The sequence below is a fragment of the Nocardia fusca NBRC 14340 genome (genome assembly GCF_001618425.1).
GTDB classification, from domain to species: domain Bacteria; phylum Actinomycetota; class Actinomycetes; order Mycobacteriales; family Mycobacteriaceae; genus Nocardia; species Nocardia fusca.
The window spans coordinates 1-57,671 of record NZ_BDCU01000028.1; the positions used below are offsets into that span (position 1 = coordinate 1).

46 protein-coding genes and 1 pseudogene (1 of these 47 running past the window's edge) are annotated in these 57,671 nt (G+C 68.8%); 21 read left to right on the plus strand and 26 right to left on the minus strand.

Going from position 1 to position 57,671, the window contains the following annotated elements; translation table 11 throughout:
- Positions 1-334: 334 nt before the first annotated feature.
- Together NF4_RS17090 and NF4_RS17095 are read right to left on the minus strand one after the other, a co-directional pair.
- On the minus strand, positions 335-1,852 hold the full coding sequence (locus NF4_RS17090) for a sensor histidine kinase (protein WP_084533189.1): 1,518 nt from the start codon (positions 1,850-1,852) through the stop codon (positions 335-337).
- Between the two features lie 8 nt (positions 1,853-1,860).
- Complete coding sequence (locus NF4_RS17095; RefSeq protein ID WP_063128339.1) at positions 1,861-2,547, minus strand: response regulator transcription factor; 687 nt, start codon at positions 2,545-2,547, stop codon at positions 1,861-1,863.
- Positions 2,548-2,990: 443 nt separating this feature from the next.
- Here NF4_RS17095 and NF4_RS17100 point away from each other — a divergent pair, with 443 nt between their 5' ends.
- From NF4_RS17100 to NF4_RS17125, 6 genes are all read left to right on the plus strand, one after another.
- Positions 2,991-5,780: an ATP-binding protein gene (locus tag NF4_RS17100; RefSeq protein ID WP_063128340.1), complete on the plus strand. Its 2,790-nt coding sequence runs from the start codon at positions 2,991-2,993 to the stop codon at positions 5,778-5,780.
- Complete coding sequence (locus NF4_RS17105; RefSeq protein ID WP_063061812.1) at positions 5,777-6,187, plus strand: roadblock/LC7 domain-containing protein; 411 nt, start codon at positions 5,777-5,779, stop codon at positions 6,185-6,187. The genes NF4_RS17100 and NF4_RS17105 overlap by 4 nt, the downstream gene beginning before the upstream one ends.
- 200 nt (positions 6,188-6,387) lie before the next feature.
- Positions 6,388-6,702 carry a DUF742 domain-containing protein gene (locus NF4_RS39315; protein WP_063128372.1) on the plus strand — a complete coding sequence of 105 codons (315 nt, stop codon included), beginning with the start codon at positions 6,388-6,390 and terminating at the stop codon, positions 6,700-6,702.
- Positions 6,703-6,757: 55 nt separating this feature from the next.
- Positions 6,758-7,315: a GTP-binding protein gene (locus NF4_RS17115; RefSeq protein ID WP_039826747.1), complete on the plus strand. Its 558-nt coding sequence runs from the start codon at positions 6,758-6,760 to the stop codon at positions 7,313-7,315.
- Positions 7,308-8,219: an MHYT domain-containing protein gene (locus NF4_RS17120; RefSeq protein WP_063814616.1), complete on the plus strand. Its 912-nt coding sequence runs from the start codon at positions 7,308-7,310 to the stop codon at positions 8,217-8,219. The genes NF4_RS17115 and NF4_RS17120 overlap by 8 nt, the downstream gene beginning before the upstream one ends.
- Positions 8,216-8,602, plus strand: a complete 387-nt coding sequence (locus NF4_RS17125; RefSeq protein WP_157120392.1) for a hypothetical protein — start codon at positions 8,216-8,218, stop codon at positions 8,600-8,602. Before NF4_RS17120 ends, NF4_RS17125 begins: the two co-directional genes overlap by 4 nt.
- A 236-nt stretch (positions 8,603-8,838) precedes the next feature.
- Here the strand turns inward: NF4_RS17125 and rpmF are convergent, their stop codons facing one another.
- From rpmF to mrf, 3 genes are read right to left on the minus strand one after another with little or no spacing between them, the layout of a single operon-like run.
- Positions 8,839-9,012, minus strand: a complete 174-nt coding sequence (rpmF, locus tag NF4_RS17130; protein WP_063128342.1) for a 50S ribosomal protein L32 — start codon at positions 9,010-9,012, stop codon at positions 8,839-8,841.
- 1 nt (position 9,013) lies between these two features.
- A complete protein-coding gene (locus NF4_RS17135; protein WP_063128343.1) occupies positions 9,014-9,283 on the minus strand; it encodes a type B 50S ribosomal protein L31 in 270 nt (89 codons plus the stop codon).
- Positions 9,283-10,632 (minus strand): ribosome hibernation factor-recruiting GTPase MRF, encoded by a 1,350-nt coding sequence (gene mrf / locus NF4_RS17140; RefSeq protein ID WP_232330523.1) that lies wholly within the window; start codon positions 10,630-10,632, stop codon positions 9,283-9,285. Before mrf ends, NF4_RS17135 begins: the two co-directional genes overlap by 1 nt.
- Positions 10,633-10,740: 108 nt before the next feature.
- Here mrf and rpmB point away from each other — a divergent pair, with 108 nt between their 5' ends.
- The 6 genes from rpmB to NF4_RS17170 all read left to right on the plus strand — a co-directional run bounded on the left by rpmB (position 10,741) and on the right by NF4_RS17170 (position 12,727).
- Positions 10,741-10,977 (plus strand): 50S ribosomal protein L28, encoded by a 237-nt coding sequence (gene rpmB / locus NF4_RS17145; protein ID WP_030522351.1) that lies wholly within the window; start codon positions 10,741-10,743, stop codon positions 10,975-10,977.
- Between the two features lie 8 nt (positions 10,978-10,985).
- Positions 10,986-11,156, plus strand: coding sequence for a 50S ribosomal protein L33 (gene rpmG, locus NF4_RS17150; protein WP_063128344.1), 171 nt, complete (start codon positions 10,986-10,988; stop codon positions 11,154-11,156).
- Positions 11,156-11,461, plus strand: a complete 306-nt coding sequence (gene rpsN / locus NF4_RS17155; protein ID WP_063128345.1) for a 30S ribosomal protein S14 — start codon at positions 11,156-11,158, stop codon at positions 11,459-11,461. The genes rpmG and rpsN overlap by 1 nt, the downstream gene beginning before the upstream one ends.
- Positions 11,462-11,493: 32 nt before the next feature.
- Entirely contained in the window at positions 11,494-11,748 is a 255-nt protein-coding gene (gene rpsR, locus NF4_RS17160) for a 30S ribosomal protein S18 (protein ID WP_030522354.1), read from the plus strand.
- 105 nt (positions 11,749-11,853) lie between these two features.
- Positions 11,854-12,318, plus strand: coding sequence for a hypothetical protein (locus NF4_RS17165; protein WP_063128346.1), 465 nt, complete (start codon positions 11,854-11,856; stop codon positions 12,316-12,318).
- A 199-nt stretch (positions 12,319-12,517) separates the two neighbouring features.
- Positions 12,518-12,727, plus strand: coding sequence for a hypothetical protein (locus tag NF4_RS17170; protein WP_157120395.1), 210 nt, complete (start codon positions 12,518-12,520; stop codon positions 12,725-12,727).
- 42 nt (positions 12,728-12,769) lie between these two features.
- Here the strand turns inward: NF4_RS17170 and purH are convergent, their stop codons facing one another.
- The 6 genes from purH to sucC all read right to left on the minus strand — a co-directional run bounded on the left by purH (position 12,770) and on the right by sucC (position 20,033).
- On the minus strand, positions 12,770-14,332 hold the full coding sequence (gene purH, locus NF4_RS17175; RefSeq protein WP_063128348.1) for a bifunctional phosphoribosylaminoimidazolecarboxamide formyltransferase/IMP cyclohydrolase: 1,563 nt from the start codon (positions 14,330-14,332) through the stop codon (positions 12,770-12,772).
- Complete coding sequence (gene purN, locus NF4_RS17180; protein WP_063128349.1) at positions 14,329-14,976, minus strand: phosphoribosylglycinamide formyltransferase; 648 nt, start codon at positions 14,974-14,976, stop codon at positions 14,329-14,331. Before purN ends, purH begins: the two co-directional genes overlap by 4 nt.
- A 140-nt stretch (positions 14,977-15,116) precedes the next feature.
- Positions 15,117-16,694 carry a cell division protein PerM gene (locus tag NF4_RS17185; RefSeq protein ID WP_063128350.1) on the minus strand — a complete coding sequence of 526 codons (1,578 nt, stop codon included), beginning with the start codon at positions 16,692-16,694 and terminating at the stop codon, positions 15,117-15,119.
- 67 nt (positions 16,695-16,761) lie between these two features.
- Complete coding sequence (locus tag NF4_RS17190) at positions 16,762-17,691, minus strand: DUF5336 domain-containing protein (protein ID WP_063128351.1); 930 nt, start codon at positions 17,689-17,691, stop codon at positions 16,762-16,764.
- Between the two features lie 221 nt (positions 17,692-17,912).
- Entirely contained in the window at positions 17,913-18,827 is a 915-nt protein-coding gene (gene sucD, locus NF4_RS17195) for a succinate--CoA ligase subunit alpha (RefSeq protein WP_063128352.1), read from the minus strand.
- Between the two features lie 42 nt (positions 18,828-18,869).
- Positions 18,870-20,033: an ADP-forming succinate--CoA ligase subunit beta gene (sucC, locus tag NF4_RS17200; protein ID WP_063128353.1), complete on the minus strand. Its 1,164-nt coding sequence runs from the start codon at positions 20,031-20,033 to the stop codon at positions 18,870-18,872.
- A gap of 606 nt (positions 20,034-20,639) precedes the next feature.
- On the opposite strand from sucC, the gene NF4_RS17205 reads away from it, so the two are divergent.
- Complete coding sequence (locus NF4_RS17205; protein WP_063128354.1) at positions 20,640-21,914, plus strand: M23 family metallopeptidase; 1,275 nt, start codon at positions 20,640-20,642, stop codon at positions 21,912-21,914.
- A 69-nt stretch (positions 21,915-21,983) separates the two neighbouring features.
- Here NF4_RS17205 and NF4_RS17210 read toward each other — a convergent pair whose 3' ends face one another.
- Complete coding sequence (locus NF4_RS17210; RefSeq protein ID WP_063128355.1) at positions 21,984-22,409, minus strand: hypothetical protein; 426 nt, start codon at positions 22,407-22,409, stop codon at positions 21,984-21,986.
- Between the two features lie 39 nt (positions 22,410-22,448).
- Positions 22,449-25,172, minus strand: coding sequence for a DNA helicase PcrA (pcrA, locus tag NF4_RS17215; RefSeq protein ID WP_232330524.1), 2,724 nt, complete (start codon positions 25,170-25,172; stop codon positions 22,449-22,451).
- Positions 25,173-25,512: 340 nt separating this feature from the next.
- On the opposite strand from pcrA, the gene NF4_RS17220 reads away from it, so the two are divergent.
- Positions 25,513-25,824 carry a chorismate mutase gene (locus NF4_RS17220; RefSeq protein ID WP_063128356.1) on the plus strand — a complete coding sequence of 104 codons (312 nt, stop codon included), beginning with the start codon at positions 25,513-25,515 and terminating at the stop codon, positions 25,822-25,824.
- 92 nt (positions 25,825-25,916) lie between these two features.
- Here NF4_RS17220 and NF4_RS17225 read toward each other — a convergent pair whose 3' ends face one another.
- On the minus strand, positions 25,917-27,371 hold the full coding sequence (locus NF4_RS17225; RefSeq protein WP_063128357.1) for an NAD-dependent succinate-semialdehyde dehydrogenase: 1,455 nt from the start codon (positions 27,369-27,371) through the stop codon (positions 25,917-25,919).
- Positions 27,372-28,009: 638 nt separating this feature from the next.
- On the opposite strand from NF4_RS17225, the gene pgi reads away from it, so the two are divergent.
- Complete coding sequence (gene pgi, locus NF4_RS17230; protein ID WP_063128358.1) at positions 28,010-29,647, plus strand: glucose-6-phosphate isomerase; 1,638 nt, start codon at positions 28,010-28,012, stop codon at positions 29,645-29,647.
- A gap of 3 nt (positions 29,648-29,650) precedes the next feature.
- On the opposite strand, the gene NF4_RS17235 is transcribed toward pgi, so the two are convergent.
- A complete protein-coding gene (locus NF4_RS17235) occupies positions 29,651-31,048 on the minus strand; it encodes a hypothetical protein (protein WP_063128359.1) in 1,398 nt (465 codons plus the stop codon).
- Between the two features lie 239 nt (positions 31,049-31,287).
- Here NF4_RS17235 and NF4_RS17240 point away from each other — a divergent pair, with 239 nt between their 5' ends.
- Complete coding sequence (locus NF4_RS17240; RefSeq protein ID WP_063128360.1) at positions 31,288-32,907, plus strand: acyl-CoA dehydrogenase family protein; 1,620 nt, start codon at positions 31,288-31,290, stop codon at positions 32,905-32,907.
- A 6-nt stretch (positions 32,908-32,913) separates the two neighbouring features.
- On the opposite strand, the gene NF4_RS17245 is transcribed toward NF4_RS17240, so the two are convergent.
- The 7 genes from NF4_RS17245 to NF4_RS17275 form a co-directional block, all read right to left on the minus strand.
- Positions 32,914-34,053: a lipase family protein gene (locus tag NF4_RS17245; RefSeq protein WP_084533193.1), complete on the minus strand. Its 1,140-nt coding sequence runs from the start codon at positions 34,051-34,053 to the stop codon at positions 32,914-32,916.
- Between the two features lie 99 nt (positions 34,054-34,152).
- The gene (locus NF4_RS17250; protein ID WP_063128376.1) at positions 34,153-34,683 is read right to left on the minus strand and encodes a hypothetical protein; all 531 of its coding nucleotides are present in this window, start codon (positions 34,681-34,683) and stop codon (positions 34,153-34,155) included.
- 85 nt (positions 34,684-34,768) lie between these two features.
- Positions 34,769-35,566, minus strand: a complete 798-nt coding sequence (locus tag NF4_RS17255; RefSeq protein ID WP_063128361.1) for a family 1 encapsulin nanocompartment shell protein — start codon at positions 35,564-35,566, stop codon at positions 34,769-34,771.
- The gene (locus tag NF4_RS17260) at positions 35,563-36,591 is read right to left on the minus strand and encodes a Dyp-type peroxidase (RefSeq protein ID WP_063128362.1); all 1,029 of its coding nucleotides are present in this window, start codon (positions 36,589-36,591) and stop codon (positions 35,563-35,565) included. The genes NF4_RS17255 and NF4_RS17260 overlap by 4 nt, the downstream gene beginning before the upstream one ends.
- Positions 36,592-36,642: 51 nt before the next feature.
- Entirely contained in the window at positions 36,643-36,969 is a 327-nt protein-coding gene (locus tag NF4_RS17265) for a cupin domain-containing protein (RefSeq protein WP_063128363.1), read from the minus strand.
- A 142-nt stretch (positions 36,970-37,111) separates the two neighbouring features.
- Positions 37,112-37,618 carry a dihydrofolate reductase gene (locus NF4_RS17270; protein WP_269749637.1) on the minus strand — a complete coding sequence of 169 codons (507 nt, stop codon included), beginning with the start codon at positions 37,616-37,618 and terminating at the stop codon, positions 37,112-37,114.
- Positions 37,615-38,454, minus strand: a complete 840-nt coding sequence (locus NF4_RS17275; RefSeq protein WP_063128364.1) for a thymidylate synthase — start codon at positions 38,452-38,454, stop codon at positions 37,615-37,617. Before NF4_RS17275 ends, NF4_RS17270 begins: the two co-directional genes overlap by 4 nt.
- Before the next feature lie 90 nt (positions 38,455-38,544).
- On the opposite strand from NF4_RS17275, the gene cobF reads away from it, so the two are divergent.
- A complete protein-coding gene (cobF, locus tag NF4_RS17280; RefSeq protein ID WP_063128365.1) occupies positions 38,545-39,285 on the plus strand; it encodes a precorrin-6A synthase (deacetylating) in 741 nt (246 codons plus the stop codon).
- A gap of 36 nt (positions 39,286-39,321) precedes the next feature.
- Complete coding sequence (locus NF4_RS17285; protein ID WP_063128378.1) at positions 39,322-39,567, plus strand: DUF2630 family protein; 246 nt, start codon at positions 39,322-39,324, stop codon at positions 39,565-39,567.
- Between the two features lie 58 nt (positions 39,568-39,625).
- Here NF4_RS17285 and NF4_RS17290 read toward each other — a convergent pair whose 3' ends face one another.
- Positions 39,626-40,627 carry an RNA-guided endonuclease InsQ/TnpB family protein gene (locus tag NF4_RS17290; RefSeq protein WP_063128366.1) on the minus strand — a complete coding sequence of 334 codons (1,002 nt, stop codon included), beginning with the start codon at positions 40,625-40,627 and terminating at the stop codon, positions 39,626-39,628.
- A gap of 198 nt (positions 40,628-40,825) precedes the next feature.
- On the opposite strand from NF4_RS17290, the gene NF4_RS17295 reads away from it, so the two are divergent.
- Together NF4_RS17295 and NF4_RS17300 are read left to right on the plus strand one after the other, a co-directional pair.
- On the plus strand, positions 40,826-42,319 hold the full coding sequence (locus NF4_RS17295) for a dihydrolipoyl dehydrogenase family protein (RefSeq protein ID WP_063128367.1): 1,494 nt from the start codon (positions 40,826-40,828) through the stop codon (positions 42,317-42,319).
- A complete protein-coding gene (locus NF4_RS17300) occupies positions 42,316-44,046 on the plus strand; it encodes a carboxylesterase/lipase family protein (RefSeq protein WP_063814617.1) in 1,731 nt (576 codons plus the stop codon). The genes NF4_RS17295 and NF4_RS17300 overlap by 4 nt, the downstream gene beginning before the upstream one ends.
- A 25-nt stretch (positions 44,047-44,071) precedes the next feature.
- On the opposite strand, the gene NF4_RS17305 is transcribed toward NF4_RS17300, so the two are convergent.
- Together NF4_RS17305 and NF4_RS17310 are read right to left on the minus strand one after the other, a co-directional pair.
- Positions 44,072-44,938 (minus strand): Fpg/Nei family DNA glycosylase, encoded by an 867-nt coding sequence (locus NF4_RS17305; RefSeq protein WP_063128368.1) that lies wholly within the window; start codon positions 44,936-44,938, stop codon positions 44,072-44,074.
- Positions 44,939-44,947: 9 nt separating this feature from the next.
- Entirely contained in the window at positions 44,948-45,484 is a 537-nt protein-coding gene (locus NF4_RS17310; RefSeq protein ID WP_063128379.1) for a potassium channel family protein, read from the minus strand.
- A gap of 223 nt (positions 45,485-45,707) precedes the next feature.
- On the opposite strand from NF4_RS17310, the gene NF4_RS17315 reads away from it, so the two are divergent.
- On the plus strand, positions 45,708-46,364 hold the full coding sequence (locus NF4_RS17315) for a maleylpyruvate isomerase N-terminal domain-containing protein (RefSeq protein ID WP_063128369.1): 657 nt from the start codon (positions 45,708-45,710) through the stop codon (positions 46,362-46,364).
- An 87-nt stretch (positions 46,365-46,451) separates the two neighbouring features.
- On the opposite strand, the pseudogene NF4_RS17320 reads toward NF4_RS17315, so the two are convergent.
- Positions 46,452-57,671, minus strand: a pseudogene (locus NF4_RS17320) (non-ribosomal peptide synthetase) (its annotated part continues 4,344 nt past the right edge of the window); the annotation flags it as partial.

Sequence of the window (57,671 nt, forward strand, 5' to 3'; positions counted from 1 at the left end):
CACAGCACCTTCACGAGCAAGCCCACTCCCTTCGCCTTCACGAGCAAACCCACCCCACACCCGCGCAGGCAAGTGCACTCCCGACTCCGCGAGCGAGCCCACCCCGACCTCCACGGCAAGCCCACCCCACCATTACCAGCAAGCCCCACCCCCGACCTGCATGCCCAGCCTCCCTCTTCCCCCGAGCGGCACATTCCCCCGGACACCGACACCCGCCATCGGCATCGCCGGTCACCCATCCACCCGCATCCCTGTTCTTGTTCCAGGCGTCCCGCATTCTGCTGCATTTTCCGGCACCGCCGGGATAAGCAGATAAAATTCCGTCCCTCCCGAATTATTCGCTATCGCCGCTTTCCGGACGATATTCCTCGGGGGGCGGGTTTTCACCCGGCAACACGATGCGGATGAGCGCGCCACCGCGCTCGGAGGTGTCGATGGCAATAGTGCCGCCGTGTTTGGTCACGACCTGTTTCACAATTGCCAGGCCGAGCCCGGAACCGGGCATGGAGCGTGAGGCGGTGGTGCGATAGAAACGCTCGAATACCAGCTCGCGTTCACCCGGCGGAATTCCGGGTCCGGCATCGTCGACCGATAATTCCAGAAGCCCGCGGCCGGTCTCGGCCATCAGTACGCGGACCTGTTCGCCGGGCGGGTTCCATTTGGCGGCGTTGTCGAGAACATTGAGAATCGCGCGTTCCAATGCGGCATCGTGACCGTACACGAACCAGGGGCGTAATTCGGCGGCGAGATCGGACGCGCCGCGCCGGCGGACCCGTTCCAGTGCGCGTTCGGTCACCTCCCCGAGATCGACCCGCTCGTAGACCGTTTCCGGGGCGTCCTCGCGGGCCAGGTCCACCAGGTCGCCGACCAGGTTGGACAGCTCTTCGATCTGCGCCATCACATCCGAGCGCAGTTCGGCCATATCCTCCTCCGGAATGGCGGGCGCGTCGGGGCGGCTCGAGGCGATGAGGAGCTCCATATTCGTGCGCAAGGAGGTCAGCGGGGTGCGTAGTTCGTGGCCGGCGTCGGCGACCAGCCGCCGCTGCCGGTCCCGGGATTCGGTCAGGGCGCGCAGCATGGTGTTGAAGCTTTCGGTGAGCCGGGCGAGCTCGTCGTCACCGGTCACCGGGATCGGTGTGAGGTCGTCGGTGCGCGCGATCCGCTCGGTGGCGGCGGTCAGGCGGGCGATCGGACGCAGCCCGGTCCGTCCGACAGTGGTGCCGGCCCCGGCGGCGAGGACGACCCCGCAGGCGCCGACCGCGAACAGCAGCCAGGCGAGCCGGTCCAGCACCTCCCGGGTCGGTTCCAGGCGTTGCGAGATGATCAGGGTCACGCCGGAATCCATGCGCTCGGCCAGCACCCGCTGATTGTTGTATGTGCGCAGCGACGAATCGCGGGTGCCCTGCGCCACCGCGATCTCCTCGGTACCGATGGGCGGAGTGGTCGGCTGCGGCGGGATATAGGCAGGCAGGCCGGGGCGCTGGGTGGACTCCTGGTCGGCGGGCGGATAGATCAGCGCGACGCCGATATCGTTGGAGAACAGGGTCGCCACGCCCAGCGACTGGAAGGCCATGCTGTCGATATCGCCGCTGATCATGGTGGCGGCGCGGGCCCGCAGCTGCGCGTCGACCTGACCGTAGAGGGCGCGGGCGACCATGGCGTACGCGGCGATCGAGGTGATCGCCACGAAGATCGCCACCAGCGAAGCGGCCAGCAGGGTGACCCGCCATCGCAGGGATACGGTGCGGGTCAGCGGGGTCGGGGGGCGCATGGGGGCCGGCTCGTCCGGCCAGGGGCGGCCGAGCGGCGCGACCGAATGCTTCTTCGCCGCGGAACGTGGGGTGCGTGCCATATCCGCGCCTACGGAGGCGTTTCACGCAGGACGTAGCCGACGCCGCGCACGGTATGGATGAGGCGGGGTTCGCCGTCGGCCTCGGTTTTCCGGCGCAGATAGCCGATATAGACCTCCAGAGCGTTACCGGAGGTGGGGAAGTCGTAGCCCCATACCTCCTCGAGTATCCGGCCGCGGGTCAGCACCCGGCGCGGGTTGGACATGAGCATTTCGAGCAAGGAGAACTCGGTGCGGGTGAGCGAGATGGACCGCGAACCGCGGGCAACCTCCCGGGTGACCGGGTCGAGTGAGAGGTCGGCGAAGTGCATCGCCTCGGAGATCTCGCCGGTGTCCGGGGCACGGCGGCGCAGCAGGGCACGCAGCCGGGCCAGCAGTTCTTCCAGCGCGAACGGTTTGGGCAGGTAGTCATCGGCGCCGGCATCGAGGCCCGCCACTCGCTCGGATACCGAATCGCGCGCGGTCAGCACCAGGATGGGCAGATCGTCTCCGGTACTGCGCAGCCGCCGGCACACTTCGAGCCCGTCCAGTCGTGGCATCATGACATCGAGTACCAGCGCGTCCGGGCGCTCGGCGGTCGCCTTCTCCAATGCGTCGATACCGTCAACCGCCAGATCGACGGTGTACCCGTTGAAGGTCAGCGACCGGCGCAGTGACTCCCGCACGGCACGATCGTCGTCGACCACCAGAATCCGCATAACACCAGTTTGACCGCAGCGACTGAGAGGCTACTGAGAGGGCCCGCCGCGCCGCGAGTCCGCTGACCACCGGCTTCGCCGGACGGATTTTCCGGATCCGGGTCGAATATCGGGCGGAACTTCCCCCTCGCGGGAAGGTACCGGAGGGTCGGCCTAATGAAGACGAACTCTCGACGCTCCCGCGCGAAGGCATCTTCACCTGGGATTTCATCCGACGACCGGACGATCCATTACCACCCTGTGATATGCCACGAAACCTGTTCCACATCCGCTTTATTCGGGGTATAACCGTCTGAACGTCCCGATTGCCCGCCGCTTACATGCACGGTATGTTCCGATCGGTAAAAACTAGACCTCCGGTTGGTTCGGTGTGCAGTGAATCATAACTGAAACGCCCACGCGCCAAAAAGAGGTCGATCGTGATGCGGAGGCGACAGAGGCGGATGGAAACCCCGCGACCGTGGCAATTCAGCCTGTCCAACTGGTCGGTCACCCGCAAGGTCGGCATCGTCCTGGTCCTGCCGGTCGTCCTGGCCACCCTCTTCGCGGTGCTACGGATCAACAACGAGCTGCGCACCCTGGAACAGCTCGAGGCCGCCACCGACCAGTCCCGCATCATCGCGCCCATCGTCGGATACAACGCCGCCGCCGAACACCTCGCGGTCACCGCGACCGCCGGCTGGGCCGACAACCGCGATCCGCGGGCCTCCGCGGCCCTCGCCGGTTTCGACGCGGCGCACGAAACCCTGGAACGAGCGCTGGACTCCAACCAGATCCGGCCGGAGGTCTCCCGCGAACTGTCCTCGGCACTCACCATCGGCAGCACCATGCGCAGCGGTCTCAGCAACGGATCGCCCGCCATGGTGGGCGACCAGGCCGACGAGATCGCGGTCCGGATCGGTAACGCGCTCGCGCAGTCGCCCACCGTCGAGGACCTCTCGATCCAGCGCTACTTCCTGCAGGTGAGCGCCATCCAGAACGCACGGCGGTCGCTGACCGCGCAGCGCCTGGTGATCAGTTCGCCCACCGCCGAGGACAATCCGGCCATGCGCGCCCGGGTGCTCACCTCCGGTGGCGCCGAACTCACCATGATCCACCAGTACGGCCAGATCATGCCGGATGTGGCCGGCAATATGCGGCCGCTCCTGGACGCGGTGCAGACCCGCCTGGCGATCTTCAGCCAGGGCACCCAGGGCGCGCTGACCGATCCCGCCGCGCTGAAATCCCTCGGTACCAGCTCCCAGGCCTACCAGGTCACCACCGACCAGCTGATCGCCACCATCGGCGGCGCACTGCACCATGCGACGGTTTCCGCCCAGAACAGCGCGCTGCGCGAGACCGCCCTGCTCATCGCCGCCCTGCTCGGCGGTCTGACCCTGGCGCTCGCGGTCGCCCGGACCCTGGTCGTCCCGGTGCGCCGGCTGCGCCGTGACGCGCTGGAAGTGGCCCATGTGCGCCTTCCCGAGGAACTCGAGCAGGTCCGCGGTGGCGCCGAGACCCCGGAGATCGAACCGGTCGGCGTCCAGGGCACCGAGGAGATCGGCCAGCTCGCCCGGGCGGTCGACGAAATGCACCAGCAGGCCCTCAATCTGGCCGCCGACCAGGCACGTCTGCGTGTGCAGATCGGCAACATGTTCGAGACCCTCTCCCGGCGCAGCCAGTCGCTGGTCGAACAGCAGCTCGGCATCATCGAGGAACTCGAGCACGACGAGGACGATCCGAAGCGGCTGCAGAACCTGTTCCGGCTCGACCATCTCGCCACGCGAATGCGGCGCAATGGTGACAACCTGCTCGTACTGGCCGGTACCGCGCTGCGTCGCGGCCAGCTCGACCCGGTCCCGCTCTCGGATATGCTGTGGAGTGCGGTTTCCCAGGTCGAGGACTATCAGCGGGTCGAGATCGGTCATGTGCCCGAGGGTGTGGTCGCCGGTGAGCCCGCGGTCGATATCGAACACCTGCTCGCGGAGGTCATCGACAATGCGCTGCGGTACTCCCCACCCAATACGCCGGTGGCGGTGACCGTCTCCCGCGCGGTCGACGGCGGTTACCTCATCGAGATCACCGACCGGGGACTAGGTATGGCCAACGAGGACCTGCAGGCCGCCAATGCGCGCCTGGCGTCCGGTGGTGAGATCAATGTCGAAACCGCGCGCCGAATGGGCCTTTTCGTCGTCGGCCGGCTGGCCAAACGGCATCAGATCACCGTCGGCCTGCGCCGTACCTCGACCATGGCGCAGCAGCCGGGTATCACCGCCAGCCTGCATCTGCCGGGTCTGCTGATCTCACCCGATACCGGGCCCGACAACTCGAACGTTCTCACCGCCGACCTGTCCGCGGCCCCGCCGCAACTCCAGCACACCTCGCAGTTGCCACAGCTCCCCCCGCCGCCGGCGCCGCGGCAGCTGACCCCGGTACCCGACCTGCCGTCCTCGGATTCGTGGACCTCGCGGACCGATCTCCCCGCGGTGCGGCCGCTCACCCCCGCCCCCGTGACCTCGAGTTTCGGCACCACGTCCACCGGATTGCCGCAGCGCCGCCCGTCCACGCACGGTCCCGCGGCCCCCGGCAAGGACACGGCGAACGGCAGCGGATCCCGGGACACCTTCTCGGCGTTCGATCCGGTCCCCGAAACCCCGGAAGCCGACGATTCGCCCACCGGGTTGTGGTCGGAAACCTACAAGTCCCAGTCCTTCCCGACGCCGGTCGAGACCAAGACACCGGATACCACCGAACATCGGCCGTCGTCCGAACCGGAGCCGCCGGCGGTCACCGCCCGCTCCGGCTTGCCGATCCGGCGGCCGGGCATGGACCACGACGACCCGTTCGGCCGCGCCGAGACGCGCCGCGACGAGCCGGTGCCGGCCACGACCACCTCCTCCCGGCTGCAGCCGGTCGGCGGCGAAACCCCCACGCCGATCTACCAGCGTATGGTCTCGGAATGGCTGGTCGAGCCGGCTACCACTCAGGACCAGCCGCGCCAGGAGTGGACCACTCCCGCCGATATCGGCTGGCTGGCCGCGGAGGACGCCGCCAAGCCGAGCTCGGACTCCAAGACCGCGAACGGGCTCCCCATCCGCCGACCGGGTGCGCAGCTCGTACCCGGCGGGCTGACCCCCGTCGAAGACGAGGCCCCCCGGGATCCCGCGGAGATCCGGAGCAATCTGACCAGACACCTGAGCGGGGTCCGCAGTGGGCGGGCCGACGCGCAGAACAATGACGGAGGGCTTGCATGACCGACGACCCGAAGAGCAGCACGGACGAGAACCTGAACTGGCTGGTCGCCAGATTCACCCGGGACGTACCGGGTGTCTCCCATGCCGTCCTGGTCTCCGCGGACGGCCTGCTGCAAGCTGTGAGCCCCCATCTGCCCGCGGACCGGGCCGAACAGCTGGCCGCGGTGACCGCCGGTCTGGCCAGCCTCTCCACCGGCGCGGCCCAATTGTTCGACGGCGGCAAGGTGATGCAGTCGATCGTGGAGATGCAGCGCGGCTACCTATTGGTCATGAGCGTCGGCAACGGCTCGCATATCGCGGTACTCGCCAACAAGCAGCACGATATCGGCCGGATCGGCTACGAGATGGCCCTGCTGGTCGATCGCGTGGGTTCGGTCGTCAGCGCGACCGCCCGATCCACCGTCTGAGCACCATGTCCCAATTCGGCCAAGGCTTGCCCGATCCACACACCGGCGGACCCGGATTCGGCTCCCCGGATCGGAACTACGGTCCGGGCGCACAGAACTTCGGACCCGGTTCCTCGCAGTACAACACCGGTGCCTATCGGTTCAGCGCCCCTGCGCAGCCGAGCAGCCCGCGCCGGGCCGGACGTGTCCGCCCGTACGCAATCACCGCCGGCCGAACCCAGCCCGCAATCGATCTGCCGATGGAGGCGGTTATCGAAACCATCTCCTATCATGCACAATTCGATTGGCCGTCCGGTGACATCCGAGCCGAGATCCTCCGGCTCGGAACCCACCAGCTGTCGGTTGCCGAAATCGCCGCGCATCTCGATCGCCCGCTCGGTATGGTCCGCGTCGTCATCGGTGATCTCGTCGTGGACGGCAACCTGCGAGTGCATTCGACTTTGACCGAGCAGGCGAGTTACGACGAACGCCGGTCGCTGATGGAGAGGACATTGCGTGGACTCCGAGCCCTTTAGCAAGAGCCAGGGTGGTGGTGCGGCGGAGACCGATACCCGGGTCGCGTCGACCAAGATCGTCGTCGCCGGTGGATTCGGCGCGGGCAAAACAACTTTCGTGGGCGCGGTCTCGGAGATCGTGCCGCTGCGCACCGAAGCGATGGTCACCAGCTTCTCCGACGGCGTCGACAATCTGGACGACACCCCGGACAAGCGGACCACCACGGTCGCAATGGATTTCGGCCGGATCATCCTGCCGGGCAACCTGACGCTGTACCTGTTCGGTACGCCCGGCCAGCGCCGGTTCTGGTTCATGTGGGACGACCTCATCCGCGGCGCCATCGGCGCGGTGGTGCTGGTGGACGCGCGCCGGCTGGAGGACAGTTTCGCGGCCGTCGATTTCTTCGAGGCCCGCAATCTGCCGTTCCTGATCGCGGTCAACCGGTTCCCGAACTCGCCGCGGTTCGCGATGGCCGAACTGCGCGAGGCGCTGTCGGTGCGCGAGGGCGTGCCGATCGTGGATATCGATGCCCGGGACGCGAAAGAGGTCCGGCAGGCGCTGGCCGCCGTCACCGAGTACGCGATCAACCGTTTGAAGGCTCAGGAATACGAGGGAGTCGCCCGGCATGGTTGAGGTGCTGGCCGCGGAAACGGTCGAGACCGCCGATCTGTTCACCATGGGCTACTGGCTCACCCTGCTCACCTTCGGGGTGTCGGCGGTCGGGATGTTCGTGGGCCTGGCCTGCGCGGTGAACGGACGCCGTTCGGTCCGGTTCCGCCCGGTATGGGTGGCCGCCGCCGCGATATCCATCGGCGGTATCGGGGTCTGGCTGGCCAGCACCGTCTCGATGCTGGGCATATCCATCCCGGGCCACATTCTGCGCTACGACATCTCGGACCTGACGTTGTCCCTGGTGTTCGCCGTCGCCGCGGTCTTCCTCGGGCTGATGCTCGCCGGTCGCGAGTTCGCGGTCAAACGCATGGTGAACGCGGCGGCCGGGCTCGGTCTCGGGTTCGGGATCATGCTGTGGCTGCAGCTCATCTCGATCGATATCCAGGGTTCGGTCTCGGTGAACATCGGACTCTTCGTCGTCGCGATCGTCGTCGTGGTGACCGCTTCCTCGCTGTGTGTGTTCCTCTTCCAGCGGTTCCGCTTCCCGGCGGCCCGGGTCGGGTCGATCGCGATGTTCGGTGCGGGCGTGGCGGCCGTCTATTTCACCGGTGTCGCCGCCCTGGAATTCCGCTTCGACCCCGATGCCGAACCCGCGCAGGGCATGGAACTGTTCGGCTACGCCTTCCCGATGTTCGTCATCGGCCTGCTGGCCCTGGCAGTTCCGATCACCGCGGTTCTGGTGGCGCCGGAGCGCCCCGTCGACACTCCCCGCACCACGTTGCCCGGTGCGGCCGGGACCGGCGGCCCGGCAGGCGGTCACGGCAGTGTGTTTCCCGCGGACGAGCAGATCCGGCCCGCCGCCCGGCCCAATGCGGCGGCAGCGCTCGCACAGCGGGCTCAGCCGCTGCCGGAACCGGCGCGTTGATCCGGGTGGAAACCGAAACCGTGGTGTCCGACCAGGAGAAGCTCCTGCGGGAGCTGTGGGCGCAGGTGCGCGGTCTGCGCTCCGAAGTCTCCGAACTACGGGTCGAGATCAGCGAAATGGAAGCCACGCTCGCCGATCTCGCGGACCGGGCGGACCAGCAGGAGCGAGTGGAGTTGCCGTGGCCGGTATCGCTGCTGCTGCTACCGGCTGCGCTCGCCCTGGCGCTTTTGCGACAGGTGGGCGATATGGCACAGGCGCTCGCGGCGGAATGCGACTCGCGACAGCAGGCGGAGTTGCCCGGGGAGATGGGGGCGAAAGCCCTCCAAAGTGGCGATGAGCGGGTCTCCCATCTCTGGGAGACCCGCCCTCACGCACGAGGATAACCGGTATGGACCGGTGAGGCAGTAGTCCGCCGAGTTTTTCCGGTACTCACCGCATATCCCTCCGAAACAGCGGTACCGCACCCGACTTCGGCCCGCAACCTCTCAGCAGGCCATCGTTCTAGGTGAATACCATGATCATGCTTGCGGAAGGTTTGCCAGCGGCGCTACATCGGCCCCCACTTTTACTCGGATACGATTGTCGCCTCGACCCTTTCGCATCTAGGGGGCCTGACAATTCACCGGCGTTTCAGATCCAACAGGCCGCGCCGGGCGGCCGCGACCAGCCGCCGCGGCACCCGATGCACCACACCGTCGACCGTGACCGGAACCAGATCCGGCGGGGTGGCCTTCCAGTTCGACCGGCGGCTACGGGTATTGGACCGCGACATCCTCCGCTTCGGTACCGCCATCTCAGTGCTCCTTCCGGGTCCGCTCGGCACGCCGGCCGTATCTGCGTTCGAATTTCTCCACCCGGCCCTGGGTGTCGAGCACACGGTGCGCGCCGGTCCAGAAGGGGTGCGAATCCGCGGTGACGTCCACCGTCAGCAGCGGATAGGTATTGCCGTCGGTCCAGGTGACGGTCCGGTCGCCGGTGGCCGTGGAACGGGTCAGGAACCGGGCCCCGGTACTCGCGTCCTCGAAGACCACGGGATGGTAATCGGGATGGATATCGGCTTTCATCACTTCTCCTTCCGGGCGCGCTCGCCCGTGTCGCCGCCCCGGCCCTCACCGGTGGCGGCCGGATACGGTTCGTCCGGATCACAGGGGTCGGTATGCCATTCCCCGAAGGGATCCGACCAGCGGGCCACCTGATGCGGGGCCCGCTCGACCAGCCGCAGTTCGGCATCATCGACCAGTGCCCGGTCCAGGGCCTGCCGGATCTCGTCCGGGTCGGCCGCGTGGACCAGGACGACCAGCGAATTGTCGCGGTCGCCGAACCGGTCGTCCCAGCGCAGCCGGGCCATGGCCAGCCGCTCCGGCTCGACCTCCGCGCGTTCGGCTTCGGTCATCGCCGCCAGCCAGCGACCGGCACCGCCGATCCGGAGCCCTCCGCCGGCCGATTCCAGCCACACGACCTCGTCCGGCTGGGTCGCCAGCCATATCCGCCCACGTGCGGTGACCACACCCTCGAACAGCACATCCAGCGCCTCGTGCAGCCGCTCGGGGTGGAAGGGCCGTCCGGCGGCGAATTCCACCAGTTCCACACCGCATTCCGCCCCCAGCGTGGGCTGACCGCGCAGCAGCGGGGCATGCGCGTCGTAGACCCGTCCACGCCGGGACTCCGCCGGAATCCGGGCCAGCAGTCCCTCGACCGCTCCGGAGGTCACCGCGGTGTCCGGGCCCGTCCACAGCGCCGGGGCGAGCGGCACCAACCGGGACAGCACCGCCCCGAGCCGGGCCCGCTCCAGCGGGTCCACGGCGTCGCTTCCGGTGATCACCAGGGCGTCCGCGAAATCGACCTGCCCGACGGCCAGCTGGGCGAGGGTGCGCTCGTCGTCGGCCCATGCCCAGCCGAGTTCGTCCAGCGCTTCGTCACCGGTCGCCGCCGGGAGCCAGATGCGCGCGTCGATACCGGTGAGCACGGCGGCTATCCGGACGTCCCGCGCCGCGGGACCGTCCACCCGGCCGACGACACCGGCCACGACCACCTCGCCGATCCCCTGGCACACCGACTCCGCTTCGATGGCCGGGTCCAGGGCGAGCACGATCCGCCGCACCGAATCGCGGGCCGCGAGCGTGCACAGCAGTGGCAGCAGATCTGCCTTCAAGGTGCATGAGACGCAGCCGTGCGCCAGTTCGTGCACCGAGACGGTGGCCGTGCCGCCGTGGGACACGGTGCGGCGTACGATTCCCTCCCCCAGTTCGGCGAGATCGTGACGTACTACGACGGTGCCCGCGGCCGCGCCGAGGGCGTCCGCGATGAGGTCGACGGAACCGGCCGGATCACCGTGCAGGCCGGCGACCACCACGACCGGTGTGCGGTGATCCCCGGGTTCGATGGCTTCTGGGAGTTGTGCGGAATGGGACACCACTACCCTTTCGGTAATGATTTTCAATTACGACCCGCCACACGCTACAGTGTGGACCCATCGTTGTCGAAAACGATTGTCATCATCGTTCACGTCGGAGGGAGTCCCATGTCGGCGCACTGTCAGGTCACCGGCCGCAAGCCCGGATTCGGCAAGGCCGTCTCGCATTCGCACAAACGCACCAGTCGGCGCTGGGATCCCAACATCCAGCGCAAGACCTACTACCTGCCCAGCGAAGGCCGCCGGATCACCCTCGACGTATCCGCCAAGGGCATCAAAACCATCGACCGGGACGGGATCGAAGCCGTGGTGGCCCGCCTCCGCGCCCGCGGAACGCGGATCTGAGCACACCGATGGCATCGAAATCGACCGATATCCGTCCGGTGATCAAACTCCGCTCCACCGCGGGCACCGGATACACCTACGTCACCCGTAAGAACCGCCGGAACGACCCCGACCGCATGGTGCTGCGGAAATACGATCCCGTGATCCGCCGGCACGTCGACTTCCGGGAGGAGCGCTGATGGCCAAGAAGTCCAAGATCGCCCGTAACCAAGAGCGACGCGCCGTCGTGGCCCGCTACGCCGAACAGCGGGCCGAACTCAAAGAACTGATCCGTAAACCCTCCACGCCGGAAGACGAGCGGCTGGCCGCCCAGGCAGCCCTGCGCCGACTGCCCCGGGACGCCAGTCCGGTACGATTGCGCAATCGGGACACCGCCGACGGGCGACCGCGCGGTTATCTCCGGAAGTTCGGCCTTTCGCGTGTGCGTGTGCGCGAGATGGCGCATCGAGGAGAGTTGCCCGGTGTGCACAAATCGAGCTGGTAACCCACCGATCTCGTGAGTTAGGAACCGGTCATATGGCAGTCAAACGAGGCCCGTCGAAGAAGGTCCGCGCCGAACAGGCCCGCCGGCCCAAGAAGAACCCGCTGATCGCCGCGGGTATCGAGACGGTCGACTACAAGGATGTGAACCTGCTGCGCACCTTCATCTCCGATCGCGGCAAGATCCGCAGCCGCCGGGTCACCGGTCTGACCCCGCAGCAGCAGCGCCAGGTCGCGGTCGCGGTGAAGAACGCGCGCGAAATGGCCCTGCTCCCCTTCACCAGCCGCTGACGCGGCACCGAATTCTCCCCCGGACGCCCGGCGCCTCACCACCGGTGCCTGCGGGCTCTGCGGGCGCACCGCGGTCGAGGAGCCGGTCCCACTACAGTGGTGCGTATGGTCACACTGCGGGGATGGACGGCACTTCTGGCTCTCGGCGTCACGCTCGTGGTCTCGGCCTGCGGTAGCGACGGCGCCGCCGACCCGGAGCCCGGGCTCTCCCCGACCTCCGTGCCCGCCCCGGCGAATACACCCGCGACTCCCACCGAGGACCCCGGGGCCGACCCCGGCCACCTCTTCACCGCGGACCCGTCGATCGTCGGTGCCCATCCCGTGCCATTCACCTCGTGGACGAAGGTGGCCGAGGACCGGATCGCGATCCACTTCGAAACCGGCGTGCCCGAATGCTACGGCGTGGACGCGACCGCCACCGAGGACGACAGCGCGGTCACCGTCGAACTCCGCACCGGCACCCGCGCCGACGCCGTCGACAAGATGTGCGTGATGATGGCTGTTTTCGGCACGCTGGAGATCCCGCTGGACGCGCCGCTGGGCGACCGCCGGGTACTCAGCGCGGCCTGACCGGCTGCCGCCCACCGGCCGTATCGCCGAGGCGGAAAGACCTGTCGTGTCGTCAAGGGGACTTCGTAATCGTGGTCTGCCCCGGCCCGGCTCTCCTACCCTTGCTGTAGCGGCAATTCGGACGCCGACGTGACCGACCGATAGAGGAACAGCGGCTATGCAGCAGCGAGCACTCGTATCATGCGCTATCGCGATCGCGATGGCCTTCGGAACGGTCGCCGGCGCGGCCACAGCGGACGCCGGCGCCGGCCTACCGCTGGAACCGTCCCTTCCCGGCGCGGTCGGACAGGCACCGGGCAGCCCCGCCGGCGGCTCGGCCGAACTCTTGGTCGTACTTTTCCAGCCGCTGTCGGGTACGCCGGATCCGTGTATGCCGATACCCCTGTGCATTCCACCCCGCCTCGACTGAACCGCTCGGTGCCCGTGGCGGTCCCCGCCACGGGCACCACGCTCAGTGGGCGAAGTGCCGGGACCCGGTGAAGTACATGGTCACCCCGGCCGCCCGCGCCGCGTCGATGGTGTCCTGGTCGCGCACCGAGCCGCCCGGCTGGACGATCGCCCGGATACCGGCTTCCAGCAACAGTTGCGGCCCGTCGGGGAACGGGAAGAACGCATCCGAGGCCGCCACCGATCCCGCGGCCCGGTCACCGGCCCGCTGGACGGCGAGCCGTACCGAATCGACCCGGTTGACCTGACCCATACCCACACCTACCGACGCACCGTCGTGGGCCAGCAGGATGGCGTTCGATTTCACGGCCCGGCAGGCGCGCCAGGCGAATTCGAGATCGGCGATCGTCGCCGCGTCCGCGGCCGCGCCGGCCGCGAGGGTCCAGTTCGCCGGATCGTCACCGTCGGCGTCGATCACATCGCGCTCCTGGACCAGCAGCCCGCCACTCACCGGCCGGTGTTCGGCACCCGCGGGTGCCGGTGCTTCGGCGATCAGGATGCGGATGTTCTTCTTGCGCTGCAACACCTCGACGGCACCGTCGGCGTAGGAAGGCGCCACGATCACCTCGGTGAAGATCTCGGCCACCTGCTGGGCCATCGCCACCGAGACCTCGCGGTTGGTCGCGATGACGCCGCCGTAGGCACTCACCGGATCACAGGCGTGCGCTTTGCGATGCGCCTCGGCGATATCCGCGCCGGTCGCGATGCCGCAGGGGTTGGCGTGTTTGATGATCGCCACCGCGGGCGCCTCGTGGTCGTAGGCGGCCCGGCGAGCGGCATCGGCGTCGGTGTAGTTGTTGTACGACATCTCCTTGCCGTGCAACTGCCGCGCCCGCGCCAGACCGAGCCCGCCGTCACCGTCGGTGTACAGCGCGGCCCGCTGATGCGGGTTCTCGCCGTAGCGCAGGACCGCCGAACGGTCCCACACCGCGCCGATCCAGGACGGGAACTCGTCTTCCCCGGCGGTCTTCTCGACCAGCGTCGAGGCCATCCAGTTCGCCACCGCGACGTCGTAGCTCGCGGTGTGCTGAAAAGCCTTGGCGGCCAGCGCGATACGCTCCGACAACGTGAACCCGCCGTCGGCGACGGCCTTGCGGACCTCGTCGTAGTCGCCGGTGTTCACCACCACGGCGACCGACGGATGGTTCTTGGCCGCGGCACGCACCATCGACGGTCCGCCGATATCGATCTGTTCGACGCATTCGTCCGGGCCCGCACCGCTCGCGACGGTCTCGCTGAACGGGTAGAGGTTCACCACGACCAGCTGGAAGGCCTCGATACCCAGTTCGGTGAGCTGGTCGAGGTGTTCGGCTTTGCGGGTATCGGCCAGAATGCCCGCGTGCACCCGTGGATGCAGGGTTTTGACCCGGCCGTCCAAGGTTTCCGGGAACCCGGTCAGGTCCTCGACCTTGGTCACCGGGACGCCGGCGTCCGCGATCCGCGCCGCGGTCGACCCGGTGGACACCAGTTCCACCCCGGCCGTGTGCAGCGCGGTCGCCAGCTCCACGAGCCCGGTCTTGTCGTAGACGCTCACCAGCGCCCGGCGGATCGGCGTGCGTTCACTCACCGGAGAACTCGCTCATCAGGGATAACTGCCTTTCGTCCATCGGAGACAATTCCGCGGGTCGCGACGGCGGCGACAACCTCCACCAGCAACCGTCGCTCCACAACTTTGATGCGCTCGTGCAATTCGGCCTCGTCGTCGGCCGGATCGACCCGGACGGGCTCCTGGGCCAGGATCGGGCCGGTGTCCACTCCGGCGTCCACCAGGTGCACGGTGGTCCCGGTGACCCGGACCCCGTAGGCCAGCGCGTCCCGCACCCCGTGCGCACCGGGGAAAGCGGGCAGCAGGGCCGGATGGGTGTTGATGATCCGGCCGCCGAAACGATCCAGGAACACCGGACCCAGCAGTTTCATGAAACCCGCGCAGACCACCAGGTCGGGCGCGTATCCGGCCACTGCCGCGGTGAGCGCCACATCCCAGGCGCCGCGATCGGCGTGATCGCCGACCGCGACCCGGAAGGTGGGGACGCCCGCCGCCGCCGCGTGTTCGACGGCGGCGCACTCCCGGTCGACGCCCACCGCGTGGATCCGCGCCGGATAACCGGGGTCGGCCGCGGCATCGAGCAACGCGCGCAGCAGTGAACCGGTCCCCGAGGCGAGTACGACCAGGCCGGCCGGGGTGGAATCGGTGGGTTCCGGGGCGGTCAGGGCTCTACTCCTGGAGTTCGAAGGAACGGCGGGCGGGGTCCACCCGCCGGCGGGGACGAACCCGCGGCACGGATAGAGCCTAGTAGACGCGGTCGGGCCTGCCTGCGGCGGCAGTGAGCCGGAGCCCGGACCGGACCCGGTCAGCTCCGCCGACCGTCTCCGTCCTCCCCGTCGAGCGCGTCCGGTTCGACCACCTCCGCGTCCACGATCTCGGGTGCCGTCTCCCCGGCGGCGACGATCCCCGCGGCAGCTCCCCGCGGCAGGTCCTCGACCACCTCGGCTTCGACCTCCAGCGGCTGTTCGGGCCCCGGCGACTCCGTGCGCGGCCGGTCGAGCAGACCGGCGTAGCGGCCGGCCGCATCGGTGGCGGAGTCACCCGGCAGCTCCGGGAGCCGCCCGGCCGGTAGTGCACGGTCCGCCGGAGCCCGGGTGCCCTCGTGGTCGTCGGGGTAGTAGTCCTCGTCGTAGTCGATATCGTCCGGGTCGAAGAGCGCGTCGGGATGGCGCATCAGCGGGGTGGGGAAGGAGACGACGAAAGTGCGCGCGAAGAGCAGACCGGCGTAACCGGGAATCGCCAGCCAGGCGAATACCGCCAGGGCGAACACCGGAAGCTCGAGGCCGAGGCGCCCGAAATTCCCCAGCTCTCCCCCGGACAGCGCGGCCAGCGCGGTGAGCGCCGCGCTCCCGAGCCCGGCCGCGGCGAGCAGCGCCCAGGGCGCGCCGGGACGGTCGTAGCTCACCCGGGCCGATTCCACGCCCCCGTACACGCCCACGGCCGCCGGTACGAGCAGCAGCACGGCCCACCAGAGCACGGCCGGACCCATCGGTACCGCGGCGAGCACCGGGACCGCGGGAATCGGGCCACCGACCACGGTGAACACCCCGACCGACGCATCACCGAACTCGACCCCCGGGCCCACCAGCACCCCCACCCCTGCCACCACGGCGTTCGGCAGGTACAGCAGTGAGAGCAGGGTGAGCCCGAGTACGTCCACGATCCCCTCCGCGGACCCGTAGGTCTCGCCGACCCGCGCCCAGTGCACCAGCAGGGCCAGCACCACCAGCACCGCCGCGGCGGCCAGCAGGCGCAACACGGCCCGGCCCGCCACATACGCGGCGGCGATCACGTCGTAGGGCAGGCCCTCGAAGAGGCGTTCCCGGCAACGGAACGCGATACCGCACAGTACGGCGGTCAGGTGCAGGAGCAGCACCCAGCCGAAGGCGGTCAGCGGGTTGGGACGTTGCAGGGCAATGGATCCCGATGCGTCCTCGGTGACCGCCAGGCATACCGCGGTGATCAGCAGCGGACCGCCCACGGCGGCACCGCACAGCCAACCCAGTTCGGCCCGGGTGGGTTCGGTATCGGTGGCGGCGACGGCTTCCCGGACCGCGGCCCACAGCAGTAGCGCGGTCGGCAGCACAGGCAGCAGGCCCACCGTCGTACTGCCGATGAGCAGCGGTACCTGGTGCACGGCGAGCCACCCCGCGGCCACCGCGCCACTGAGACCGGTGAGATCGCTGCCCGCGGTGAAAAGGGTCACCAGCATGGTGACCACGACGACCGCCAGGGCGAAAGCGGCGGGCCGGAAGGCCACGAAGAGAAGCACCCGCGCGCGATCGGGTGGTAGCGAGAGAAAACCCGGCTCGTCGCCGGAACGCGTCGAACTCCTGCGTGCCCCCCGGAGCGGGTGGTTCGACGAGGTACGCGGGGAACTCATGGATTTCAGAGTGGCAGCCGCCCCGGCGCGGACGCTTCAGGCGCGCCGCGCCGGGTGCTGCCGGTGCTCACTTCTGGTCGTCGGACTGCCGGAACGCGCGGGTGGCGTCGGCGGCCGGATCGGACGGCTGCTCACCACCGAACGGCTGGGCCTGCTGACCCGGCTGCTGCGGCTGCTGACCGTAGGCCTGCTGCTGCGGCTGCTGACCGTAGGGCGAGGGCTGCTGGCCACCGGCATACGGCGACTGCTGCGGCTGCTGACCGTAACCCTGCTGCTGCTGTTGCTGTTGCTGCTGGCCGTAACCCGGCTGCTGCCCGTAGGCCGCCTGCTGCTGGCCGTAACCCGGCTGCGGCTGCTGACCGCTGCTGTACTGCTGTCCGTAGCCCGGCTGCTGACCGTAACCCTGCTGCTGGCCCTGGTACTGCTGCTGGCCGTAACCCTGCTGACCGCCGGGGAGTCCGGTCTGCGCCGCCGGACGAGCGGCCGGCGGGGTGAGGATTCCGGTGTCGAACAGCACGACCGCCACCGCGAGACCCGTCTGCACCAGCGCCAGCACCAGGATCAGGTAGAGCCCGATCTCGGCCTTCGCACCCTCGGGCAGGCTGAACAGCTGGAACAGGATGGTGACGAAGGTTCCGGCCGCCACCGCGGCCGCCGCGCCGACCCAGTCCTGCTTGGGCAGCAGCGACAGGCCCGCGAGGATCGCGGCGATCAGCAGCAGTCCGCCGATCGTGGCTTCCTGGTACTCGAACAGGTTCAGGCTGGTATCGGCCGAGGACGGCAGATCCATATCGGTATCCGCGCCCACATAGGACAGGAAGCCGAGCAGGAAGGCGATCACGCCCACCGCGGCGACACCGATGGTGAGGAAGAACGGCAGTCCTTTCCCGCCGGCCCCAGCGGCACTCCCACCACCGGCCGCCTGCTGGCCTGGATTGGGCGGAACGGAGGGCGGAACGGGTGCGTTGTACCCGGAGCCCCCGGTCGGGTATGACATGTCGTCATCTCCTAGGTCGAGTAATACGTACTTGACGGCTGAATTCTCTTTGACGCTACTGCACGCACGCGCAGAGGTCATCACCGAAGGATTCGGCCGTGGACGGCTCGATTACGCCACCGATACCGTCCACGCACCGTATTCCCGGTTGGTGGGCGACAAACCACGGAGGCCGCCCGCGTGGTGCGGACGGCCTCCCTGAGTTCGGCACTGCTACCGGATCAGGCGGAAACTGCCGCCTTCTCCAGGATCTCGCGCGCCAGCGCGGCGGTCTCGGAGGGCGTCTTGCCGACCTTCACACCCGCGGCCTCCAGCGCGTCCTTCTTGGCCTGCGCGGTACCCGAGGAGCCGGAGACGATGGCGCCCGCGTGGCCCATGGTCTTGCCCTCGGGGGCGGTGAAACCGGCCACGTAGCCGACGACCGGCTTGGTGACATTGGCCTGGATGTAGGCCGCGGCCCGCTCCTCGGCGTCGCCGCCGATCTCACCGATCATGACGATCAGCTTGGTCTCCGGATCCTTCTCGAACGCCTCGATGGCGTCGATGTGGGTGGTTCCGATGACCGGGTCGCCGCCGATACCGATGGAGGTCGAGAAGCCGAAGTCGCGCAGCTCGTACATCATCTGGTAGGTCAGGGTGCCGGACTTGGACACCAGGCCGATCGGGCCCTTGCCGGTGATGTTGGCCGGGGTGATACCGACCAGCGATTCGCCGGGGGTGATGATGCCCGGGCAGTTGGGGCCGATGATCCGGGTCTTCGCGCCCTTCTCCACGTTGTAGGCCCACGCGTAGGCGGTGTCCTGCACCGGGATGCCCTCGGTGATCACCACGAGCAGCGGGATCTCCGCGTCGATGGCCTCGATGATGGCGTCCTTGGAGAACTTCGGGGGGACGAACGCGATGGAGACGTCCGCGCCGGTCTTCGCCATGGCCTCGGCCACGGTGGCGAACACGGGCAGTTCGACGGCATTGCCGTCCTTGTCGGTGTGCGAGACGGTGGTGCCCGCCTTACGCGCGTTCACACCGCCGACGACCTGGGTACCGGCCTTGAGCATCAGCGCGGTGTGCTTGGTGCCCTCGCCGCCGGTGATGCCCTGGACGATGACCTTCGAATCCTTGTTGAGGAAAATAGACATAATTCTGTGTGTCCTTTACTGGGCGTGCCCTGGTAGGTCGACTCAGCGGGCCGCGAGTTCGGCGGCCTTGTCGGCGCCTTCGTCCATGGTCTGTGCCAGCGTCACCAGCGGGTGCGCGGCCTCGGCGAGGATCTTGCGACCCTCTTCCACCCGGTTCCCGTCCAGGCGGACCACCAGCGGCTTGTTCGCTTCGTCGCCCAGGATCTCGAGGGCCTTCACGATGCCGTTCGCGACCGCGTCACACGCGGTGATGCCGCCGAAGACGTTCACGAAAACGCTCTTCACCTGGGCATCGTTCAGGATGACGTCGAGACCGTTGGCCATGACCTCGGCCGAGGCGCCGCCGCCGATATCGAGGAAGTTGGCCGGCTTGACGCCGCTGTGCTTCTCGCCCGCGTAGGCGACGACGTCCAGGGTGGACATGACCAGACCGGCACCGTTGCCGATGATGCCGACCTCACCGTCGAGCTTGACGTAGTTGAGGTCGTTCTCCTTGGCCTTGAGCTCCAGCGGATCGGTCGCGTCCTTGTCCGCGAACTCCGCGTGGTCGGCGTGCCGGAAGTCGGCGTTCTCGTCCAGGGTGACCTTGCCGTCGAGCGCGAGGATCTCGTTGTCCGGGGTGCGAACCAGCGGGTTGACCTCGACCAGGGTGGCGTCCTCGTTGACGAAGACCTCCCACAGCTTCTGGATGGTCACCGCGGCGGCGTCCAGCACATCGGCGGGCAGGTGGCCCTGCTCGGCGATCGAGCGGGCGAACGCGAGGTCGACACCCTTGACCGCGTCGACCGCGACCTTGGCCAGCCGGTCGGGCTTGGTGGCAGCGACCTCTTCGATCTCCATACCGCCTTCGACCGAGCACATGGCCAGGTAGGTGCGGTTGGCGCGATCGAGCAGGAAGGAGATGTAGTACTCCTCGGCGATGTCCTTCGCCTCGGCGACCAGGATCTTCTTGGTGATGTGACCCTTGATGTCCAGGCCGAGGATGTTCTGCCCGTGGGTGAACGCGTCGTCCGGGGTGGCCGCGTACTTGACGCCACCGGCCTTGCCGCGGCCGCCGACCTTCACCTGGGACTTGATCATCACCGGTTTGCCGATTTCCGCAGCGATCGCGCGGGCGTCCTCGGCAGTGTCGGTCACGCGGCCTTCCGACGAAGGCACCCCGTGCTTTACGAAGAGCTCCTTCGCCTGATATTCGAAGAGATCCATGTACTCACCGTCTCGTCTGCGTTGCTATGACAACGTCTTTGTTGGCGGCCCGACGTCGGTAGCGGGTCGTTCGGACTCTAACCACTCACAGGCACGCCCGATCGGGCACGTTCATCCTAAGTGGCGCAGGTCACGAGCCTTCCCGCGGGGAGGGAAAAGCCGCAGGCCAAGGCTACCGGCGAGTAGCTTCCGGGTGAGCCGCAGGCGGTGCACGGCGACCGTCCACGCGAGGAGGACGATCGCGGCCGCGGGATCACAGGACAGAGTGTCCGACCGTGAGGTCCGCCTGCCGGGGAAACGTGATCAATGTCACAGTAACGTTTGAAAACGTCCTACCGCTTGCCGCGTCGCAATCGTTTCGTTACCGTCGAACGGTCGATGTCACAGGCCGATCACAAACGTTGCACAGCGTGGATGCTTGCGCACCCGGTTGTTCCGCGAGTAGAGATCTCCGTGATATTGCTCCCTGAGCAGGTTTAGAGAGGACGGCAGCTTGACGCAGCACCCCGCTCCGCAGTCGCAGAGCCGTTCGGCAGCAGCCCTTCCGGCACCGCATCCCCCCACCATCGGCCGGAAGTCCGGTGCCAGTCGGATGCGAACCGGCCGATGAACCACCGCGGCACCCTCGACGCCCACCCCGACGGTCGCGCCCGGCGCCGGCACGAGAACGCGCAGCCGGCCGAAGCGGTCCAGCCGTTCAACGCCTTCGGCGCACCCGGTGACAGCCGGGGCCGCCGCCGCCCCCTCAACACCGCTGCCGCCTCGGCCGCCGCCGATGCCCACCGCACCGCCGCCGACGACTTCTGGGCGACCAACCAGGGTTGGGCCGATTCCCAGGCCGACAGCTGGTCCGGTGGTGAGCAGCAGGCCCAGGACAACTGGCGGCAGGGCGGGTGGCAGCAGAACGACAAGCCCGTCTGGCACAGTGATCCCAATTGGAACACCCACCAGAGCTGGACCGAGGCACAGTCCTGGTCCGAGGCGCCGGCGCAATCGTGGCCCGACCCCGCGCCCTACGAGCCGGACCGCCGAGCGGAATCCGGCCGCTACGCCGCACCCACGACGATCGCCGAGGCGCTGGAGAGCGCGCCGGTCGCCGAGGACGAGCCCGAAGAAACCCGGCAGTCCCGCTCCCGGGGCGCACATCGGGTAGCCGCGCCGCCGTCCGCGCTCAAGGGCCGCGCCGCGGTCGTCGCGGTGGCCGCGGGCGCCGTGGTGGCCGCCGGACAGTGCGCCACCGCCGAACCCACCGAGCACAAACAGGCACAGCAGGCCACCGATTACGAGGCGGCCGGCTCGGTCCACGAGATCGCCGCACAGTCGATGGCCACCGAGGATCCGGCCGCCGCATCGAACACGGCGTCACCGCAAATGCTCGGCGGCAACCTCCCGGTCGACACCAGCCGCTTCGGCGAGATGCTGGCCAACGGAGCCCAATTCGCAGAGGATCTGGCCCAGGCCGAAGAAGCCAAGTTCCGGCCGCTGTTCGCGAAATTCACCAGCGGCGCGTACACCTCCGGGTTCGGCGCCCGCTGGGGCGTCCAGCATCTCGGCATCGACGTGGCCGGGCCCATCGGCACCCCGATCTACGCGGTGGCCGACGGCGAGGTCATCGATGCCGGGCCCGCCTCGGGCTTCGGAATGTGGGTACGCCTGCTGCACGCCGACGGTACCGTCACCGTCTACGGGCACGTCGACACCACCACCGTCTCGGTGGGCGAATACGTGTACGCCGGCGACCAGATCGCCACGATGGGCAACCGCGGGTTCTCCACGGGCCCGCACTGCCACTTCGAGGTATGGCTCAACGGTAGTGACAAGATCGACCCGGTGCCGTGGCTGGCCACCCGGGGGATCAGCTTGACCGGCAACGGCGACTGACCGGCCCTCTCCTTCTCCGCCGCCGGATAGCCACGACACGAACCTCGGAGCACCCGGCCGTGGTCGCTTTCACGGTGCGGCGGCGACCGCCAGCCCGATCAACGCGGTCGCCTTGGCGATCTCCAGCCCGATGTACCAGTAGTGCGCCGTCGAACGCGGTAGCTCCTCACCCGCGAGCACCCGATCCGAGCGGCGCGACAGCGGCGGGCGCACCACGGCCAGCTGGACCACCAGGATCACCACCGCGATCGCGAGCCACACCCACACCGCCCCGGCGGGCGCCAGCACGACGGCCGCCACCAGCAGCACCGCCGCCAGCACGGCCTCCACGGTGTTCAGCGCCCGGAACACCAGCCGCCCGATCCCCAGTCCGAGTTCGGTGGTGACCCCGGGCGCGCGGAATTTCAGCGGCGCCTCCAGGAACGAGATGGCCAGCACCATGCCGAGCCAGAGCATCGGCACGAACCACATCAGATGCTGCGCGACAGACTCCATGATCGGAACCTACCGCGCGGCCGAACCCCGTGGGGGACGCTAAAGCTTGGTGAGGGTCTGACTGAACTTCGGGATGAGCCGGATGGTGCCGCTGGTCCCGAAATCGATCGTCACACTGGCCATATCGCCGACCCCGTCCGCGGCGACCACCCGGCCGAGACCGTACTTGTCGTCGCTGACCCGGTCGCCGACCGCCAGCACCAGGCCGACATTGTTGCGGGACACGCCGCGCCGAGCCGGGCGGGTCTCCCGGATACCGGGCCGGGCCTCCCGCGCCTGCGGCCAGCCGCCGGTCCAGTCCTCGTCGCTCGACTCGGGCCCGCGGCGGCGGCCGTACTGCGCCGGAGCCGACGACCGTTTGGGTTCCAGCCGCTGCCAATCGATCAGATGGTCCGGGACCTCCTGCAGGAACCGGGACTCCGGGTTGAACACCGGCTGCCCCCACGCCGAGCGGACCACCGCGCGGGTGAGGTACAGGCGACGCCGGGCCCGGGTGATCCCCACATAGGCCAGCCGGCGTTCCTCGGCCAGTTCGGTGGGGTCGCCGAGGGCCCGCAGATGCGGGAACTGGCCGTCCTCCCATCCGGTCACGAAGACCACCGGGAACTCCAGGCCCTTGGCGGTGTGCAGGGTCATCATGGTGACCATGCCCGAACCCTCCTCGGGTATCTGGTCGGCATCGGCCACCAGCGATACCCGTTCCAGGAACGCGGCCAGCGAACCGGGTTCGGGTTCGCCCTCACCCGTTTCCGGTACCAGGCCCTCGGCCCGGGCGGCCTCGAGTGCGTTCCGCGCCTCGGAACTGAACTCCCGGGCGACGCTGACGAGTTCGTTCAGGTTGTCCAGCCGCGCGCCGTCCTGCGGGTCGTCGGAGGCCTCCAGTTCCGCCCGGTAGCCGGTGCGATCCAGTACCGCCTCGACCACCGCGCCCACATCGGGGAAATCGACCTCGTCCATTTCACCGGCGGCCCGGATCTGCTCGAGCAGCGCGACGAATCCGGCGATGGCGTTGCGCGCCCGGGTGTTCAGCAGCGCGACCTCACCGGCGGCGGCATCGCGCAGTGCCTCGGCGAAACCGATACCGCGCTGTTCGGCGTGCACGGCCACACAGGCCTCGGCGCGGTCACCGATACCGCGGCGCGGGGTGTTGAGGATCCGGCGCAGGCTCACCGCATCGTCCGGGTTCTCCAGGACCCGCAGGTAGGCGACGACATCGCGGACCTCTTTGCGCTCGTAGAACCGGACCCCGCCGACCACCTTGTAGGGCAGGCCCATCCGGATGAATATCTCTTCCAGGGCCCGGGAGTTGTTGTTGGTGCGGTAGAACACCGCGATATCGGAGTAGGCGGCCTCGCCCTCGTCGACCAGCCGGTCGATCTCGCGCGCGACGAAGGCCGCCTCGTCGTGTTCGTTGTCGGCGACGTAGCCGGTGATGAGTTCGCCCGCACCGGCATCGGTCCACAGCCGCTTGTCGCGGCGGTTGCTGTTGCGCGAGATCACCGAGTTGGCCGCGGACAGGATGTTCTGCGTGGACCGGTAGTTCTGTTCCAGCAGGATCGTTTCGGCGTCGGGGAAATCGCGCTCGAATTCCTCGATATTGCGGATGGTGGCGCCGCGGAAGGCGTAGATGGACTGATCGGCGTCCCCGACCACGCAGAGTTCGCTCGGCGGCACCGTGTGCGCATCCGGTTCCGGGGCCTCGGTGCCCGGTGCGGCGGCCGCCGCGCCGGCGTCGGTGTCGGCGGCTTCACCGGCCGTCCCGGACCCCGCGGTGTGATGCCCGACCAGTTCCCGCACCAGCACGTACTGCGCGTGGTTGGTGTCCTGGTATTCGTCCACCAGGACGTGCCGGAAGCGGCGGCGGTAGTACTCGGCGACCTCGGGATGCCGTTGCAGTAGGGCGACCGTCTCACCGATGAGGTCGTCGAAATCCAGCGCGTTGGCCGTGCGCAGCCGCCGCTGGTATTCGGTGTACACACGGGCGACGACGCGCGGCAGCTCGGCGTCCTCGAATTCCGCGTCGCTGCTCGCCTGTTCCGGGCCGACGAGTTCGTTCTTCAGGTTCGAGATCGCGGTCGCGAGCAGCCGCGGGGTGTACTTCTTGGCGTCCAGTTCGAGATCCCGGCCGATCATGGTGAGCAGCCGCCGGGAATCGTCGGCGTCGTAGATGGAGAAGTTCGAGTTCAGACCGGCCAGCAGGGCCGACTGGGTACGCAGGATCCGCACACAACTCGAGTGGAAGGTCGACACCCACATACTCGCGGCGCGCGGACCCACCAGGTCGATGACCCGCTCGCGCATCTCGGCGGCGGCCTTGTTGGTGAAGGTGATGGCCAGGATCTGCCCGGGGGTGGCCCCGCGCGCGGCCAGCAGGTAGGCGATCCGGCGGGTCAGCACGGCGGTCTTGCCCGAACCCGCGCCGGCCACGATCAGCAGCGGCGAGCCGGTGTGCAGTACCGCGGCGCGCTGCTGCGGGTTGAGGCCCTCCAGCAGCTGTTCGGCCTCCTCCGCCCGGCGCTGCGCGGTATCGGTGCGCTGCTGCGCCTGCTCGGCCTGTACCCGCTGCCGCAGCGCGGCCAGGCCGCCGGGCACACCGGGCTCGCGGCCACCGGGCGCCGCCGCGCGCCGGTCGGCGCCGGATAGTTCCAGGCCGGGCAGGGCCGCGGCCTCCGGCGCCGGGCCGGGCTCCGGCGAGCCGGCGGCGGAGGTGGTGGCACGGGAATTGTGCGAATCCGAACGAAGTGCTGCCGCGGTGGTGTCCATCGTCTGTTCACGCTACCGCCGCGACCCGACACGATCGAACACTCGGCCGAATTCGTCGCCGGTGGGACCACTCGGCGGGCCGATATCCCCACCAGTGAGCGTTTTGCATACATCGGTTACCGTGGCAAACTGGCAATATGGTTTGCCCTTCAGCGAAACATCCGCGCCGGTTGTGTGGACAGCTGGGCCGCAGACCGGGCACCTGAGGCCCGACCGGGACAGGTAAGGGGGAACGGTACTACCAGACCCGCCGGGTCTTTTTCACGCGGTGGAAGAGCTCTGGATCGGTAACACGACGCGCCTCGGCGCCGATCCAGGTTCTGACACGAGGAGATGAGAAATGAGCACACCCGCTACGGCGACCGGGTCGGGTTCGACTACCGACGCGGACTCGGAGCTCCCTCGGACCGAAGCCGAGATCGAAAAGCTTCGGAAGGAGATCGACCGGCTAGATGCGGAGATCCTCACGGCCATCAAGCGCCGGACGGAGATCTCGCGGGTAATCGGACGAACCCGGATGGCTTCCGGGGGTACCCGCCTGGTGCACAGCCGGGAGATGAAAGTGCTGGAGCGCTTCAGCGAACTCGGCCAGGAGGGTCATACCCTGGCGATGCTGCTGCTGCGTCTCGGGCGCGGACGTCTCGGCAGGTAGCTCCCAACAGAACCGACGCGGCGGCCCGCAGACCGCCGCAACCTCACGAACCGCCCCGGGTGACCATGCCCCAGGGCGGTTCGTACTGTCTGTCACGTCATGGCGATGTACTTGGTCGACAGGTATTCCTCGATCCCCTCGGTACCGCCTTCCCGGCCGAAACCGGAGGCCTTGACGCCGCCGAACGGGGCCGCCGGGTCCGAGATCACCCCGCGGTTCACCCCCACCATTCCGCTCTCCAGTCCCTCGGCCACCCGCAGCGCCCGCTCGAGGTCCCGAGTGTAGATATAGCTCACCAGGCCGAACTCGGTGTCGTTGGCGGCGGCCAGCCCCTCTTCCTCGGTATCGAAGGCGACGATCGGCGCCACCGGGCCGAAAACCTCCTCGCGGAGGATGCGCGCCCGCGCGGGGATATCGGTGAGCACGGTCGCCGGATAGAACCAGCCCGGACCGCCCGGAGCCTTCCCGCCGACCCGGACCGAGGCGCCCGCGTCGACCGCGTCGTCGACCAGTTCGGCGACGGTGTTCAACTGGTCCTCGCTGACCAGCGGGCCGAGCGTGGTGTCCGGATCGGTACCCGGGCCCAGCCGGACCTGGGAGTTGATCGCCGCCACGAACTTCTCGGTGAACTCCTCGACCACCGCGCGGTGTACATGGAAGCGGTTGGCCGCGGTGCATGCCTCACCGCCGTTACGCAGCTTGGCCAGCAGGGCTCCCTCGACGGCCGCATCGATATCGGCGTCGTCGAACACCACGAACGGCGCGTTCCCGCCGAGTTCCATCGATGTGCGCAGCAGGCCGGAAGCCGATTTCTCGACGAGGGTGCGACCGACCTCGGTGGACCCGGTGAAAGTGAGCTTGCGCAACCGGGGATCGTCGAGCAGCGGCTGCGTCACCGCGCCGGACCGGCGGGAGGTGATCACCGACAGCACACCGTCGGGCAGACCGGCCTCGGAGCACAGCTTCGCCAGCAGCAGCATGGTGAGCGGGGTCGCCGAAGCCGGTTTGACGATCATGGTGCAGCCCGCCGCCAGCGCGGGGCCGATCTTGCGGGTGCCCATCGCGAGCGGGAAGTTCCACGGCGTAATCGCCAGACAGGGACCGACCGGCTGTTTGTGCACCAGGATGCGGCCGGTGCCCGAGGGAGCGTGCAGATAGCGGCCGTGGATGCGTGCGGCCTCCTCGCTGAACCAGCGGAAGAACTCGGCACCGTAGCGGACCTCGTTCCGGCTCTCCGGCAGGGCCTTGCCCATCTCCAGGGTCATCAGCAGGGCGAATTCCTCGGCGCGCGCGGTGATGCGCTCGAAGACCGCCCGCAGGATCTCCCCGCGCTCGCGGGCCGGAGTCGCGGCCCACTGCGCCTGGACCGCGACCGCGGCGTCCAGGGCCCGTACCGCGTCCTCCGGGGACCCGTCCGCCACCTCGGCCAGCACCTCGCCGTTCGCCGGGTTGTGCACCGCGAAGGTGCCCCCGCCGGTGGCGTCGACTGGCCCGCCGATCCACAGTTGCTTCGGGACGGATGCGAGTACTTCGGTTTCCGATGCCATACAGGCCAGCCTAAGCGCGGAACCGGCAGAAGTCGGCTGTGTTTATCGGCGGCGCCTCCGGCGCCGCGGGTCGGGGCCCGCCCCCGGTTCTTCACTCCGCCGCTCAGTCGCTGCGCTCCTTCGCTCTGTCGCTCCAGAACCGGGGGCGGGCCCCGACCACCGAGGCAGACCATCCGGAATAGACAGAACAGGCATGCTGTCGTGCACCTTGACCAGCCTGGGGAGGCTCGCACCACTGTAAGTGCTCAATGGTCACCGATCCATCGACGGTCGGCGGCACACGCTCCAGAACCGGGGGCGGGCCCCGACCACGAACGTCGACCATCCGAAGTAGACGGAACGTGTATGTGGAGGTGCGCCTCGACCAGCCCGAGAGGTCCGCATCACCGTCAGTGCTCAACGCTCATCGGTCTCTGGAGGGCCGACCGCACACGCTCGGTCGCTCCAGAACCGGGGCGGGCCCCGACCACGGACGCTGACCATCCGGATCAGACGGAAGGTACTTCAGAGCTGCACCCCGACCCGCTGGAGTTACCGGCGGGCAACCGCCTTCGTTCTCCTTCGTCCGGCGATCCGGGACCCGCCGCGGTTCCGGCCGCGCCTGCGTCCGGGACCGGTGGGTTGTACGCTCGGCCAGTGTGAGCGTCGACATCACCGCATCGGCGGCATGGCAGAAATTGCGCGATCATCACACTGCGATCGCCGCCCTACAACTGAGGGACCTGTTCGCCGAAGATCCACCGCGCGGCCGCGACCTCACGCTGACCGCGGGTGAGCTGCGGATCGACTACAGCAAGCATCGCGTCACCCGGGAGACCCTGCAATTGCTGGTGGATTTGGCCCGGGAAGCAGGTGTGGAGACGCAGCGTGACCGGATGCTGCGCGGCGAACACATCAACACCTCCGAGGACCGGGCGGTGGGGCATACCGCGTTGCGGTTGCCGAAGGGCAGTTCGCTCACCATCGACGGCGCGGACGCGGTCGCCGCGGTACACGAGGTACTCGACCGGATGGGTGCCTTCGCCGACTCGGTGCGTTCGGGCGATTGGCGCGGTGCGACCGGGGAGCGGATCCGCACCGTGGTGAACATCGGTATCGGCGGTTCGGATCTCGGCCCGGTGATGGTGCACCAGGCGCTGCGCCACTACGCGGACGCCGGTATCGGCGCCCGGTTCGTCTCCAATGTGGATCCCGCCGATCTGGTGGCCACACTGGCGGATCTGGATCCGGCGACCACCCTGTTCATCGTGGCCTCCAAAACCTTCTCGACCCTGGAGACCCTGACCAACGCCACCGCCGCCCGCCGCTGGCTGGTCGACGCCCTCGGCCCGGATGCCGTGGCGAAACACTTCGTCGCGGTGTCCACACACGCCGGGCGGGTCGCCGAGTTCGGTATCGACACCGACAATATGTTCGGCTTCTGGGATTGGGTCGGCGGCCGGTATTCGGTGGATTCGGCCATCGGGCTGTCGGTCATGGTGACGATCGGTCCCACCCGGTTCGCCGAATTCCTCGCCGGTATGCACGATATGGACCGCCATTTCGCCACCGCGCCGCTGGCGGAGAACGCGCCGGCCCTGCTGGCGCTGCTCGGTGTGTGGTACGCGAACTTCTTCGGCGCACAGTCGCGCGCGGTACTGCCGTACTCCAACGATCTCGCCCGTTTCCCGGCCTATCTGCAGCAGCTCACGATGGAATCGAACGGTAAATCTGTGCGCGCGGACGGTTCCCCGGTCACCACCACCACCGGCGAGATCTTCTGGGGCGAACCCGGCACCAACGGTCAGCACGCCTTCTATCAGCTTCTGCACCAGGGCACCCGGCTGATCCCCGCCGATTTCATCGGTTTCGCTCAGCCCACCGATGATCTGCCCACCCGCGACGGCACCGGCAGTATGCACGACATCCTGATGAGTAATCTCTTCGCGCAGACCAAGGTGCTGGCGTTCGGGAAGACCGCCGAGGAGATCGCCGCCGAGGGCACACCGCCGGAACTGGTACCGCACAAGGTGATGCCCGGCAACCGGCCCAGCACCACGATCCTCGCGCCCCGGCTCACCCCCGCGGTGCTGGGCCAGCTGATCGCGCTCTACGAGCACCAGGTGTTCGTGGCGGGTGTGATCTGGGGGATCGACAGTTTCGACCAGTGGGGTGTGGAACTGGGCAAGCAGCAGGCCCTGGCGCTGGCACCACTGCTCACCGAACCGGAAGACCCTGCGCCGCAGGGTGATTCGTCCACCGATGCGTTGATCCGCTGGTACCGCGCCAACCGCTGACCCTCACCACGGCCGGATCGGCAGGTCCACCCGCGCGGCGGTCGCGGTGACCAGCCGGTGCAGTGCGGCCGCATCGGCTATACGTTCCGGGTAGAGGCTCGCGACGGTCAGGATGTAGTCGTCCCGGAAACGGCACAGGTAGCCGGACAGCCGGGTGCGCGGCCGCCGCGCGTAGTCGAGGCCGGGATGAACGGCCCGGGTCGCGATACCGGTGCACTCATGCGGCCCGAGGGTCGACAGCGCCGCCGGGATCGGGCCGATATTCGAGCACAGGATGTCGCGTTCCCCCGCTCCCCGGGACAGCAGATGGGCCACCTTGTCGGGCACCAGGTAGAGGAACTCCTCCGGTAGTCCCCCAGGGCTGGTCATCCGCCGCTCGTAGGCGGACCGGCTCTTCGCGCGGATCTCGGCCGGACCGTCCCCCGGGGTCACCGCGATCTCGGTCACCGCCAGATCGTTGTCGATCCGGGCCTCGTCCCGGGTGTCCACCGGCAGGCTCGCCGCGATCGCGGCGCCGGGGAAGCCCGCGGTCCACAGGGTGTTCGCGACGAACCAGATGAACAGGCTGTTGGCTGTGCCCCCGTATCGCGCGGCGACCGCCTCCCAGTCCTCGGCCGGACAGCGCAGGATGACCGCCGGTTCGGGAAGCACGGCGAACGCGGAGGTCTCGGCAGGTCCGGATGGGTCGGTTCGGTCCTCGATCGCCGGCGGCAAGGGAAGCCCGGTGCGAGACGCGCCACCGGCGCCCGTCGCTGTCCCTTCGCGGCCGGCGAGCGGCTTTTCGTGCCCCGGCCCACGGACACCGCGCGGTATCCGGGTCGCGGCGGCACGCACACCACCGAGCCCGACCGTCGCCCAGATACGCGCCGCGTCGAACCAATCCGAATCCGGGCCGTCCCCGGTGTCGTCGCCCGGTGCCGCCACCGGCCGGGCGCACACGAGGTCCACCGCGCGGTCCGAGTCCATCGCCCCCAGCGCTTGTTCCACGGCGAGAATCAGCCCCCGGGCATCGGCGAGAACATGGGAACAGGTGAGGGCCACGATCGTGCCACCGTCGGTGAGCGGTGCCGCCGACAGTCGCCAGCCCGGGCCGTGTTCGGGATCCAGCTCGGCACCGAGTGTGTCGGCCCAGTGCGGGATCTCGGCGGGTGCGAGCGCCGTACGGTGCCGGTCGAGCGGATGAGCGCGATCATTGCGCTGCCACCGCGCCCGAGCGCCCGGGACTCGGGGGCGCACCACCCGGCGGGCGAGCGGGCCGGTGCGCAGTGCCTCGTGCAGTCGTGCGAGTATCTCGGGTTCCACCGCCCCGGCGGTGCGCCACAGCCCCTGGAGCGCGATCGGGGTGCCGAGCCCCTGATGCGTGCGCAGGAAAATTTCGTCGACAACGCTCAATCGGCGCATTGGCACAGGTTATCCATTGTTTCCGAAAGATCGCCGGGCGCACCGGGCCCGGCTGGTCAGCCCACCGCGTACTGTGCGGACGACGGGCGCGCCGCGGGCTGCCCGAGCAAGAATCGGGCGCTACCGGGGCGAGGCTGCGCACGACCGGACCACGGCAGGGCCGCTCACCCACCCATCGATACCGACCGGTCCCGATCCCCGGAAGGCTCGCGGTGTGACATGGGACGCATAATCGATGGATGCTCACGCACGAGGTTCTCAACCAGGTTCCGCCGATCACACCGTTCGAGGTCTCCCGGGACCCGGCGTTGCTGGCCGGTCTGCACCGGGAGGGCGCCGGGTGGGCCGAGGCGGAGGTGCGCGAACTCGGCACACTCGCCGGTACCGAGCGGGTTCAGGAGTGGGGCCGGCTCGCCAACGAGTATCCGCCCGTCCTGCACACCCACGACCGCTACGGCCACCGCGTCGACGAGGTGGAATTCCATCCGTACTGGCACGATCTGATGACCGTGGCGGTCGAACACGGGCTGCACGCCGCACCGTGGGCCGACGACCGGACCGGCGCCCATGTGGCGCGGGCCGCCAAGTTCTACGTCTGGGGCGCCGCCGACGCCGGGCACATGTGTCCTGTCTCGATGACCTACGCCGCGATTCCGGCACTGCGGCACAACCCGGAGCTGGCGGCGCGGTACGAACCGCTGCTCACCGCCCGCACCTACGATTTCGGGTTGCGCGAGCCGTCCACCAAGGCGGGGCTCATCGCCGGTATGTCCATGACGGAGAAGCAGGGCGGGTCCGATGTGCGCGCCAACACCACCACCGCGACCCCGCAACCCGACGGCACGTATCGGCTCGTCGGGCACAAATGGTTCACCTCGGCGCCGATGTCGGATATGTTCCTGACCCTCGCGCAGGCGCCGGGCGGGCTGTCGTGTTTCCTGCTGCCGCGGGTGCTGCCCGACGGTTCCCGCAACCCGATCCGGCTGCAACGGCTCAAGGACAAACTGGGCAACAAATCGAACGCGTCCTCGGAGATCGAGTACGAGAACGCGATCGGCTGGCCGATCGGCGCGGAGGGCGCCGGGGTGAAGACCATCATCGAAATGGTCAATATGACCCGGCTCGACTGTGTGATCGGTTCCGCGGTCGGGATGCGCACGGCGGCCGTACGCGCGGTGCACCACGCCCGCCATCGCAAGGCGTTCGGTGCCACGCTGGTCGACCAGCCCGCGATGCGCAATGTCCTGGCCGATCTGGTGCTCGAATCCGAGGCCGCCACCACGGTCATGCTGCGGCTGGCCGGGGCCACCGATCGCGCCGCGTCGGATTCCGGCGAAGCCGCGCTGCGCCGGATCGCGCTCGCGGTGACCAAGTACTGGGTGTGCAAACGCGCGGCCACGCACGCCGCCGAGGCCCTCGAATGCTTCGGCGGAAACGGTTACGTCGAGGAATCCGGGATGCCGCGGCTGTACCGGGAGGCGCCGCTCATGTCGATCTGGGAGGGATCGGGCAATGTAGCCGCGCTCGATGCCCTGCGCGCGATGGGCGCCCAGCCCGAGACCGTGGAGGCGTACTTCGCCGAGGTGTCCCGGGCGCGCGGGGAGAACCCGCATCTGGATCACGCGATCGACCGGGTCGGCAAGGAACTGGCCGATCGCAGCGATATCGAGTACCGGGCGCGCCGGATCGTCGAGCTGATGGCCCTGGTCCTGCAGGGCGCCCAGCTGGTCCGGCACGGCCACCGCGCGGTCGCGGACGCCTTCTGCGCGTCCCGGCTGGGTGCGGACTGGGGTGCCGCGTTCGGGACGCTGCCCACGGGCGTGGATACGACGGCGATCATCGAGCGGGCGTTCGTCTGAACGGGGTCAGCCGGGCGGCAGCACCTTGTCGAGGAAGGTGAGAGTGCGGTCGAGGCCGCCTTTCTCCGTCAGGTCCGCGTGGCCGGCCTCGAGAAACTGGACCGCGTGCTCCGTGCCGTTCAGGCCGAACTGCCCGACCAGCGCGAGGGTCAGCGGTAACGGGACGATGGCGTCGTAGACGCCGTGTACGACCAGGATCGGATCCCGGTAGCCGCTGATCGGCACGCTCATGTAGTCGCGCACCACCGGCGCGAAATCCGGATCGTTCAAGGGCCGCGATACCAGGGACCCGATCTCCGTGGCGTCCAGCATGGCCGAGGCCTGGGAATTGCAGTTGGTGCTGAGACCGGCGATGAACCGAGAGCCCCGCGGAGTCAGGAAATCGCCGACCTCGGGGCCCAGCCGGGCGCCGACCATACCGGCGAGCACCATGGGCGCGTACCGGCCCACGTACCCGGGAATCTCCGGCTGATCCGGGCGCGAACGCAGGAAGATGCTCTCCAGATTGCTGACCGGGGCAAGGGCGGCGGTACCGCGGAAGTCGAGTTCCGGGGCGTACTCGGGCGCGAGCCGGCCGGTGCCGAGCGCGGCATGTCCACCCTGTGACCACCCGGCCACCGCCCAGCTCGGGGCCAGTCCGGGGTATGCCGAGCGGGCGGCGCGCACCGCGTCGATCGTGGCGGTGGCCTCGCTCGTGGTCTGCAGATACGGATGGGGACCCGGCGAATTGGGACTCAGGCCGATGTAGTCGGGGGCGACGACGGCGTATCCGGCGTCGCTGAGGCGCGCCACGGACGGCCCGGTTTCCTTCTCGAGCTCGTCGTAACCGGTGAGACCGCATTCCTGCGCGAGCCCGGAGGTGCCGTGGTCCCAGGCGACCACCCGGCGGCCCCCCGCCGGGGCCGGTCCCTCGGGGATGCGCACCACGGCGGCCGCGGGAACCAGTTCACCCCCGGGGCCGGTGGTCACGTATTCGATCCGCTGCACACCGTCGAGCCCGGCCCACGGCCGGCCGAGCGGTTCGGCCGAGAGCAGCCGACCCGGGTACCAGGCAGCCTCGGCCCGCGCGACGACTCCCGGCAGTCCGGCACCCAGCGCCGCCACCAGTGTCAGTACTGCCGCGAAAGCTCGGGCATAGCGGACCATTGCTCTGTGCTCCTCTGTCGTGCGGCGGAATTTCGTCCAGGGTGGCAGCGGTCGGGGAGCTGCCCGCGAGGTACGGCGCGCGTAGGGCACCGGCCGGACTCAGCGAGTCGGTGGGGCGATCTGCCAGTGCCGCTCCAGGGCGCCCGCGATATCGGGCAGCACGGTGATCGGGATTTTCTTGTGGCGCAACATATTACGTATCTCGTTGACCTGTTCGCGCTTACGCAGGTCGTAGGCTCCCGAGACCGGCCCACGGACCGGCGGAATGGACAGCAGCACGAGTTCGCTGTGCAATTCCTCGCCTCCGGTCAGATCCAGCGCGAGCGACCAGCGCGCGTCCTCGTCGAGGCCGAAACGCCCCGCCACCACGCGCTCCCAATCGATACTGGTCGCCGACCACGGCGTCCGCCGATGGATCGCCTGCTCGGTGAGGATCACCGTGTCCCGGGTGAACAGCGCGAACAACGCGGCGACAGCGAGTATCGCGCCGAGGACGATCCCGGTGAACACTCGGGCGGGCCCGAACAGCAGCACTGTGGGAACGGTCACCGCCACCACCACCGCGACCCCGGCCAGGCTGTAACCCAGCACCCGACCGGTGGGCACGACACCAGCGTGCACCCTCTGCATACCGACTCCGTTCACCCCGCGAACTGGTGCTGGCCACACCGTACCGGACGATCGCCGACGCCTGGAGACGACGCTGGTCACCCGCTCAGAACAGCGCGACGGCGGCCTCCGCCGAGTACACATGGAAGGTCAGGCTCTGCTGGAAATAGAGCTGGACCGTTTCGGCGTCGTGGGCAAGATAGCCGATGGACAGATCCTGGCCCACGGTGAGATCGAAGTCGCCGCCACGGGTGGTGAGCACGAACGCCCCGTCGATGGCCGGCGCCCAGATGATCTCCCCCTCGGGAACCAGGCGTTCCAGATGGGTGCGCAGCGGATGACCGTGGTTGGAGGTCTCGCTCACCTTCGTGTAGAGGTCGGCGCTCAGCAGCACCGAATACGGCCCGTCGACACCGGCCAGCCGCAACTGACTCACCGCCAGGGCGATCACCTCGGGTACCCCGAACACATCCTCGGGCAGTGCGATCGACCGGTTCGACGAGGCGGCGCGGATACCGGTGATTCCGGCCGCCGCGTAACCTTCGAAGACGGCCCGGTCCTCGGCGAAGGCGATATTGCGGGCGGCGTCCTTCACCGGGTCCAGGTCCGTGTCCTGGGCGCCGCGCTCGACATTGTCGAGTTCCTCGCGCGAGAGTGTGAACGGCACCCGCAACTCGACCAGCGGCGCCACCACCCGCTGCCGCGCCTGGACACCGTCGTGCGGGGCGGCGACCGGCGTCGTATGACCCAGCCCGCGGGCCGAATAGTCCGTACCGTGCGGACCGGACAGGTCGACCACCCGGCGGCCGGCATTGTGCCGTTTGAAGGTCCGCGTGGCCTCCTCTTCGATAACTGCCCAGGCCGCGTCGGTGATCGGCGCGAGTTCGCGATGCAGGTTGTTCATACGGTGCTGCTCCTTTTCAACGTGCCGATACCGAGAGAACCGTCGGCGGCCGGCGGCGGGCCCGGATCTGCCGCCGCGGCATCCTCCGGCGGGTCGGGCAGATCGTCGAAGAAATCCTGCGGCGGAACGAAGAAGAGGGTGCCGGTGACCGCGGTGGAGAAATCCAGGATGCGATCGTGGGTGGCCTCGTCGGTCCCGAGGAACATCCGCTCCAGCATGATCTCGGTGGTCCGGGGGGTCGCCGAATAGCCGACGAAATAGGTGCCGAACTCACCCTCGCGGACACTGCCGAACGGCATGTTCGCGCGCAGGATCTGCCGTTCGGTGCCGTCTGGCTCGATCACCTGGTTCACCGCGATATGCGAGTCCGGGGGTTTCACCTCGTCATCGAGTTCGAAATCCTCGAGTTTGGTGCGGCCGATCACCCGTTCCTGCTCCTGCACCGGCAGCGCCCGCCAAGCGGTCAGATCGTGCAGGTACTTCTGCACGATCACATAGCTGCCGCCGGTGAAATCCGGGTCGCCGGTGCTGATCAGCGCGGCCCGGCCGGCGGGTGTATCCGGCAGACCGCCCTCCGGGTTCTCGGTGCCGTCGACGAAACCGAGCAGGTCACGTTGTTCGAAATAGCGGAAGCCGACCGTCTCGTCGACGATCGTGCCGATATCGGCCAACCGGTCGCCGATCGCCATGGCCAGTTCGAAACAGGCATCGTGCACCTGGCCGCGGATGTGGAAGAGCAGATCGCCCGGCGTGGCGGGAGCCCGGTGCAGCGGCCCCTCGTACCCGGGGAACTCGTGCAGTTCGGCCGGGCGGGGCCCACCGAACAAGCGATCCCAGGCGGTGGAGCCGATCCCGGTGATACAGCCCAGCCCGGCGCCCGGCAACCGGAATCCGATGGCCCGGCGCAGACCGGGCAGTTCGGCGAGCAGATCCCGGGCAGCCGCCTCACCACCGGGGCCGATGGTGGCGACCAGGAAATACGCGGCCGGGGTGAGTGGTTCGAGAATCGGCTGCGGCTGCCCCATAGCCGATCACATTACCGGCGCGGGACCGGCAAAGGCGTGACCCGGGGCTGCCTACTTGGCCACTGTCAGCAGAAAGGCCACATCATCGATGGCCTGCACACTGTGCCGGGCCTTCGGTACAACCAGCAGATCCCCGGCCGACCCCTTCCACTCGTTGTCCCCACTGTGCAGCGTGAGCGTGCCGGAGAGGACGAGCAGGGTGGCCTCACCGTAGTTGTCGTGTTCGGCCAGGCTCTGACCGGCGCACAACCCCACCACGGTCTGGCGTAGCGAATTCGCGTGACCGCCGTAGATGGTCTGCGAACTGCGGCCACTTGTCACGGTCGCGGCCAGCTTGAGTTGCTGCCGGGCCACCGCTGTCAGCGATTTCTTGTCCATGGACAGCCTTTCGCCTCCACATACCCACGACCGGGCTGTGATCGCGGGACGTACAGCCGAGTATGCCCGACCCGGCTCAACCGTTCCGGCGTTTTTCCGAGGCTCGCGCCGGTATCGTCCGCCGGGGCGCGGGCGCCGGCGGTCAGTCGCGGGTGAAACGCCTGATCCGGTAGCGCAGCCCACTCGAGGATTCGAGCCAGGTCGCCGGATCGGCCGACGACCACTCCGGCCCCAGGGCCGGGGCGTGTGCGTCACCGTCCACCTCGGTGTCGACCTCGGTGATCAGCAGTTCGCCGGCATACGGAAGCGCCAACCGGTAGATCTCGCCGCCGCCGATCACCCACGTCGTCGCGGGCGCCGCGAGTGCCAGCGCGGCCTCGACCGACGCGGCCGCTTCCGCTCCGTCCGCGGACCAGCCGGGCTGCCGTGTCACGACGATATTGCGCCGGCCCGGCAGCGGCCGGAACCGGGCGGGCAGCGAATCCCAGGTGCGACGGCCCATGACCACCGGATGACCGGCAGTCGTCTCCTTGAACCGAGCCATATCCTCGGGGACCCGCCACGGAATGGTGTTGTCCACCCCGATCACCCCGTCGGGGGTCTGCGCCCAGATCAGGCCGATCACGCGGGCGGAGTCGGTCGCGGTCACACCGCCACCGGCGCTTTGATCCCCGGATGGTGCCGGTAGTCGTGTACCCGCACGTCCTCGTACCGGTAGTCGAACAGCGAGGCGGCGGGTTCGAGTTCGAGCACCGGAAACGGGTACGGCGTGCGGGCCAGCTGCTCGGTCACCTGTTCGTGGTGGTTGTCGTAGATATGGCAGTCACCGCCGGTCCAGATGAAATCACCGGGCGCGAGCCCGGCCTGCTGGGCGACCATCACGGTGAGCAGCGCGTAGCTCGCGATATTGAACGGCACACCGAGGAAGAGGTCGGCGCTGCGCTGGTACAGCTGGCAGGACAACCGGCCCTCGGCGACATAGAACTGGAACAGCGCATGGCACGGCGCCAGCGCCATCCGGTCCAACTCGGCCACATTCCAGGCCGAGACGAGCATCCGCCGGGAATCGGGGTCGGTGCGCAGTGTGTGCAGCACCTGGGCGATCTGATCGATATGGCGGCCGTCGGGGGCCGGCCAGGACCGCCACTGCACCCCGTACACCGGACCGAGCTCGCCCTCGGCATCGGCCCATTCGTCCCAGATACTGACCCCGTGCTCCTGGAGCCACCGCACATTGGAGTCGCCGCGCAGGAACCACAGCAGTTCGTACACGATCGATTTGAGATGCACCTTCTTGGTGGTGATCAGGGGAAACCCGGCGGACAGGTCGTACCGCAGCTGATGTCCGAACACGCTGCGGGTGCCGGTTCCGGTGCGATCCGACTTGGCGGTCCCCGTCTCCAGGACGAGCCGGAGCAGATCTTCGTATTGGGTGTCCGGAGCGTGTCGCGGGTCCGGGACCTGACTGTTCGCTGCGCTGACCACGGGCCGAGCATACTTCCCTATCGATTCGAGCGACCGCCTGCTCCGGCCACCCGGCGGCCCGCCCGGTCCCCGACCTGCCAAGCTGACCCCATGCGCACGCTGTATGTGATCGGTATCGGTGCCGGCGACCCCGACCAGGTGACGATGCAGGCGGTCAAGGCCCTCCGGGAGGTCGACGTCTACTTCGTGATCGGCAAGGGCGTCGAGAAACAAGAACTCGTGGCGGTGCGCACCGCGATCCTCGCCGAACACGCCGACCGCCCCTACCGGATCGTGGAGATCCCCGATCCGCCCCGAGACCGGGATCCCGCGGACTACCGCGGCACGGTGCTGGACTGGCACGAACGGCGTTCGCTGCTGCTGGAGGAGGCGTTCGCGGCGCACGAGGGGGTCGGCGCGATCCTGGTCTGGGGTGATCCCGCGCTCTACGACTCGACCCTGCGCATGGTGGAACGGGTGCTGGCCCGGGGCGCGCTGGACTTCGACTACACCGTGATCCCGGGGGTCACCAGTGTGCACGCCCTCGCGGCCCGGCACCGGACTGTGCTGCACCGGATCGGCGAACCGGTACACATCACCACCGGGCGCCGCTTACGCGAGGAAGGGCTGGGCGCCGGGTCGACGGTGGTCATGCTCGATGCCGACTGCGCTTTCACCACCGTCCCCGACGACACGTTCATCTGGTGGGGTGCCTATCTGGGGATGCCCGACGAAGCCCTGATCGCCGGCCGGGTCGGGGCGGTCGCCGGCGACATCGTGCGGCGGCGGACGCAGTTGCGCGAACGCAAGGGCTGGATCATGGACATCTATCTGTTGCGCCCGGCCGAATGACCAGGTGATCGACACCGGGGTCGTAGCATGGTCGGCATGACCGAACAGGACATACTCGGGCGTATCAAGGATCTCGTCGACCACGAGCACGACCTGCGGTCCCGGGCCTCGCGGGGGGAACTCGATCCCGACGTGGAGCGGCGGCGACTGGCCGAACTGGAGGTCATGCTCGATCAGTGCTGGGATCTGCTGCGGCAGCGGCGGGCCCGGATCGATCGCAACGAGCCACCGGACGAGGCCCAGCCACGGTCGGCGGGACAGGTCGAGGGCTACTTACAGTAACAGCGTGTCTGACAACTCGATGGGTTATCGGGCACCGCCCTTCTCGGGCGTACTCGGCTCATACCCCGACCGGGGTACGAGCCTTGGTTCCCGCGTCGTCCGGGCCGGTTGCACCGGCACCCATCAGGTGCCGGTCAGCGCCTTCCCGTCGGCGGGCATTGGTAACCCGGCCCCCTGCTCGGAGGTCCGGGGATTGTGGTGGGTCTTGCCTGTGGAGTGTCGGCCAGGCAGCGAGGTTGACGGCGGCGTTGAGGTCGCGGTCGGCGTGATATCCGCACCCGCAGCCGAACACCCGGTCCGACAATGTCAGGGCGGGGTTGAGGGTGCCGCAGGTCGGACACCGTTTACTCGACGGGTACCACCGATCGGCGGTGACCACGGTGCCGCTCCGCCACCGCTGCTTGTAGTCCAGCAGCCGTCCGAAATCGGCCCAGCCGGCATCGGCGATCGCCCGCGCCAGCCGGGGGTTGCGCAGCATCCCGGCCACATGCAGGTCCTCGACAACGAGCCGGTCGTGGGTTTTGACCAGCTCGTTGGTGACCTGATGCAGGAAATGACGACGCACATTCGCCACACGATGATGATGGCGAGCCAGCCGCGTGGCGGCTTCTCGCCGGTTGTGGGAGCCCTTCTCCTTCCTCGACAGGGCCTTCGCCAGCCACCGCTGCCGCGCCAGCCCCCGAGCCAGGGGTTTCGGTGGATCATCGACCCGCGCCACTTCACGACCCTCGCTGGTGGCGGCTTCCTCGAACACCTGCTGACACACCTGGTCACGCCATACCAGCCCGGTGACCTCGACCGTGGTGACCCCGGTGGGGTCGACGATGAATACCCGGCCGGCTGCTTCGGATTTCTTCCAGGTGTTGAAGGCGTTGATCAGGTCGAACCGGGTCCACGGGACCGGGTGCTCGGGGTCGGTCCGCCGCTGGGTGAGCGCGGTTTTCACCATCGCCAGGCACTGGTTGTAGGCGAACCGGGCCGCGCCCGCATGCCGGGCCAGCACGGTCCGCTGCTCGACGGTGGGGTCGAGGCAGTACCGGAACGCGGTGTGCCTACTCATCGCCGGCGACTATCACACAGGCCACCGACAACTTCGCGGGATATGCGGCAATGACACCGGCAAGCCGGTCCAAACCGCGAACAGAACCGCACGACAACACGAGTACCGAACCCTCCGACAGCGCACACGCACCCCACGCCCAGCCCACTGACCCGGACCCGGCAATCCGAGATCCCAGACACCCTCTAAGGAGCCCTGATGCCCGACAGCGACAGCGACGCCACCGGGGACAGTGGGGTCGCCGAATACGATGTCATCGTCCTCGGCGGTGGTCCGGCCGGTGAGAACGCGGCCGCCTATGCCATCGCCGGCAGCGACCGGACCGCGGCGATCGTCGAACCGGAGAAGGTCGGTGGCGAATGCTCGTACTGGGCCTGTATCCCGAGTAAGGCGTTGCTGCGACCGGGCCACGTGCTGGCCGCCGCGCTGGGACTGCCCGGGATCGAGGCAGCAGGTCCCGATACCGCCGAAGTGCTGCGCCGGCGCGACGAATTCGTGCACGCCCACAACGGCGACCACGACGATTCGAGTCAGGTCGAGTGGGCGGCCCAGCAGGGTATCGAGGTGATCCGCGGCGCCGGCCGGCTCGACGGGGAACGCCGGGTACGGGTCGGCGACCGGGTACTGCGCGCCCGCTCGGCAGTGGTGCTGGCCACCGGGACCCACGCGGCCGTCCCCGACGTCCCCGGCCTCCGCGAGGCCCTGCCCTGGACCTCCCGTGACGCCACCAACCTGCGCGAGATCCCGAAACGAGTGATCGTGATCGGCGGCGGTGTGGTGGCCTGCGAGGCCACCACCTGGCTCTCGGCGCTCGGCGCGGAGGTCACCGTACTGGTCCGCGGGGACCGGCTGCTCACGGGTGTGGAACCGTTCGCCGGGGAGTACGTCGCGTCCGCGCTCACCGCGCAGGGGGTGCAGATCCGGTTCGGGACCCGGCCGCTGCGGGTGACGCGCCCGGCGGCCGTCGACCACGGCGAGGGCCGGATACACGGCGGCGCCGTCACGGTGCACGCACAGGGTCCGGACGGGGAGACCACCCTCGTCGCCGACGAGATCGTGGTGGCGGCGGGGCGGGTGCCCAACACCGACGGGATCGGCCTGGACACAGTGGGCCTGCCCGGCGGGTACGTCGAGGTCGACGATCAGCTGACGGTGTCCGGCGTACCCGGGGCTTGGCTGTACGCGGTCGGCGATATCAACCACCGCGCCGCACTCACTCATATGGGCAAGTACCAGGGCCGGGTGTGCGGGGACGTCATCTCCGCACGCGCCGCGGGCCGGTCGCTGACCGGCCCGCGCTATCGGGCCGCCGCCGACCACCACGCGGTACCGCAGGTGGTGTTCACCGACCCCGAGGTCGCCGCCGTCGGGCTCACCGCCGACGCCGCCCGGAAAGCCGGCCACGAGATCCGCACCGTGGAACTGGATATCGCGGTCGCGGGTTCGGCGCTCGCCCGCGACGACTACACCGGCCGTGCCGCGCTGGTGATCGACAACACCACCGACACCCTGCTCGGTGCCACTTTCGTGGGCCCCGATGTCGGCGAACAGTTGCACGCCGCGACCATCGCGGTCGCCGGGCGCGTCCCACTGGACGCCCTGTGGCACGCGGTGCCCGCTTTTCCCGCGATCAGCGAATTCTGGTTACGACTGTTGGAGACCGATAGGTCGTCGTTACCATCGGGTAGATGAGCGCAACCGAACAGATCACGACCACGGACGGTGTGGTCCGCGGACGCCGCGACCGGCGCGTGATGTACTGGCGGTCGCTGCCGTACGCCGCGCCACCCGTCGGTGACCTGCGGTTCCGTTCGCCTCAGCCGGTGCAGCCGTGGACCGATGTACGCGACGCGACCTATTTCCGCGCGGCCGGGATCCAGCCGACCTTCGGTGTACGTCTGGGTCCGCGCAAGCTGCAGGAGATGAGCGAGGATTCGCTGACACTGAATGTCGTGGCTCCCGCCACCGCCTCGGTGCGACCGCGTCCGGTGATGGTATTCATCCACGGCGGCGGCTACCTCTTCGGCACTTCGGCGCTGCGCCTCTACTCCGGTGTCCAGCTGGCGGCCGACGGGGATGTGCTCATGGTGTCGATCAACTATCGGCTCGGCGCGTTCGGATACGCCGACTTCAGCGAGTTCTCCACACCGGACAGCCCCTACGACTCCAATCTCGGTCTGCGTGATCAGATCGCGGCCCTGCGCTGGGTCCGGGCCAATATCGCCGCATTCGGCGGTGACCCGGACAATGTGACGATCTTCGGCGAGTCCGCCGGCGCGCACGCGGTATTGAGCCTGCTGGCGACACCCTCGGCGGAGGGCCTGTTCCACCGCGGTATCGCGCAGAGCCCCCCGGCGGACTGGGGGTTGACGGTCGCCGAATCGCGGGAGTTCGCCCGCCGCATCCTCGACCGGCTCGGCGTCGCCCCCGAGGACGCGAATCACGCGTTGCGCACGGCCGATCCGCACGATATCCGCCGCGCGTTCAACCGGGCGTCGAATGCGGTCATGACGGAGTTCCCGGGATTCTTCCCGGCCGCGCCGGTAGCCGGCGGCGAGTTGCTGCCGCGCACTCCGATCGACGCCTTCACCGAGGGCCACACCCACCGGGTTCCGCTGATCATCGGCACCTGCCGGAACGAGGGCGCCCTGTTCAACCGCTTCACCGATACGCTGCCCACCCGCCCGGAACGGCTCAAGAAGGCACTCTCGGCCGCCGGCCCCGACCTCTACCCCCGGGTTTTCTCCACCTATCCGGGCTTCCCGGCCGAGCAGGCCGCGATCCGCGCGGGCGGCGACTACTTCTTCTGGCGGCCCTCGGTGGCGGTGGCGGAGGGACACAGCCGCCACTCCCCCACCTACGCCTATCGCTACGATTTCGCACCCCGGCTGCTGCAGCTCAACAAACTGGGCGCCACGCACGCGACCGATCTGCTGGCAACCTTCGGCACGGTCTACGAACCGTGGAGCCGGGCCCTCACCGCCGGCGGTAGCCGTCGCGGTCTGCTCGCGGTGACCCGCCAGGTCCAGAACAACTGGCTGCATTTCGCCCGCACCGGCGAACCGCTGCCGTCCTGGCCGCGCTACACCGAACAGGAACGCAGCACGCTCATCATCGACGCGCCGGGCCGGGTGGACAACGACCCGGACAGCGCCCAGCGCAAACTGTGGGCGGGCGTCCGCGCACCGCACCTGCTTCCGGCCGGGGCCGGTGGGCCGGCTTTCCCGGCCGACGACGCGGGAACAGCCGCCGAGGCCGAGCCCGAAGGCGAGGGGACGTTGCTCGACACGGTCGCCGCCGAACACCCGATCGCCGCGACCGCCATCGGTGCGGCAGTGAACGTCGCGGAAGAACTTTCCGACAGCGCGGACGATCCCGCCCCGGACAGCGAAGAACCCGATTCGCAGCAAGCCGGCTGAACCGCCATCCGTTCCGCGGTGCGTACTATTTGAGCAGGCGTGACATCCGGCGGTCGGCCAGGATCTTGCCACCGGTCTGGCAGGTGGGGCAGTACTGGAACGACCGGTCGGTGAACGCGACCTCGCGGACCGTGTCACCGCACACCGGACAGGGCAGCCCGGTGCGGGCGTGTACCCGCATACCCGAACGCTTCTCACCCTTGAGCCGGGCGGCGTCCTGCCCGACCGACCGAGCCACGGCATCGGCCAGCACCGTGCGCAGCGCTGTGTACAGATCGGTGACCTTCGCCGCCGGCAGTGTCCTGGCCGTGGCGAACGGCGAGATCTTGGCGGTGTGCAGGATCTCGTCGGAATAGGCGTTGCCGATACCCGCGAGCACGGTCTGATCGACCAGCACATTCTTGATACGCCCCGGCGCGGCGGCCAGCAGCTCGGCGAACTGCGGCTCGGTGACCGCGAGCGCGTCGGGCCCGAGCCGGGCGATCCCCGGAACCTGGGCCGGGTCGCTCACGATATAGACCGCGAGGCGCTTCTTGGTGCCCGCCTCGGTGAGGTCGAAGGCCGGGGTGGCGCCCTCGGGTGTGAAGAAGTGCACCCGCAACGCGAGCGGACCGCGACCCGGCTTCGGCGGGCTCACGCTCGGGTTGTCGGTCCAGCGCAACCAGCCCGCCCGGGACAGATGGGTGATCAGCCACAGACCCCCGCAGTCCATCCCGAGGAACTTCCCCCACCGCCCGGCGCCGGTCACATCCCGACCCGACAGCGCCGTCACCGGCGGATCGAAGGTTTTGATCGCGCTCAGCGCCGCGATATCGATCCGCCCCACCACCGCGCCGACCGCGTGCTCCCGCAGGAACTGCGCCAGCGCCTCCACTTCCGGTAGTTCGGGCACGGCCTCAGGCTACCGGGGGCCACCGACATCCGTGCGGTCCAAACGCCGGGTGATCCCGGTCGTGGTCACGGCCAGCAGCGTGCCGATCACCACCAGGTCGAAGGCCATCTGCACCGTGGTCGCTATCCGGGCGGCCTGCCCGACCGGGTGCACATCACCGAAACCGACCGTGCCCAGGGTCGCGACGGTGTAGTAGAGCGCGTCGTTACGGGTGCGCAGCTCGGCGAACTGTCCGGGCTGACGGAGCTCGAGGGTGTAGTAGAACAGCGCGAAGAACACCACGACCAGGGAGATCAGGAACAGCAACCCGTCGACACGGTGACCCGTATCGTGGCTCGCGGCCAGGAACTGGCCTATCCGGCGATAGGCGAGCCAGCACAGCCCGCCCACCCCGGCGACGAATGCCACCAACGTGATCACCCTCGTGGGCCAGAAGCCGGGAAGTTCCAGTCCGACCGGCACGAAGTAGTAGAACAGCAGCGCGGACAGCACCGTGCCCGCGTTCCGCCACAGATGCGCGCGGCCGCCGATACGTCGAGAACCCATGCGGTCATGATCTGCCCCCGCGGCCGGCTCGGCGGCCGGGCACGCCGAGCCGCGCACCGATTCCGCTCGCACGACTCCGCCGAAGCCACCCGCCCCTGAGCGCGACCCGCGACGCCGAGCGACCCGGCTCGTCGGTAACCGCGGACTCGCCCGACATCGTGCCCGGCCTCGTCCCGACCGGGAAACCGCCACGGCAGGGGGCCGGCGCTGCTAGCTTGCGGCGGTGGATCACTTCTCATGCTCGTGGACAGCGTTGCGCGCGGCGGTCGCCGGACTCGCGGACGAGGATTTCGGCCGGCCGTCGGGATGTACCGGCTGGCTCGTCCGGGATCTGGTCTGCCATCTGATCATCGATGCCCAGGATGTGCTGATCACCCTGGTGACCCCCACCGACAAAGAACCCACGCGCGACGCGGTGACGTACTGGGATATCGCCGAGACCCCGCCGACCGGGGACGATCCACTCGACGCCCTGACCGTCCGGCTGGCCGCCGCCTACGGCGAGCCGCGCCTGCTCGAACTCCACCTCGACGATGTGGGCTCGGCCGCCGGACGCGCCGCCGTACTCGCCGACCCCGGGCAGCGGGTGAGCACCCGCGACGAGGTCCTCACCGCCGGTGACTATCTGGCCGCCTACGTCCTGGAATGGACGCTGCACCATCTGGACCTGATCGCCTACCTCCCCCATGCCGAGGAGCCGCCCGAAGAATGCGTCACCCGTTCGCGGGAGCTGCTGGAAAGCATCACCGGAGCCGCATTCCCCGCGACGTTCTCGGACCGGGACGCCCTGTTGGTCGGCACCGGACGCCGCGCCGCGACCGCGGAGGAACAGGTAGCGCTGGGAGAATTGGCCGCCGAGCTTCCGCTGATCCTCGGTTGAGAGAGACCGGCCGGGTGCACCACCCGACCGCGGCGCGGTCGGCCACCCCCGTACAGGAGGCCGCCGACCGCGGCGCGGCGTACCGGCTCAGTCCTCTTCGCCCGCTGTGCCCCGGAGCCGTGCCAGCAGCCGTGGCGCGATCACCGAGAACGATTCCACCGTCGTCATCTCGTCGTGTGTCGCCGGTACCGCGTATTCGACGATCTCCCCGGCCACGTACGGCAACCAGTCCTCCGCCCGCGGACCGGGCTGCTGCGCACCCGGCGTGGGTACCTCGGCGCGGAAGAAATCGATGACGCCGCGGTAGGTCCGGGGCCGGTGTTCGGAGATCAGTTCCGCGGACCGCGCCGCGGTCCGGTACACCCCGCGCAACCGTTCCACCGGCAGGGCCAGCAACTCCGGCGGGATCAGTTCGTGCAGCCGTTCCAGTTCGGCGTCGGCGAGTTCGCCGACACCCCGGTCCGTCCCCGATTCCTCGGTCACGATGCCCTGTTCCACCAGCGCCGCACGGAGCAGGGTTTCGAAGATTCCCGGATCGACGGCGGGATGGCTGTCGAGCAGGGCCAGCATCTCGACCTGCTCCCCCGCCGCCTGCAATTCGGTGGCGATGGCGTGGGCCAGCACGCCGCCCAGGGACCAGCCGAGCAGGCGATACGGGCCGTCGGGCTGGATCCGCCGGATCTCCGACAGATACCGGGCCGCGATCTCCGCCAGCGAGTCCGGGGCGTAGTCGGGTTCGGTGTAGGCGGGCGACTGGAGGCCGTAGATCGGCTGATCGTCCGGCAGCAGTCCGGTCAGCGCGGCGAAACTCCACGCCAGCCCGTCCCGGGCGTGGACAGCGAAGATCGGAGTCGCCGTACCGGTGTCCCGGATGGGCAGCACCACCCGCAATGCCGCCTCGGACAGTTCCGCCGCGGCGCCCGGTTCGACGATCCGGGCGGCGAGCCCGGCGACCGTCGCCTCGGTGAACATCCACTGCACACTGATCTCGGCCCCGGTGATCGCACCCAGCCGGGCCGCCACCTTGGTCGCGAGCAGCGAGTTGCCGCCGAGGGCGAAGAACGAATCGTCCACACCGACCCGGTCGACGCCCAGGACTTCGGCGAAGACATCGGCGACGGTCTGTTCCAGCGGTGTGCGCGGGGCGCGGTAGCCGGCATCGGCCGCGAAAACCGGTTCGGGGAGCGCGTTGCGGTCCAGCTTCCCGGCGGGGGTCAGCGGGATCTCGTCGATCACCATGATCGACGACGGCACCATATGGCCCGGCAGTCGCGCCTCGATATGCGCCCGCACGCTCGCCGTATCGACCGAGGTCCCCGGTGCGGCCACCACATACGACACCAGCGATATGACGCCGGCCGGGTTGCGGTGCCCGACCGTGACCGCGAAGTCGACACCGGCGGAGGAGGTCAGCGCGGAGTCGATCTCGCCCAGTTCGATACGGAAACCGCGGATCTTGACCTGGAAGTCGTTGCGGCCCACATACTCCACCGCCGGATCACCGGCGCCGTCGCGCCGCCAGCGCACGATGTCACCGGTGCGGTACAACCGCGACCCCGGCGCGCCGAACGGGTCGGCGACGAATCGCTGCGCCGTCAGACCCGCTCGCGCGTGATAGCCGCGCGCCAGCTGGATACCACCGACATACAGCTCACCGGCCACACCCTCGGGCACCGGGTTGAGACGATCGTCCAGCACCAGCGCGCGCATACCCCGCACCGGACCGCCGATCGTCACCGGATCGCCCGGCAGCAGCGCGCCACTGATATTCGTCGCGACAGTGGCCTCGGTCGGACCGTAGGCGTTGTGCAGCCGGCGCTCGACCCCACCGTCACCGACGGTGGACCACTTCGCCACCAGATCCGCCGAGATGGCCTCACCACCGGCGATGATGACCCGCATACCCGCCAGATCGGCCGGATCCAGCGAGGCCAGCACCGACGGCGTGATCAATCCGACCGTCACCCGCTCCCGGGCGATCAGCTCGCCGAGCTCGGCGCCGCCGTAGGTCCCCGGCGGTACCACCACCAGGGCGCCCGCGGAACCCACCGCCAGCAGCAGTTCCAGGATCGAGGCGTCGAAACTCGCCGACGCGAACGCCAGCGCCCGCGAATGCCGGTTCAGTCCATACCTTTCGACCTGTTCGGCGCTGAAGTTCGCCAGACCGGCATGCGTGACGACGACGCCCTTGGGCAGACCTGTGGAGCCCGAGGTGTAGATGACGTAGGCGGTGTTCGCCGGAGTCAGCGGACGGACCCGGTCGGTGTCGGTGACAGCGGCACCGGAGTACCGCCGCGAATCCAGCTCGTCGAGCACCAGCCAGTCCACCGAATCCGGCAGCTCCGCCCGCATCGACGACACCGTCACACCCACCCGCGCCCGCGAATCGGTCAGCATATGCGCGATACGATCCGCCGGATAGGTCGGATCGACCGGCACGAACGCCGCACCCGACTTGGTCACCGCCCATTCGGCCAGCACCGAATCCGCCGACCGCGGCACCGCCACCGCCACCAGATCCTCGGCACCCAGGCCGCGCTCGATCAACACCCGTGCCAGCCGGTTCGAATGCTCGTCCAGCTCGCCGTAGGACAGCCGCTGATCCCGGAACACCACCGCCGGCGCCGACCGGTCCTCGGCCACCGCATCCGCCAACAACTCCGGCAATGTACGCGCCGGCACCGCCGGACCACCGTGGACATGGGTGAGCAGCCGGTGTTCGGACTCGTCGATGATCGGGAGATCACCGATGCGTGCTTCCGGATTCCGGGTGACAGCGGTCAGCAGGCGCAGGAACCGGCGCGCGAAGAGCTCGACGGTGTCCGCGTCGAACAGCGCGCGGGCATAGGAGAACTGCGCCGCCATACCAGCGCCGGTTTCGACGACATCGAGCGAGAGATCGAACTTGGCGATCTCGACATCGAAATCGACGGCGCCGATCCGCAGTCCGGGCAGCTCGACCTCGGTGACCGGTTGGTTCTCGAACGAGAGAGCCACCTGGAAGAGCGGATGCCGGGCGGTGGAACGCTGCACACCCACCACTTCCACCAACCGCTCGAACGGCACGTCCGCGTTCGCGAACGACTGCAGGTCGGTTTCCCTGGTCGCCGCGAGGAATTCACCGAAGCTCAGCTCGCTTCGTATCTGCGACCGCAGTACCAGCATGTTGACGAACATTCCGACCACGTCGTCGAGTTCGGCCTCACCGCGGCCGGCGACGGGTGTGCCCACCGCCACGTCGTCGGTGCCGGACATCCGCGCCAGGAACAGCGCCAGCACCGCGTGCACCACCATGAACACGGTCGCGTTGTGTTCGGCGGCCAACCGGGTCAGAGCCGCGTGCACCTCGGCATCGATCGAGAACGCGACCTTGCCGCCGGCGAACGACTGCACGCTCGGCCGCGGCCGATCGGCCGGCAGGTTCAGCTCGTCCGGCAGGCCGGCCAGCGCCGTGCGCCAGTACTCGACCTGCGCACTGAACAGGCTGTCCGGATCGTGCTCCGAGCCGAGGACCTCCCGCTGCCAGAGGCTGTAGTCGGCATACTGCACCGGCAGGGGCGCCCAGCCGGGGCTGGAGTCCGCGGCGCGCGCCAGGTACGCGGTGATCAGATCCCGGGTCAGCGGCGCTATCGACCAGCCGTCGGCGCTGATGTGATGCACCACGGCCACCAGCACGTATTCGTCCTCGGCCGGCTGGAACAGCGCCACCCGCAACGGCACCTCGGTCGTCACATCGAAGCCGGCGGCGACCACGCCGGTGACCCGGTCGAGCAATTCGTCCGCCCGCACCGGAAGCGGAGTGAGGTCGGGCGCGGCGCGGTCGGCCGGCAGCACCAGCTGGTACGGCTGCCCGTCTTGCGCCGGGTACACGGTGCGCAGGGTCTCGTGCCGCTGCACCACATCGGCCACGGCGTGCCGCAGCGCGGCCACATCGAGCCCACCGGAGAGGCGGATCGCGGCGGGGATGTTGTAGGCCGCCGATCCGGGATCGAACCGGTTGAGGAACCACATGCGCTGCTGGGCCGGGGACAACGGCACATATTCCGGTCGCGGACCTGCCAGCAGGGCCTTGCGTCCACCGGTTCCGGCGTGCTGTTCGGCCCGTACCGCGAGGGCGGCCACCGTCGGCGCCTCGAACAGCACCCGCACCGGCACCTGGGTATCGAGCGCCTTGCCCAACCGAGCGGCCACCTGCGTCGCGATCAGCGAGTTGCCACCGAGAGAGAAGAAGTCGTCATCGACACCGACCCGGTCCACACCCAAGACCTCGGCGAAGATCCCGGACACGATCTCCTCGACCGGGGTCGAGGGGGCCCGGAACTCGCGAGCCTCGAACACCGGCTCCGGCAGTGCTTTACGGTCCAGCTTGCCGTTCACCGTCAACGGCAACGCCGCGAGTTCGACGAACACCGCCGGCACCATGTACGACGGCAATCGCCGCCCCAACTCCGCCTGGACTTCGCCGAGATCCAGCCCGGGAGTCTCGCTCGTGACCACGGCACCGTCAGCAGGCACGACGTACCCGACCAAACGATCCCCGGTCCGTGGATCGGACCCGGCGACCACTACAGCCTGCGCGATCTGCGGCAACGCCAGCAACGCCGCCTCGATCTCGCCCAACTCGATACGGAACCCACGCACCTTGACCTGGAAATCGGACCGGCCCCGATACTCCAACTCGCCATCGGTGTTCCACACCACCACATCACCGGTGCGATACATCCGCCGGCCCGCCACGAACGGATCGGCGACGAACCGCTCGGCACTCAGATCCGGGCGGCCGAAATATCCGTGCGCCAACTGCGCACCGGCCAGATACAACTCACCCGCCACACCGTCGGGCACCGGCCGCAAACGACCGTCCAGCACATACACCCGGCTGTTCCACTGCGGCACACCGATCGGCACCGAGGTCCGATCCGCGTCGGTCACCTTGTGCGTGGTGATCGAGACCGCGGCCTCGGTCGGGCCGTACAGGTTGAACAGTCCGATACCCGGCCGCGCGGCCAGCACCCGCTGCGCCGTCGCCCCCGGCAACGCCTCACCGATGGCCAGCACCCGCCGCAACGACTCCGCCAGGCCCTCACCCGTGGCCAGCAGCCCGTCCAGCATGGACGGCACCACCGTCAACGTGGTCACCTGTTCACGGCGCATCAACCCGGTCAGATAGCCCGGATCCCGATGGCCCTGCGGTTCGGCGATGACCATCCGGCCGCCACATACCGCCGCGGTCCAGAACTCCCACACCGACAGATCGAATGTCGCCGCGGTCTTCAACAACACCGCGTCCCCGGGGCCCATGCCGAACTCGGCTACCACATACCGCAACTGGTTCGCGATCGCCACGTGCGGGACCGCCACACCCTTCGGGCGGCCCGTCGAACCCGACGTGAAGATCACATACGCCGTATTTCCGGCACGCAACGCCGTCACACGCTCGGCATCCGACACCGGGCTCGTATCGAAACCCTCGAGGTCCAGCCGATCCAACAGCACCAGCGGAACCTCACCGGTACCACCGAATCCGGTGTCGGTGGTGGTCAGCACACACACCGGTGCCGCGGTGTCGAGGATGTAGCCACTGCGCTCGGCCGGCTGGTCCGGGTCCACCGGCACATACACACCACCGGCCGCGGCCACCGCGTACATCGCGACCACCAGGTCCACCGACCGCCGCAACGCCAGCGCCACCCGGTCCTCCGGGCCCACACCCTCGCCGATCAGGTATCGCGCCAACCGGTTGACCCGCGCACCCAATTCGGCATACGTCAGATGCCCACCGCCGGCGGCCACCAGGGCGGTCTCGTACGGTCCGGCCGCGACCGTGGCATCCAGCAGCGATGCCAGGGTCGCCGACGAGTCGAGTTGCCGCTCGGTCGAATTCCGGTCTTCGACAACCGTCGTCCGCTCCGTGGGGGCCAGAATCTCGATATCGCCCACCGGCACGGAGGGGTCGGCCGCGATCCCGGCCAGCACGCGGAGCAACCGGTCCACGAATCCCTGCACCGTGGCGTGGTCGAACAACGCGGTGGCATAGGTCAGGTAACCCGCCATGCCCTGGGCAGCGCCCGTTTCGTCGTAGACGTCACCCACGATCAGATGCAGATCGAACTGCGACATCTCGGCATCGATATCGACGCCGGCCACCGTCAGGCCGGGCAGTTCCAGACTGGTCTGCGCCAGGTTCTGGAAGGAGAATCCCACCTGGAACAGCGGGTGCCGCGCGGTGGATCGGGCCGGGTTGAGTACCTCGACCAGACGCTCGAACGGCACATCCGCATGCGCGAAGGCGGCGATATCCACCTCACGCTGGCGCGCCAGCAGGTCGGTGAACGACTCCCCACGGTCCAGCCGGGTCCGGAACACCAGCGTGTTCACGAACATACCGATCAGATCATCGAGGGCCTGCTCGCCGCGGCCGGCCACCGGGGTACCGACGGTGATGTCCTCGGTCCCGGACAGCCGCGACAGCAGCACCGCGAACGCCGAATGCACCACCATGAACAGCGTCGCGTTGTGCTGCTGCGCCAACCGCAGCAGGCCGGTATGGGTTTCGGCGTCGATCCGCACCTCGACCCGGCCACCGGCATAGGACTGCACCGCCGGGCGCGGCCGGTCGCTGGGCAGGTCCAGTTGATCCGGCACTCCGGCCAGCGCCGACCGCCAGTAGGCGATCTGCGCGGCCGCCAGCGACTCCGGATCGGCTTCGTCGCCCAGCAGTTCGCGCTGCCACAGCGCGTAGTCGGCGTACTGCACCGGCAACGGCGCCCACCCCGGTTCGAATCCGGCTGTACGGGCGGCATAGGCGGTCATCACATCGCGGGCCAATGGTCCTACCGAGGAGCCGTCACCGGCGATATGGTGCACCACCATCGCCAAGACGAAATCACCGGTCGCGCCGTGCGCGTCGCCCGCCCCATCGGTGGCGGATCCATCGCCCGCCGCACCGGCATCGGCCAGCTCGAACAGCGCCACCCGCAGTGGTACTTCGGCGGTGACATCGAAACCGACCGATACCAGCTCGGCCACGGCGGCCACCACCTCCGCGGCGGCCAGCGAACGCACCTCCAGCAGCGGAGTGGCGGTGCCGGCGGGTAGCACCACCTGCACCGGACCGTTCTCGGTTTCCGGATACACCGTACGCAGCACCTCGTGCCGCGCCACCAGATCGGCCACCGCCGCCCGCAGCGCGGCCACATCCAGCTCACCCGACAGGCGAATGGCCAACGGAATGTTGTAGGCCGCCGACTGCTGATCGAAGCGGTTGAGGAACCACATCCGCTGCTGCGCCGGCGACAACGGCACCTGTTCCGGCCGCGGCCCCGCCACCAGTGCCTTACGTCCCGATCCGGCCTGCTGTTCCACCCGCACCGCCAGCCCCGCCACGGTGGAGGCTTCGAACAGCACCCGTACCGGCACCTGGGTATCCAGCGCCGCACCCAGCCGGGCCGTCACCTGCGTCGCGACCAGCGAGTTACCACCGAGGGCGAAGAAATCATCCTCCGCACCGACCCGCTCGATACCGAGTACCTCGGCGAAGACCCCCGCCACGATCTCCTCGACCGGAGTCGACGGCGCCCGGAACTCCCGCGCCTCGAACACCGGTTCCGGCAGCGCTTTACGGTCCAGTTTCCCGGAGGTGTTCAACGGGAACGTTTCGAGCACGACCACCGCCGCCGGAACCATGTAGACCGGCAGCACACCGCGCAGCGCATCGCGCAGCGCCGCGGAAACAATCTGCTCTCCGGGGGCCGGCACCACATAGGCGACCAACTGCTCACCCAGCTCGGACACCGCGACCGTCACGACGGCCTGACTCACCACCGGCTGCGCCAGCAACGCCGATTCGATCTCACCGAGCTCGATGCGCTGACCACGGAACTTCACCTGGAAATCGGTACGGCCCAGATACTCCAGCGCCGGCCGGATTTCCGGGCGGCCGTCGACCAGGGTCTCGGCCAGCCGCCACCGCACCAGGTCACCCGTGCGGTACATCCGCCGACCCGCATCGAACGGACTCGCCACAAAACGATCCGACGACAAATCCGGACGCGTCACATAACCACGAGCCAACTGATCACCCGCCAGATACAGCTCACCCACCACACCCGCGGGCACCGGCCCCAACCGGGAATCCAACACGTAGACGCGGGTGTTCCACTCCGGCACGCCGATCGGCACGCCGGCCGACTCGGTACCGGTCGCCTGCCAATACGTGACCGTCACTGCCGCCTCGGTCGGACCGTATACGTTGTGCACCGCGGCATCGGAGATCGCCTGCATCGCGCCGACCGTCTCCGGCGGCAAGGCTTCACCGAGCGCGAAGACATGCTCGAGCGATGGAATCGAACCCGCCGCGGTATGCGCGGCGAACATACTCAGCATCGACGGCACGAAGTCGGTCATCGTCACCCGCTGCTCGGCGATGACCCGCGCCAGGTACTCCACATCCCGATGGCCGTCGGGGGTCGCGATCACCAGGCGCGCCCCCACCGCCAACGGCAGGAAGTAACCCCACAGCGATACATCGAATGTCGTCGCCGTCTTCTGCAGATACACATCGTCGGCGTCCAGCCGGTACTGCGCCAGCCACCACGCGACCTGATTCACGATCGCCGAATGCGGAACCGCCACACCCTTCGGCCGGCCCGTGGAGCCCGACGTGAAGATCACATACGCCGTATTCGCCGACCGTACCGGCGCCCGCCGATCCGCATCGGTCACCGGCGACGAGTCGTAACCACCGGTGTCGAGGCCGTCCAGGATCAGCGCCGGCACACCCGCGAGTCCGTCCGCGCCGACGCCGACGGACCGCGCATCGGCCGTGGTGGTCAGCAGACACACCGGTGCCGCGGTATCGAGGATGTAGCCGATACGTTCGGCAGGATGCGCCGGGTCCAGCGGCACATACGCACCGCCCGCCGCCACCACCGCGTACATACCGACCACCAGGTCGATCGACCGGGAGATCAGCACCCCGACCAGCGATTCCGGACCCACACCCTGCGCGATCAACAACCGCGCCAACCGGTTCACCCGGCCCGCGAACTCGGCGTACGTCAGGGTGGTGCCCTCGAAGGACAGCGCCACTCGATCGGGATACGCGGCCACCGCCCGCTCGAACCCGTCCAGCAGCAATTGCGCCGGCACCGCGCGCTCGGTCGCGTTCCACTCCGCCAGCACCCGCGTGCGTTCGGCGGGAGCCAGGATCTCGAAGTCACCGACCGGTGTCGCGGGATCGGCCACGATCGCACCGAGCAACCGGGTGAAGCGGTCGGCGAAGCCGGCCGCCGTTTCCTGGTCGAACAACGCCGTGGCGTAGCTCAGATAACCCGCCACGCCCTGCGGAGCACCCGAATCGTCGTAGGCGTCGGCGAGGACGAGGTTCAGGTCGAACTGGGAGTTCTCGGTATCGATCTCCACCCCGGATACCGTCAGGCCCGGCAGTTCCAGACTCGACGCCGCCAGGTTCTGGAAGGTGAACCCGACCTGGAACAACGGATGCCGCGCCTGCGAACGCGCCGGGTTGATCACCTCGACCAGACGTTCGAACGGCACATCCGCATGCGCGAACGCCGCGATATCGATGTCACGCTGCCGTGCCAGCAGATCCGTGAACGATTCACCACGATCCAGCCGGGTCCGGAACACCAACGTGTTCACGAACATACCGATCAGATCATCGAGCGCCTGCTCACCGCGACCCGCGACCGGGGTACCCACTGTGATGTCATCGCTTCCGGACAACCGCGACAGCAATACCGCGAACGCCGTATGCGCCACCATGAACAGAGTGGCGCCCTGCTGCTGCGCCAGTCGCTGCAGACCGGCGTGGGTCGCGGCGTCGATATGGAGCCCCACCCGGCGGCCGGCGAACGACTGCACCGCCGGACGCGGCCGGTCCATCGGCAGGTCCAGCTGATCCGGCACCCCGGCCAGCGTCGACTGCCAGAAGGCGAGTTGCTGTGCCGCCGGTGACTCCTCGTCGGATTCGTCGCCCAGCAGGTCCCGCTGCCAGATGCTGTAGTCGGCGTACTGCACCGGCAACGCCGGCCAGCTCGGGGCTTCCCCGGCCGCGCGGGCCGCGTACGCGGTCATCAGATCCCGCGTCAACGGCCCCGCCGAGGACCCGTCAGCGGCGATGTGGTGCACCACCATCACCATCACGAACTCGTCGGCGGCGTCGTCCACTCGGAACAGGGCCACCCGCAGCGGCACCTCGACCGTCACATCGAATCCGACCGACGCCAGTTCCGCCACCGCCGCCGCGACCGCACCGGCGGCCACGGACCGCACCTCGAGCCGCGGAACAGCCTGCCCGGCCGACAACACCACCTGCACCGGGCCGGACTCGGTCTCCGGGTAGACCGTCCGCAGCACCTCGTGCCGCGCGACGACATCGGCGACGGCCCGCCGCAACGCGTCCACATCGAGACCGCCCGACAAGCGGATCGCCAACGGCAGATTGTAGGCCGCCGTTGCACCGTCGAAGCGGTTCAGGAACCACATCCGCTGCTGCGCCGGCGACAACGGCGCCGCCTGCACCGTCTCGCCCGACAGCAGGGTCCGGCTCGGACGCGGCTGCGCCACCAGCGCCGCCCTACCGCCGGAACCGGCCTGCTCCTGGATCCGCGCGGCCAACGCGGCGACGGTGGAGGTCTCGAACAGCGACCGGACCGCGACCGTGGTGTCCAATGCCGCACTCAGCCGCGCCGCGACCTGGGTCGCGATCAGCGAGTTACCACCGAGGGCGAAGAAATCGTCGTCGGCGCCGACCCGCCGCACGTCGAGGACGCCGGCGAACACACCGGCCACGATCTCCTCGATCGGGGTCGACGGCGCCCGGAACTCCTTGGTCTCGAATACCGGCGCCGGCAACGCTTTACGATCCAGCTTCCCGGAAGTGTTCAGCGGGAACGCGTCCAATCCGACCACGGCCGCCGGGACCATGTAGGTGGGCAGCACATCCCGGACTGCCTCGAGCAGTTCGGTGGAGTTCAGCTGCTCGCCCGGAGCCGGTACGACGTAGGCGACGAGTTGCTCACCGAGCTGGGAAGCGGCGACGGTGACCACGGCCTGGCTCACCTGGGGCCGGGCCAGGAACGCGGACTCGATCTCACCGAGCTCGATGCGCTGACCGCGGAACTTCACCTGGAAATCGGTGCGCCCCAGGTATTCCAGTACCGGTTGACCGTCGACCCGCTGCCACCGCACCAGGTCACCCGTGCGATACATCCGCTGTCCCGTACCGAACGGACTCGCCACGAACCGATCGGCGGAAAGGTCCGGACGCGTCACATAGCCACG

Excerpts from the sequence above, each read along its gene's own strand:
- NF4_RS17095 (WP_063128339.1), bottom strand. The coding sequence starts at position 2,547 with ATGCGGATTCTGGTGGTCGACGACGATCGTGCCGTGCGGGAGTCACTG.
- NF4_RS17290 (WP_063128366.1), bottom strand. The coding sequence starts at position 40,627 with ATGAGTAGGCACACCGCGTTCCGGTACTGCCTCGACCCCACCGTCGAG.
- NF4_RS17170 (WP_157120395.1), top strand. The coding sequence starts at position 12,518 with ATGGCCTTCGGAACGGTCGCCGGCGCGGCCACAGCGGACGCCGGCGCC.
- NF4_RS17310 (WP_063128379.1), bottom strand. The coding sequence starts at position 45,484 with ATGGGTTCTCGACGTATCGGCGGCCGCGCGCATCTGTGGCGGAACGCG.
- NF4_RS17220 (WP_063128356.1), top strand. The coding sequence starts at position 25,513 with ATGAGCACACCCGCTACGGCGACCGGGTCGGGTTCGACTACCGACGCG.
- rpsR (WP_030522354.1), top strand. The coding sequence starts at position 11,494 with ATGGCAGTCAAACGAGGCCCGTCGAAGAAGGTCCGCGCCGAACAGGCC.
- NF4_RS17265 (WP_063128363.1), bottom strand. The coding sequence starts at position 36,969 with ATGGACAAGAAATCGCTGACAGCGGTGGCCCGGCAGCAACTCAAGCTG.
- NF4_RS17165 (WP_063128346.1), top strand. The coding sequence starts at position 11,854 with ATGGTCACACTGCGGGGATGGACGGCACTTCTGGCTCTCGGCGTCACG.
- NF4_RS17245 (WP_084533193.1), bottom strand. The coding sequence starts at position 34,053 with ATGGTCCGCTATGCCCGAGCTTTCGCGGCAGTACTGACACTGGTGGCG.
- NF4_RS17090 (WP_084533189.1), bottom strand. The coding sequence starts at position 1,852 with ATGGCACGCACCCCACGTTCCGCGGCGAAGAAGCATTCGGTCGCGCCG.
- NF4_RS17250 (WP_063128376.1), bottom strand. The coding sequence starts at position 34,683 with ATGCAGAGGGTGCACGCTGGTGTCGTGCCCACCGGTCGGGTGCTGGGT.
- NF4_RS17300 (WP_063814617.1), top strand. The coding sequence starts at position 42,316 with ATGAGCGCAACCGAACAGATCACGACCACGGACGGTGTGGTCCGCGGA.
- NF4_RS17105 (WP_063061812.1), top strand. The coding sequence starts at position 5,777 with ATGACCGACGACCCGAAGAGCAGCACGGACGAGAACCTGAACTGGCTG.
- NF4_RS17260 (WP_063128362.1), bottom strand. The coding sequence starts at position 36,591 with ATGGGGCAGCCGCAGCCGATTCTCGAACCACTCACCCCGGCCGCGTAT.
- pcrA (WP_232330524.1), bottom strand. The coding sequence starts at position 25,172 with ATGGACACCACCGCGGCAGCACTTCGTTCGGATTCGCACAATTCCCGT.
- NF4_RS17240 (WP_063128360.1), top strand. The coding sequence starts at position 31,288 with ATGCTCACGCACGAGGTTCTCAACCAGGTTCCGCCGATCACACCGTTC.
- NF4_RS17255 (WP_063128361.1), bottom strand. The coding sequence starts at position 35,566 with ATGAACAACCTGCATCGCGAACTCGCGCCGATCACCGACGCGGCCTGG.
- sucC (WP_063128353.1), bottom strand. The coding sequence starts at position 20,033 with ATGGATCTCTTCGAATATCAGGCGAAGGAGCTCTTCGTAAAGCACGGG.
- rpmB (WP_030522351.1), top strand. The coding sequence starts at position 10,741 with ATGTCGGCGCACTGTCAGGTCACCGGCCGCAAGCCCGGATTCGGCAAG.
- rpmG (WP_063128344.1), top strand. The coding sequence starts at position 10,986 with ATGGCATCGAAATCGACCGATATCCGTCCGGTGATCAAACTCCGCTCC.
- NF4_RS17100 (WP_063128340.1), top strand. The coding sequence starts at position 2,991 with ATGGAAACCCCGCGACCGTGGCAATTCAGCCTGTCCAACTGGTCGGTC.
- NF4_RS17210 (WP_063128355.1), bottom strand. The coding sequence starts at position 22,409 with ATGGAGTCTGTCGCGCAGCATCTGATGTGGTTCGTGCCGATGCTCTGG.
- NF4_RS17185 (WP_063128350.1), bottom strand. The coding sequence starts at position 16,694 with ATGAGTTCCCCGCGTACCTCGTCGAACCACCCGCTCCGGGGGGCACGC.
- NF4_RS17205 (WP_063128354.1), top strand. The coding sequence starts at position 20,640 with ATGAACCACCGCGGCACCCTCGACGCCCACCCCGACGGTCGCGCCCGG.
- NF4_RS17295 (WP_063128367.1), top strand. The coding sequence starts at position 40,826 with ATGCCCGACAGCGACAGCGACGCCACCGGGGACAGTGGGGTCGCCGAA.
- cobF (WP_063128365.1), top strand. The coding sequence starts at position 38,545 with ATGCGCACGCTGTATGTGATCGGTATCGGTGCCGGCGACCCCGACCAG.
- NF4_RS17190 (WP_063128351.1), bottom strand. The coding sequence starts at position 17,691 with ATGTCATACCCGACCGGGGGCTCCGGGTACAACGCACCCGTTCCGCCC.
- NF4_RS17135 (WP_063128343.1), bottom strand. The coding sequence starts at position 9,283 with ATGAAAGCCGATATCCATCCCGATTACCATCCCGTGGTCTTCGAGGAC.
- NF4_RS17120 (WP_063814616.1), top strand. The coding sequence starts at position 7,308 with ATGGTTGAGGTGCTGGCCGCGGAAACGGTCGAGACCGCCGATCTGTTC.
- rpsN (WP_063128345.1), top strand. The coding sequence starts at position 11,156 with ATGGCCAAGAAGTCCAAGATCGCCCGTAACCAAGAGCGACGCGCCGTC.
- rpmF (WP_063128342.1), bottom strand. The coding sequence starts at position 9,012 with ATGGCGGTACCGAAGCGGAGGATGTCGCGGTCCAATACCCGTAGCCGC.
- NF4_RS17285 (WP_063128378.1), top strand. The coding sequence starts at position 39,322 with ATGACCGAACAGGACATACTCGGGCGTATCAAGGATCTCGTCGACCAC.
- sucD (WP_063128352.1), bottom strand. The coding sequence starts at position 18,827 with ATGTCTATTTTCCTCAACAAGGATTCGAAGGTCATCGTCCAGGGCATC.
- NF4_RS17235 (WP_063128359.1), bottom strand. The coding sequence starts at position 31,048 with ATGCGCCGATTGAGCGTTGTCGACGAAATTTTCCTGCGCACGCATCAG.
- NF4_RS17225 (WP_063128357.1), bottom strand. The coding sequence starts at position 27,371 with ATGGCATCGGAAACCGAAGTACTCGCATCCGTCCCGAAGCAACTGTGG.